Origin of the sequence: Sorangium sp. So ce406 (assembly GCF_051474675.1) — a bacterium.
In the GTDB taxonomy this organism is placed as follows: domain Bacteria; phylum Myxococcota_A; class Polyangia; order Polyangiales; family Polyangiaceae; genus Sorangium; species Sorangium cellulosum_G.
The window spans coordinates 9,660,237-9,717,907 of sequence record NZ_CP150340.1 but is presented as its reverse complement, the minus strand read 5'-3'; the positions used below and the strand labels follow the sequence as shown (position 1 = coordinate 9,717,907).

Below are 57,671 nucleotides of genomic sequence, written 5' to 3'. Positions count from 1 at the left end.
GCGCGATGTCCGCATCGACGAGCGCGAGCCGCATCGCGCGGGCCAGATCGATCCCGTCCGGAGCCAGATCGGTCATGTGGTACGCGTTGTTGCACGACGCGAAGCCGCGCAGCTCGGCGTAGATCGTCGCCCCGCGGCGCAGCGCGTGCTCTCGCTCCTCGAGGATCAGGATCCCCGCACCCTCGCCCAGCACGAAGCCGTCGCGCTGATTGTCGAACGGCCGCGAGGCGCGCTGCGCAGAGTCGTTGCGCTTGCTCGAGAGCGCCCCCAGGACGTCGAACGCAGCCAGCGCGATGGGCGTAATGGGCGCCTCCGATGCGCCGCAGATCATCACGTCCGAATCGCCGGCGCGGATGGCGTCGAGCGCCAGCCCGATGGCGTCCAGGCCGCCCGTGCAACCGGTGCTGAGCGTGGAGCAGGGCCCGCGGGCCTCGTAGAGCCCGGCGACCTCCGCCGAGGCCACGTTGAACGTGGACGCCTGGTAGAGGGAGCGCTGCACCCACGTCGGATCATACGGCGCAGTGCCGCGCTCGGTCAGGACCAGAAACTCCTCTTCCATGAACTTCGTACCGGCGATCGCGTTGCCGATGCAGACACCGAGCCGGTCAGGGTCAGGGACCCCCCCGCCGAAGGCCGCGTCATCCATCGCCATCTTGCTCGCCGCGGCGGCGAACTGCGCATAACGGTCCAGCCGCCGGACCTGATCTTCCCTGAGGCCGTGGGCCCTCGGGTCGAAGTCGTGCACCTGGCCGGCGATCTTCGATTTGAAACCGTCCACCGGGAACCGCTCGATCCCGTGGACCCCGGAGCGCCCGGACATCGCACCAGTCCAGAACCGCTTGATTCCAATGCCGTTGGGCGCGATGATGCCGAGCCCGGTCACGACCGCCCTGCGACGCTTTCCCTTTTGAGCACACTTCACGATCTAACCCTCTCACTCTCAGCGACGTGGCAGCCCGGCGCCAGCCATCGTCAATAATTGCCCAGGCCACCGCAGATGTTCATCGCCTGCCCGGTGATCCCGCGGGCGCTCTCCGAGGCCAGATAAGCCACCATCTCCGCGACCTCGTCGGGCTCGATGTAGCGGCCGATCGGGACGCGCTGCTCGATGCGCCTCTTCGCGTCATCGACGCTCACGCCCCAGATCTTGGCGTAGCTCCCCCGCGCCTTCTCCGCGAGCTCGGTCTCCACGAACCCCGGGCAGACGGCGTTCACTGTGATGCCCCTCGGCGCGAGCTCGAGGGCGAGCGACTTGGTGAACCCGATGATCCCGTGCTTCGACGCGCTGTACGCCGCGGCGTGGATCACGCCCTGCTTGCCGCCGGTCGACGCGACGCTGAGGATCGTCTTCAGCGTGCCCTCGGGGGTGTTGTTGAGGACCGATCTGGTGACGTAGAATACGCTGTTCAGGTTCGTGTCGATGATCTCCCGCCACAGCTCGTCACGCATGTTCGCGGTGACCCCGCCGCCGCCCCGTCCTGCGTTGTTGAGCAGGACGCTGATGTGCCCGAGCTCCCGGACGGCCGCCTGGACGGCCGCGTCGACCTCCTGCGGCGAGGTGACGTCGCAAACCCCGATGGTCGCGCGGCTCCCCACGGCGCGGAGCTGGGCGCTGGTCTCCTCGAGCTGCCGCTTCGAGCGCGCGAGGAGGGCGACGCTGAATCCGTCCCTCGCGAGCCGCACAGCCGCCGCCTTCCCGATCCCGCGGCTCGCACCCGTGATGAGAGCGACCTTCCGGCACTGACTCGTCATGACAAGCTCCCCTGCGTCCGCTCCTCGGCGCGCTCCTTGATCGCCAGCAGCGTCCCGCGACTGTTGTCGTTGATCGCCCTGCTCACCCGCGTCAGGGCGTCGCTCATGCTGATATCGCCCCAGAGCCTCTTCACACCCTCCGGCTTCAGCTCGACGGCGTGCCACGACACGACTCGGACGCCGCCCGGCGCGCGCTCGATGAGCCATTTCCCGCTGTGCCGGCGCAGCACCGGCGGCGGCTCCGGCTGGAAGTAGCTGATGCTCGCGTTCGGCGTGCACTGCCGGATTGACCGGATATGCTCCTCCTGCCCCTTCACGTCGACGGTCATGACGAACTCCTGGTACTGTCCGTCGTCGTACCGCACCTCGACGCCGTGGCAGTGCGAGAGCACCTGCGGCCAATCCTGTGCGCGCGCCAGGAGCGGATACACGGCCTCGGGTGAGGCCGCGATCAGCAGCTCCTCCTCGAACTCGCCGGCGAGCGCGCCATGCAGGCCCTGGAGCGTCTTCGACTCGAGGGCTCGCTTGATCGCCTGAAGCTCGCGCTTGCTGTTCGTGTCCGTCGAGCTCGACATGAAGCTCATCGCCTCCTCGGGCGTCGACACACCATCGACGAGCCCACGGACGTGCGGCTTGACCTCGAACCGGTGCTCCAGGACGATGAGCGTCCCAGTCTGCACGGGGAAGAATCGCCAGGTCCCTTCCATGGCGCTGAGCAGCGGTGACGGCTGCACCTGCCGGAAGGAGATGGCGCGCTGCTCCGGGGAGAGCTCCCTGATGGAGCGCCAGGTCATCAGCCGGCCATTCGCGAGCGCCGTGATCTCGACGAGCTGCGACCGGTCGGTCCGCTCGATGACCTGCGCCCCCTTGCAGGGAGGGAATATCTGCGGCCACCTCTCCACGTCGGTCGACAGCGCGTAGGCGTCGTCGACATCAGCGGCCACCTCGATCGTGTGCTGATGGAATCTCATTCGCAATCCTCGTTCCTCGTATCGGTCGGCACGTGTTCTTGAATCCCGGTTCAGCTCTCTCTGCTGCTCGCCCTGGCAGCGGCCAGGCGGCCAGTCAGCCTGAGGCCGTCGCGCATCATCCTGATGAGCAGGTAGATGTTCGTCGCCCCCGCCAGCAGCTCGACGGTCTGGAGCCCCACGAACAGCGGTCCGAACTCTCCCCTGCTGGCGAGCCGGTAGAGGACGAAGGCGCACGGCGTCAGGACGAGGATGCCGTTCATGGCAATGAACTTCATGCGTCTCTTCTTGCCGTCCACGATCCTGCCGCCGCGAGAGCGGGCCAGGAAATTGCCGGTGCCGCCCGCCGCCGCGATGCTCGGAATCAGCAGCGCGAGCCCGTAGAGAATGCCGCGCTTGACGGTGACGATGACCTCGGCGTTCCCCGAGAGCTCCGCGAGCATCGTCGAGATGAAGAAGGTCGAGACAAGGCAGAGCGCGAGTGTTCCGGCGATGCCGTGCACAGTTCGTTTCATGTCGCTTTCCCATGGTTCGCGTGGCCGCCGCGAGGTGTGCTCGCGGCGTGGGCGAACGCATGAGAGCCTGATCACATCCTGTGCCAGCGATGATGCTCGGCTCCAGAGCGCGCTGCGGAGGCCCGTTGCGCTGAGCTCCGTCGGGCAGGCTGGTCAACGCCGTTGCTCGATCGCGCAACCGGTGGCCTCCCCGGGGGCGGCGTCTTGCCCTGTCTGCGCGTACGCTCGGCGGCTTCGGTCCTCGACTGGCGCGCTCTGCGGGCGGGCGCATGGCGCCGGCCAGGGTGCGCCGTCAGCGGCTCGGCGAGGCCTCCGGGGCGGGCGCGACAGGCGTGCGGGGGCGGTTCTGCGGGCGTCTCACTTGCCGTAGGCCACGCGCCATACGGTGTTGCTCTGGTCGTCGGTCACCAGCAGCGCGCCGTCCTTGGCCACCGCGACGCCGACCGGACGTCCCCACACGTCGCCTGTGCTCGTGACGAAGCCGGTCATGAAGTCCTCGTAGTAGCCCGCCGCCTTGCCGTCCTTGACCGGGATGCGGATCACCTTGTATCCGGTGCGCCGCGAGCGGTTCCACGAGCCGTGCTCCGCGGCGAAGATGTGGCCCTGGTAGTCGGCCGGGAACTGCTGGCCCGTGTAGAAGCAGAGGTCGAGGGACGCCGAGTGCGACTGGATCAGCACGTCCGGCACGATCACCTTGTCTCTCAGCTCGGGGTGCTTGCCCTCGTGGCGCGGATCCTGGTTCGGGCCGAGGTAGTACCAGGGCCAGCCGTAGAAGCCGCCCTCTTGCACGCGCGTCACGTAATCGGGGACCAGGTTGTCGCCCAGCTCGTCGCGCTCGTTCACGCTGGTCCAGAGCGCGCCGGTCGCCGGCTCGATGGCCAGGCCGACCGGATTGCGGATGCCGGACGCATAGAGCGTCTCGTTCTTGCCGTCGGGCGTGAAGGCGAGGATGCAGGCGCGGCGGTCCTCGGACTCGTCGTCGTCGACGTTGGAGCGGGAGCCCACGGACACGAACATCCGCTGGCTGTCCTTGCTGAAGACGATATCGCGGGTCCAGTGGCCGCCGCCGCCCACGGCCTCCTTGCCCGAGGGGATGTTGGTGACCAGGGCCTCGGCCGGGCCGCTGGCCTTGGTGTCGCCCGTCTTGTAAGGGAACCGCACCACGCTGTCGGTGTTCGCGACGTAGATGTGCGTCGGCGCATCGGTGTTGGCCGGATAGAAGGCGATGCCGAACGGTTTCTTGAGATCCTCGGCGTAGATGCTGCGGAGGTCGGCCTTGCCATCGCCGTCCGTGTCCCGGAGCACCTGCACCCGGTCCCCCTCGCTCTCGGCCACGAACACGTCCCCGTTCGGCGCCACCTGCACGACACGGGGCTCCTCCAGGCCCGTGGCGAGCTCGGTGACGGTGAATCCCGACGGGACTTTGGGGAACATCCCTGGTTGACGATCTGCCTTGCTCGGCCTGTTGACGACCGACTCCTCCTCGTTGGGCGCGGGGAGCTCGGCGACGGTGATCTTGCGCTTCACGCCCGGCGCGTCCGTGGTCCAGTCGCCCAGCGCGTCGGCGCCGGTGAGGATCTTGTCGGTGGGCGCTGGCTGCGGTGTGATCTCCGCGCGCTTGGGCGAGCACGAGGCCAGCGCGCCCGAGCCGACCAGGAGCACCTGAGCCACCCCGAGCCGGGCCCACCGGCGGTCTGAACTTCGGTTGTCCATGGACTCTAGGTGCCATTCGGATCCTCCCCTGTCCACGGCTCTCTGTCCGCGGCGCCGCTCCACCGTCCGCGACGCCGCTCCACCGATGAGCTCGCCGATCTCCTCGCCTTGCATGCCCGCTCGCGCGGCCACGGCCGGCAGGCGCGGAGCCCCGTGATCCGGGGCACCGCTCCGCGTGATCTTGCGTGGTTGTCCCGGCGCGCGGGGCGGCGGGAGCTCGCTTGCGGCGCTCCGCGCGCGCGATCTTCATGTGCCCGCGACGGCCTGCGGTGAGCTGCGCTCATGATCCTGATATGTGCGCCGCACCCGGTGTGGTACGGAGGCTCGCCCGGGGGCGCGGGCGCGCGAGGAGCATGAAATGACGAACGCAGCCGTGAGCGAGCCCGCTGTCGAGGGGCCGCCGAAGCTCTCCTTTGCTCAGACCATCAGGAGCCTTCCGCGCTCCTTCTGGATGGGCTGCACCATGGAGATGTGGGAACGACTTGCCTATTACGGCGTGCGGGTCGTGATGCCCATCTACATCGCGCAGGCCGACGAGCCCGGGGGCCTGCATTTCAGCCAGCAGGACAAGGGCACCATCTACATGGTCTGGGCCCTCATCCAGTCGCTGCTGCCGATGATCACGGGCGGCTACGCCGATCGATACGGCTACAAGCGCACCATCTTCATCACCGTCTGGCTCAAGATCATCGGTTATCTGCTGATGGCGACGCAGCGGAGCTTCACCGGCTTCCTGCTCGGCGTTGTGGTCCTGGCGACGGGGACGGCGCTCTTCAAGCCGGGGATCCAGGGCACGCTGGCCCAGTCGATGGACAAGTCCAACTCCTCGGTGGGCTGGGGTCTCTTCTACTGGCTCGTGAACGTGGGCGCGGCGATCGGCCCGCCGCTGGCCGGCTATCTCCACGGCAAGGGCTGGCCGTGGGTGTTTTACGGGTGCGCCGCGATCATCTCTCTGAATTTCCTGATGCTGTTCACGTACAAGGAGGTCGACTCCGGCGCCGACAAGACCTCGGATGCGTGGAAGGTCTTCAGGGACACGATCAAGAACATCTGGGACGCGCGGCTCATCACCGTGATCCTGCTGCTCTCGGGGTTCTGGTTGATGATGTACCAGCTCTGGGATCTGATGCCGAACTTCTACACGGACTGGATCAGCAGCACCTCGTTCGTGCAGAACAACGCGTGGCTCCCGGCCTCCTGGCTCAACGCGGGCGATGCGCGCGGGGTCCAGCTCAAGCAGGAGAACGTGCTCAACCTGAACGCGGTGTGCATCGTCCTCTTCCTCGTGCCGTTCTCGTACCTGGTGGCGCGGATGAAGGTGCTCTCGGCGATGTCGCTGGGCATCCTCGTGGCGATCGGCGGGATCATCGTCTCCGGTACGACCAATTCACTTTACGTGCTCTTCCTCGGAATCCTCCTCTTCTCCATCGGAGAGATGCTGACCGGCCCCAAGAAGAGCGAGTATTTCGCGCTCATCGCGCCCCCGGGCAAGAAGGCGTTGTACCTCGGGTACATCAACATCCCGGCGGCGATCGGCCCTGCCCTCGGGGCGCAGCTCGCGGGGATCCTGTACGGCACCCGGGGCGAGAAGGCCACGCTGGCCCTCCGGTACCTGGCCGAGAAGACGGATCATGGGAAGGGATGGAACGGCGACGTGTCCTCGCTTCCCGAGGCGGTCGGGGTCTCGCGGCAGGAGGCGTTCAGGAAGCTGCAGGAGGTGCTGAACATCGACGCGGTCGAGGCCACGCAGCTGCTCTGGGATACGTATCGCCCCTACGAGATCTGGTACGCGTTTGCGGCGATAGGGGTCGCGTCGCTGGTGGGGATGCTGATCTTCACGCAGCGGTCGAAGCGGTGGAAAGACCTCGACGTATAAGCCCCCGTCCCGCGTCCCTCAGGCCGCGCCCCCCAGGTTCACCGTGGTCGCGAACGCGATCCCGCTCTGCAGATCCCGGCGCGTCACGATCCCCGCCATGTCGATATCCAGCCCCACGATCGCCTGCGCCACCTCGGGCCGGATCCCTGTCAGCACGACCCGCGCCCCGAGCAGCCGCACCGCCCTCGCCACCTGGAGGAGCGCGCTCGCCGAGGTCGTGTCGATGTGCGGCACGCCCGTCACGTCGATGATCGCCACCCGCGCCTGCCGCTCGACCACCTTGGCCAGCAGGTTCTCCATCATCTGCTGCGCCCGCGCCGCGTCCAGCGCGCCCACCAGCGGCAGCACGAGGACGTCCTGGCTGAGGGGCACGATGGGCGCCGACAGCTCCAGGAGCGTCTTCGCCTGCGACCGAAGCGCGTCCTCGAGCCGCTTTCGCTCGGTGACCACCTCCGCGAACAGCATGATCCCGCCGATCTCGCCGTTCGGCGTGTACCACGGGAAGATCTTCCAGCTCCCCCACTCGACGGACCCGTCAGCCCGCGGGAAGGGCTCCTCATCATTCCCTTCCGAGGCCCCGGCGAGGCAGCGCTGGTGGACCGCCTTCCAGTGCTCGGGGACGTCGGGGAACACCTCGTAATGGCTCCGGCCGATGAGCTCTCGAGCATCCAGGCCGAAATCCGCCCCGTAGCGCTGACTGGCCATCACGTAGCGCATGTCGCGATCGAACATGGCGAATGTGGCCGGCGTGTAGGTGATGAAGAGGCGCACATGCTCCTCGCTCCGGCGCAGCGCCTCCCGGAGGCGATCCCGCTCCTCCTCGGCCTGCTCCAGCTCCTGGATGCGCTGCCTCAGGCGCTGGTTTTCCGCAACGAGTTCCATGTGATCCGAATCGCCGCCCATTCGTGCCTCGGTCCTGTCCTGAACTGTATATCAAAGAAGCACGGCGCCCGGCACCCGGCGATCGATGCGGCGCAGCGCTCGCCCCCGCCAGCGCTGGTCGGGGAACCAGCGACGAGCGCGAGCTCGCCCCTGGTCCCCTGATGGACTCACGGCCGCGGCAGCCCGACCGCGCCCCTCACCGCTTCTCGCCGCTCGTCGCCGCCGCCGGCGCGCCGCCCCCCGGCGTCGCGTCCACCGCGCCCGGCCCGAGCAGCGTCCCGCACATCGTCTTGCACAGGATGTCCGTCGCCCGGCACTCGCACTTGCCCTGCTGCTTCAGCTCGAGCTTCCCGCGCATCTGCTCGACCGTGAACTGCGCGAGCCGCTCGACCCGGTCCATGCTCCAGCCCTCCTGGATCTGGCGCGGCGTCCGCGGGTCGGTGGTCTTGCCGTCGGGCTCGGCGCAGCAGCGGAAGCTCAGGAAGTAATAATAGAACCCCTCGTCGTGCGTGTAGATCTTCGGGCGGCACTGGTTGCGCACGCCCTTGTACCAGGGGCCGCCCGTGTGGACGCTGTCGAACTTGCCGCGCCAGCCGCCGCTCGTCTCGCTCGCCACCACCTCATCGGTGTTCGCGGGCATGTCGGCGACCCCGTAATCGCTGATGCACTGCGCCTGCGACCCGCTCCGCACCCCCTTCCAGAGGCGCGCCAGCTCGGCCGGGTCGCGCTTCGCCACCTTCTTCATGTCGGGATCGTCCCAGAGGTGATCGCCGTTGCACTTCGTCGCGTCGCGCGAGTACCCGTAAGGGAACGGCTTGATCTCGGGGCCCTCGCAGGCGAGCGTCCACTCCGACTCGGTGCAGAGGCGCTTGCCCACGGCGGCGCACTTGACCTGCGCCTGGTGGAACCGATTCATCACCTCGGGCCGCTCCCCCTTCTTGTTCGGCCACTCGTACGTGTCGACGCAATACCGCTTCTTCACCTTCTCGCCGGTGCAGCGGCCAGGGGTGGGCGCGAACTCCTCGCAGACGGTCTTCTTGTTCGACTTGTCGTACCAGCTCTTGAGGCAGCTATGCTCGACCTCGGTGCAGTACTCGCCCTCGACGAGCTTCATGTCGGCCGGGCATGCCTGCTCCTCTTCGGCGGCAGCGGTCGCCCCGCCCGTCGTCCCGGGCTCGGCGGCGGGCGCGCCGGGCTCCGCGGCCGGAGGCGCCGCGCCCGCGGTCCCGGCGGCGGACGGCGCGGCCGCGGGCGGTCGATCGTCGCGCGCGCGCAGTGGAGCCGGCGGCTGAGCGGGCTCCGGCGGAGCGCCGGAGCAGGCAGCGGCGAGCGTCAGGGCGGGGAGGGGGAGCAGGAGGCGTCGCATGCCCGGCGTCATAGTCGAGATCGCGGCGAGGGGAACCAGCGTCGCGCCCCCGGGACACGCGCCCCCCGCCTCCCTGGAACACGCGCCGACGCGTCTCCGCACCTGGCGCCGCGCGCCCCGGCCGCCTCGCGCGCCTCCCTCGCCGGCGCGCCGCTCAGCCCTGCTTCGGCGCCCTCATCCGCGCCGGATCGACCGCCACGTCCCGCGCCACCTTGCCGAACGCGATGACGCTCCGGTCGCCGTTCTTCTCCTCGATCACGACCCGCCGCACCGACCAGAGCTCCGGCCCCGAGGTCATCTCGAGGCTGCGCACGTGCTTCGCGACCTCCTCGGCCCGCGGGCGCGCGGCCAGCGTGATCCCGCCCTCGCGGCTCGGGATCGACAGATCGTAGCGCGCCCTCAGCTTCTCGAGGTCGCCGCCGAGCAGCACCAGGAGGTCCGACAGCACCGCGCCGAAGCGCCCCGCCGCGCCCCGCCCCGCGCCCGCCGCGCCCTTCGGCGTCGCGAAGCCGAACCCCTCGGGCGTGATCCAGTAGGTGATCGCGTCCGGCGGCTTCAGCTCCCAGCGGAGGCGGTCCGGCAGGACCAGGGTCATCTCCCCGTCGCTCTTCACCGCCGTCGCGAGCAGGCCGATGCTCCGCTCCTGCGTGAACGGCGCGACCAGCGTCTTCACCGACGCCCGCGCCCGCGTGATCTCGGCCAGCGCGTCGCCCACCGCGTCGGCGCGGGCGCGGCCGGCGACGCCGGCAACCGAGAGCGCGCCGCCGCACGCCGCCAGGCCCATCAGGAAAGATCGTCGCTGCATGCTCGTCCTCATTACCCCAGACGGGCGGGCCGCGCTTTGCTTCACACCTGGCAGATTTGCCAGGCGCGGCAGGCGCGTGGGCGCAGCCGGCCGGCCGCGCTCAGTCCGCCACGGGCTTCGGCGTGTTGGGCCCGCTCTCGGGGAGCTCCGGCTTCGCGATGTACTCCTTCGGGAGCTCGCCCGTCAGGGACTTGAGCCAGACAACGATCTGATCGACCTGCGCGTGGGTGATGTCCTTGCCGAGCTGGTGCTTCGCCATGAGCCGCACCGCCTCCGGCAGCGATGAGACCGACCCGTCGTGGAAGTACGGCGCCGTCATCGCCACGTTGCGGAGCGTCGGCACCCGGAAGACCATGAAGTCGGCCTGCTTCTTCGTGATCTCGAAGACGCCGCGGTCCATCGTGTCGGGCCACGACCTCACCAGGCCGAGCTTCTGGAACATCGTCGCCCCCACGTGCGGGCCGAAGTGACAGGTCACACAGCCGACCTCGACGAAGGCGTTGAAGCCCTCCTTCTCGGCGTTGGTCAGGGCGTCCGGATCCCCCTCCAGGAACAGGTCCCACCGCCCGCGCGTGAACAGCTTGCGCTCGAACGCGCCGAGCGCCTTCGCGGTGTTGGTGGTGGTCACCGGCCACGGGTCGTTCGGGAACGCCCGGCCGAACGCCTTCACGTACTCGGGGATCGAGCGCAGCGTCGCCTCGAGCCGCACCGGCGTCATCGCCATCTCGCTCGGGTTCATCATCGGCCCGTTGGCCTGATCCTCGACGCTGTCGAAGCGCCCGTCCCACATCAGCGAGAAGAACCCCGCGGAGTTGTAGACGCTCGGCGTGTTGCGGCGGCCGCTCTGGTGGGCGTGCCCGATCGACACCTTCGCGCCGTCCGCCCCGTAGCGGTCGAGCGGGTGGCACGAGTTGCACGAGAGGTCGTGGTTCTTCGAGAGCCGCGTGTCGTAGAAGAGCATCCGGCCGAGGTTGACCTTCTCGTCCGTGAGCGGGTTGTTCGACGAGGTGATGAGCGCCGGCAGCGGGTTGAAGCTCCCGAGCCGCTCCGGATCGATCTGCACGGCCGGCTCGCTCGCGCCAGGCGCGGCCGTCGCGCCGGGCGCGGCGCCGACGGGGGCCGCCTGCGGGGCGGCCGGGGCCGCGCCGGGCACCGAGGCGGGCGCGGCCGACGTGGTCTTCTGCACGAGCCACGCGCCCACGCCGGCGCCGGTCGCGGCGACGAGCGCCGCCGCCGCCACGAGCGGGGCCGCCTTGCTGCGCGGGCGCGGCGCGGCGTTGGCCGGCTCGCCCGCCACGATGATCGTCCGCTGGAACGGCACCGAGGTGCCCGCGCTCGTCATCGACGGCGGCGGGCCGTCGATCCTCGGCTCCGACGTGCGGATCGGGGCGCCGCTCTGCGAGTACTGCATGCTGCGCTCCTGCCAGCTCCGGGGCGTGGCCACGGGCGTCGGCGGCCGCCGCGACCCGGGGTCGCCGTAGTCCTGCCAGCTCCGGGGCGTGGCCACGGGCGTCGGGGGTCGCCGCGTCGCGAGGTCGCCGGGCTCGGGCCAGTTCACGGCCGTGCCCGCGGGCGTCGGCGGGCGCCGCGTCGGGGCCTCGGGGTTCGCCCGCGACGGCGGCGGGACGTCGGCCTGCAGCGAGTCGGGCAGCGGCTGCAGCATGTCCTCGCGGATCGAGGGGCCGTACGGCAGCAGCGTCCGGACCGCGTCGAGCATCTCCGCCGCGGACTGGAAGCGCAGGTTCCTGTCGATCTGGAGCGCGCGGTGCACGATCTCGCCGACCTCGTAGGGCACCCAGGGCGCCAGGCTCTGGATGGGCGGCGCCGGCACCGAGCAGATGGCGACGATCAGCTCGCCGAGCCCGCGGGAGTTCCGGTAGGGGGTGCGCCCGGCGAGCATCTTGAAGAGGACGATGCCGAGCGACCAGAGGTCGGTCCGGCCGTCGACGTCCTTCATGTTGCGCGCCTGCTCCGGCGACATGTAGATGGGCGAGCCGATCAGGTTGCTCGTGGCCGTGAGCTCCTGGTGCTTCTCGAAGCTGTCGTCCGCCTGGATCTTGGCGACCCCGAAGTCGAGCAGCTTGACCGTGAGCTCCCCCCCGTCGCGCCGGGCCAGGAACAGGTTGGCGGGCTTGATGTCGCGGTGGAGGACGCGCGCGTCGTGCGCTCGGATCAGGCCCATGCACGCCTGCGCCACGATGCAGAGCGCGAGCTCGGGCGGCAGGGGACCGAGTCGCCGGAGGAGCTGGTCGACGTCCTCGCCGGAGAGCAGCTCCATCACGAGGAAGGGCAAGCCCGTCGCCCGGTCCCTCCCGCTATCGAGCACGCCGGCGATGTGCTCGCTCTCGATGGCGCCCGCCGCCCTGGCCTCGCGCTCGAAGCGAGCCATGACCGCCTCGTCCTGCGCGAGCTTGCTCGTGATCACCTTGACGGCGACGCGACGACCGGTCCCGAGGTGCCGTGCCTCGTAGACTGCCCCCATCCCGCCCTCTCCGAGCAGCCCGAGGATGAGGTACCGTTGATCGAGGGTGGTGTTGATCAGGTTGATGTCCGTCATGGTCCGGTCGACCCGGTCGCCGCTCCGATGCGCCGACCCTTGCGCCCCGGATCGCATTCTCGGACGGAAGTTCTCGCTAGGCAATCTCGCGGTAAGGGCGCCCCGGACGAGAGGTGTCCTACCGCCGATGTACGGGCGTGGGCGAGCGCGGGCAGTGAACCCGGGGCGAAACGGCTGCGCGCCGGGCTCGGGCAGACCAGCGCCTGCGGCCGCGCTCGCGGTTCCTCGACGTTAATTTATTTGTTTGTTTATTTAAGGAGTGTCACGGTCGCGCTCGCCATCCGAAGAGGACGGATCGACCGCGTCGCTTCCCTGCTCGCCGCCGGGGTGGGGCGAGCCGGCGCGCTCCCAGGCGGCGTAGTCGCCGCTCGTGAGCAGCGGGTCCTCGGGCAAGGCCTCGGGCTCGGCGGTGTCGCGGGCGGGGTCGAAGGCCGGATCGAGCAGCCGCGCGAGATCGAAGCGCAGGAAGCGGCCGGCGAGGTGGGGGCCCTCGCTCACCCAGAGCACGCGCGCGGTGGCGTCCATGACGACCGCGTGGGTCGCGATGAGCGCGTCGATCGCGCGCCGGTCGCCGAGCGGCAGCGGCGCGCCGCCGGGCCCGCGCCGGTCGCGCAGGACGTCGACGGCCGCCTCGATCGTGGCGCCCTCGGGCAGGGCCGCGAGCCGCTCGTCGAGGCGGCGGCGCCGCGCGTGGGTCGAGGTCTCGGCCTCGACGCGCCGGTTGCGCGGGTCGCCGGCGAGCGGCCCCTCGAAGTGGTTGGTGAGCGGCACCTTGCCGCGGCCGCGGCGCGCGTGGAGCGGCGCGCCGGGCGCCCGCTCGGCGATCGCGACGTCGCCCGCCGCGTCGACGAGCATCACGAGGTGGGAGACCATCGGCGCGCGCGTCTCGAGGATCGCGAGCGCCTCGTCGACGCCGTCGGCGCGGCCGAGCACGTCGCGCATCGTGTGGACGACCGGCTCGCCGGCCGCGCGCGGCTCGCCGGCCCGCCCGCCGTGGACGACGAGCGCGAGGCCCGCGGCGTTCATCCCGGTGACCGCGCCGACGAGCCCGGGCCAGGCCACCGAGGCGTACGGGATCTTGCCCTGCTCGTGGACGAGGAACACCGCCTTGCCCTCGTCGAAGACGGGCCCGGCCTCGAAGTCGAAGTTGCGGGCGAGCACCGCGTGCCCGCCCGCCGACGCCGTCCCGGTGAGCGCGAAGCTCGTGCAGCCGATGAGCGGGGAGTGCTCGAACGAGAGCGCGATGTCGTAGAGCGACTGGAGGAAGACGAAGCGGTGGTACGTGGGGAGGACGCCGTCGAACGGGTCGGGCGAGAAGGCGCGGGCCTGCGCGGCGATCTCGCGGCGCGCGCCCTCGGCCATGCCCTCGTCGACGCCGCGGAACTGGAGGCGCGAGAGGTCCATGATGAGCCACCGCAGCGGGGCGACGGGCACGTAGCGCTGGAACTGCTCGTAGAGGGTGCCCTCGTTCTTGACCATCTCCGGGTAGAAGAGCCGGCCGTGCTGGTGGCCGATCTCCTCCGGCGATCCGGCGAGGCGCGCCTCGAGGATCCGGCCGCGGCGGCGCGCGTAGGCGGGGCCGAGCGCGCGCAGGCCCGCCGGTCCGGCCGTGGGCTCGCCGGAGGCCGCGGCGATCGGCGGCGGGTCGATCCGCGTGGCGGCGGCGATGCCGAGGTGCGCGAGGACGGGCGCGGCGAGGAGCGCGGCGGCCGCGATGAGCTTGCGCCGGTGGCGGGCGGCGCGCTTCACATCAGGGCGACGCCGTCGACGGCTGCGACGGGCGGGGGTCGATCTCCGCGACGATCGCGCTCGCCGCGGCGGGGCGCCGCGCGGCCGGAGACGGCGTCGGGGCGACGGGCACGTGGCGGAGCCCGCGCGTGAGCGCGAGGGTCGTCACCACCCGGCGCACGATCCGCGCCGGATCGCGCACGCTGTCGAAGTGCGTGAGCCGCTCGTCCTCGGGCGGGTAGATGACCCGGATCGGCACCTCGACGATGCGGACGCCGGCGGCGACGGCGCGCAGCAGGATCTCCGCCTCGAAGGCGTACCCCTCGTCGCGCGCGTCGAGCGAGAGCGTGCGCCGGAGCGGGTAGCGGCGCAGGCCGCACTGCGTGTCGGCGAAGGGGCGGCCGGCGAAGAGCGAGAGGAAGAAGTTCGAGATGCGGTTCGAGATCTGGTTCGGGCGCGGCGCGCCGGCCGAGACGAGGTCGCGGATGCCGAGCACGAGCGCCTCGGGGTCGGCGTCGGCCTCGACGAGGCGCCGCGCTTCGTCCGGCGGGTGCTGTCCGTCGGCGTCGATCGTGATCGCCACGTCGAAGCCCGAGGCGAGGGCGAACTCCATCCCGGTGCGCAGGGCGGCTCCCTTGCCGAGGTTCTCGGGGTGGCTCAGCACCGTGGCGCCGGCCGCGCGCGCCAGCTCGGCCGTCCTGTCGCTCGACCCGTCGTCCACGACGAAGACCGCGCCGGCGAGCCCGTCGACCCGCAGCGCCTCGCGTGTGACGTCCCCCACGTTGCGCTCCGCCTGGTAGGCGGGAATGATGGCGCAGATCCGCATGAAGCAGAGCGCGATTACCACGGTGTGCCCTGGATGAACAGCGGCAGGCACGATCTGTCCGCTACGTTGTCGGCCGGGCGACGTTCGGCCGCGCTCGATCTGGATGCGGGCGAACCTGCGCGGGGCGCATGGCGGACGGCCACGGCCGTGGTGGGCCGGGTAGCGCGGATCAGAAATCCTGCCGGGGATCTGCCCCGCGAGGGGAGAGAGAGTTCAACGCCAAGGCGCAAAGGCGCAAAGGCGCAAAAAAGAAAGATTTCATGATTTTTTGCGTCTTTGTGCCTTTGCGTCTTTGCGTTGAACTCTCTTTCGGGACCCCTGGGCGGAGCTAGTCAAGGAGCCCTCCACGTGCATGTCCCCTCGACGCCGGCCGGCGGTCGCCCGCCGGAGCCCCGTCCGGGCTTGCTCCGCCGCCGACCCCATTTCCGTCGCGTCTGGCTGAGCGAGATCGTCTCGCTGCTCGGCGACTGGATGAGCTTCGTCGCCGTGAGTCTGCTCGCGCTGGGCGGCGAGGGGGGCGGGGTCGTGGCGCTCGCGCTCGTCATGGTGGGGCATCACCTGCCGAACGCGCTGTTCGCGCCGGTGGCGGGCGTGCTGGCGGACCGGCTCGATCGAAGGTGGCTGCTGATCGCGACGAGCGCGGCGCAGGGCGCGCTCACGGTGGCGATGCTGGTCGCCGCGGTCCTCGGCAGCGTGCCGGCGGTGCAGGTGCTCGTGTTCGCGCGCGCGTCGGTGGGCGCGCTGCGGCTGCCGGCCCAGAGCGCGGTGCTGCGGCACGTGGTCGAGGAGGACGAGCTGCTCGAGGCGAACGCGATCGCGTCGGCGACGTGGAGCGTCATGTTCGCGGTCGGCATGGCGTTCGGCGGCCTGATCGCGGCGCTCGGCCCGGCGGCCGCGCTCGCGCTGGACGCGGCGTCGTTCGGGCTGTCGGTGGTGTTCCTCTGGGGCCTGCCGCGGATGGTCGCCGAGGGGCGGCCGGCGGAGGGCGGCGCGGTCGCCGCGCTCGCGTCGGTGCGCGGCGACATGGTGCTCGCGTGGAAGCACGCCTGGGAGCGGCCGCCGCTGCTCGACGCCGTGCTCGCGAAGACGCCGGTCCACCTCGCGAACGGCGGGGCGCTCCTGCTGCTCAACGTGGTCGCGACGCAGCTCGCCTTCGCGGGCACGGGCGCGCTCACGCTCGGGGTGCTCCAGTGCGTCCGGGGCGCGGGGACGGGGCTCGGCCCGCTGCTCGGCGTCGCGCTCGTGCGCCGCGGCCTCCGGGGCGAGCTCGCCGCGACCGGGGCCGCCTGGGTGACGTTCGCGTCGATCGCGGCGTTCGCGCTGACCCGGCACTGGGCGGCGCTGCTCGGAATCGCGCTCGTGTGGGGCCTCGGCAGCGGCGCGAACTGGGTGCTGTCGAGCGCGGAGATCCAGCGGCTCTCGCCGGACCGCTTCGTCGGGCGGCTCTCGGCGATCGACAACCTCTCGCTCACGGTCGGCCTGTGCGCCACGTCGCTCGGGGGGGCGGTGCTGGTGGAGCGGGTCGGCGTCCCCGGGGTGGCGGGGTGGCTGGGGCTCGGCGCCGGCGTTGTCGCCTGGCTCGGGTCGCAGTGGATGGTGCGCCGGCGGGCGGCGGGGGCGAAGGCGCTTTCCTTGCGGCCCGGGGCGGAGCGCAGGTAGCCTCCCGCCCCGATGATCCCGGACGGTTGGGCGCCGCTGCGCGGCCTCTCGGTGCGCCGCTGCGAGGACGAGGGGCTCATCAACGGGACCTGGGTGGCCGGCGTGGCCGGTGAGCCGCCGCGGTTCGTGGTCCAGCGGGTGAGCCCGATCTTCGGCCCGGCGGTCCACGACGACATCGAGGCGGTGACCGCGCATCTGGCGCGCCGCGGCGTCCCGACGCCGCGCCTTGTGCGCGCGGACGACGGCGCGCTCTTCGCGCGGGACGGCGCGGGCGCGGTGTGGCGGGCGATGGACTTCGTCCCTGGCCGCACGCACCACCGGGTCGGCTCGCCCGCGCTCGCCCGCGCCGCGGGCGCCCTCGCCGCCCGCTTCCACCGGGCGGTGGACGATCTCGAGCACGCGTACCGCCACGTCCGCGCCGGCGCGCACGACACGGCGCTGCACATGGAGCGGCTGGACGGCGCGGCCACCGGGGGCGAGGGGCGGCGGCTGGCGGACGCGATCCTCGACGCGTTCCGCACGTGGCAGGGGCGGCTCGATCTGCCGGCGCGGCACTGCCACGGCGATCTCAAGATCTCGAACCTGCGCTTCTCGGAGGCGGGGGAGGGGATCTGCCTGCTCGACCTCGACACGCTGGCGCTGCAGTCGCTCGACGTGGAGCTCGGCGACGCGTGGCGGTCGTGGTGCAACCCGGCCGGGGAGGACGCGACCGAGGCGCGCTTCGACCTCGAGGTCTTCGCCGCCGCGGTGGCCGGCTACCGCGAGGTGAGGCCGTTCAGCGCGGAGGAGCGCGAGGCGCTCGCCGACGCCGTGGAGCGGATCGCGCTGGAGCTCGCGGCGCGCTTCTGCCGGGACGCGTTCGAGGACCGGTACTTCGGCTGGGATCCGGCGCGGTTCCCGACGCGGGTCGCGCACAACCTGCACCGGGCCGCGGGGCAGCTCTCGCTGGCGCGCGCGGCGCGGCGGCAGCGCGGGGAGATCGCGCGGCTGCTCGCGGGGGGGTGACGCAGGGGCGGTGCGGAGGGCGCCGCTTATCTGGGCGGGGGCGGAACACGGTCGGGTGCCTGGCCGGGCAGGCGGCGGGCATGTCGCGATATGGGTTGGTGCCTTGCCGAGAGCACCGAACAGGTTGAGATGAAGACTGTATACGGTCGCGGATTGGCGAGCCCCAGCTCATGAGCCCATCCGTTGATTCAGTTGATGGGGCGAGCTCCCGCTCGTCACAGATCGGCCACGGCATGGGTCATCACCGGCTGCGCGCGGCCCTTGACCGTGATTTCGCTGACGGGACGTGTGTTGAAAACGTCACGCACGAGGAGGTGTGTGTCCTCGCTGAGGAGCACGCTCACGCCGAGCTCCTTGGTCGCGCTCTCCAGGCGCGAGGCCAGGTTCACGGCGTCGCCGATGACGGTGTACTCCATCCGCGCTTCACTCCCGATGTTGCCGGCGACGACCTCGCCGGTGTGGATCCCGACACCTGTCTTCAGCTCCGGGATGCCCCGCTCGGCGAGGCGCTCGTTGAAGCGCTCGAGCGCGGCGCGCATGCGGATGGCCGCGCGCACGGCGCGCACGGCGTCGTCCGGCTTGGGGACGGGCGCGCCGAACACCGCCATGATCGCGTCGCCGATGTACTTGTCGACGACCCCGCCCTCGTCGAGGATGATGGCCACCATCTCGGTGAAATACTCGTTCAGGAGCCCCACGAGCTCCTGAGCGTTCATCCGCTCGCTGATGGTCGTGAAGCTCCGGATATCGGAGAAGAGGATGGAGACGGTGAGCGTCTCGCCGCCGAGCTGCACTTTGCCGGCGAGCAGGTGCTCGAGCACGGACTCGGTCATGTACTTGCCGAAGGTGCTGCGGAGCTTGTCGCGCTCCTTGAGGCCGTCAACCATCGAGTTGAAGCCGGTCGCGAGATCCTCCAGCTCGTCGCCGGTCTTCAGCGCCTCCACGTGGACGTACCGCTGTTGCTCGAGGTGCTTGAGGGCGACGTTCACGCGGGAGATCGCGCGCGACATCGTGGTCGCGAGGCGCGCGCCAAGGGCCAGTGAGACGAGAGCCGCGAGGGTGAGCACGCCGGCCGCGAACATCAGGTTCTGGCGCACGATCGTCCGGACGTCGCGCACGTCGAGCGCCATGACGATCGAAAAATCGCCGGCCTTGCCCCGGAGCGATCGGGGCGCAAAGCCGGAGAGGGCCCACAGCGAGCTCGCGTCCTCGACGATCGTGGGGTGGGTCTCGTCGCCGATGACGGCGCCTCGGAGCAGCTCGGTCGGGAAGCGCGCCGTGCCCGTGATCCTCTTGCCCGACGGATCGACGAGCGCGATCTCCACGCCGAGCTTCGTCGCCACTTCGTGAAAGTACGTGTGATCGATGGGAATGCAGGCGAGCAGCGTTCCGGCGTCGCCCCTCGCGCGCTGGGCGATCATGTACGCAGGCGGCGAGCCCTGCTGTCCATCGCACCCGTGGACGAGCACGTCCCGCAGGTCTTCCATTTCGGCGGTGCCCGAGAGGCCCTCGGCGAGCCCGGGGACCTCTTCCGTGCTCGGCGGCGGCGCATCGAGCCCCCGGGCCGCGACCAGCTCGCCGAGCTCGTCGAAGGCAGCGATGGCGATGTTGGGATGAGCGGCGATGACGGCATCGAGCGCCGTCCCGACGGCCGCCTCGTCGCGCAGCCGGAGCCCCTCGACGAGCTCGCGCGTTCGAGACGCCTGGCGCGAGCTCGTCGAGATGGCGCGCTGCTGCTGTCTGAGCTCCAGCCGGAAGTTGCGGATCGCCTGCGGGACGCGCTCGCTGATCTGGGCGATGAGCTGCCGGTGCATCACCCATGACAGCGCGGGGAGGGCCGCGAGGGTCGCGAGCGAAGAGAGCGCGACGAGGACGGTGAGCTTGGCGCGAACGGTGCTGAGGCGGAGCATGAACACGTTCATCAGAGCAAAGTCCGCTCTCTGTGGACAGCTCTTCGTCCCGGTAGGCGGTCACGCCGGCGTGGCTCACCTCGGGGCCGGACGCGCCGGTCTCGGCGAGCCACACCTCGACGTCCTCGGTGAGCTCGCGCGGGGCGCCCACCGAGACCTCGTGTCCCGACGCGTAGGTCGGCAAGCGGAAGCTCATCTCTGCGCTGTCGCTCCTGATGAGATGAACGACGCCGAGGCGTCCCGGCGCACGCCGGGAAGACCGGATCGAGGTGCGCTTGCATCTTCTTCAGCCAGGGAGGGCGCGAGCGCCATCATCTCGATGTCATCCGACTCGATGGCATGATTCTGCATCATGTAGAGCATCGCGGGCGCGCGCCTCGCCGGACAGATGACGGGCATGCGGCGGATGCTGTTCCGATGGACCGCGCAGCCGCAACAGGGGCCGCGGCCGCCGGTGCAACCCACGGTGGCGCCGTCACAGCCGGCGCAGCCGCGCAGCCGGCGCAGCCGCCGCAGGCGGCTCCCAAGAGCGGCGGGAGCAACGCGGAGGCTCAGGCTAGGGGAGGGGCAGCGCGTCGGGCAGTCGGTGCTGCTCGTGAATCGAAAGTTGCTGAACTTACCGGGGGAAAGGTTTCTGGCGACGAAATCCAGGCACCCAATTGGAGGCACACGGACATTGATGTTGTGGCCGGCAACGGGGATCTGGTGATGGTCGGAGGCCCCAAGAAGGGAGAAAGCCTGAGCAATCTGGCGCGTGTGATCAAGCTGTATTAACACGCTGCAGCTTCAGGAGAACGCAAGGTCGGGGTGCGAGCATATTTGCCGACACTCCACAGTCGGTGATTGATTTTACTGCAAAGAGGATTGGGGCAGGAAACGTGTTCAAGATTCCGGAACGGTGACTTATGGCTCAGATCTATGGTGCGGTCGAATTTCGAATCGAAGACGAATGGCATGACGTCATCAATGTCAGTAGTTTGCTCCTGCAGCACTACGATCTGAACGGATGTTTGTTTGGTGTGGATAATTATGCGGACTTTGTGCCGCTGTTTGCTGGTCGGGGAGTTCCTGAGGACTGTAGTGAAAACTTGAAGCAAAAAGTTTTCACTTATCTTGATGATGAGAGTTGGCCGAGCTGGGTTCTCTACAGTGAGCTCGCTTGCATTGACTGGGATGAGCGTGCGGTCTCGAGGGATTACAGGATCAGCGAGTATGTTGTGTATGGCGATGGTAAAGAAAAATTTGTTACAAAGTGGCTGAACAGGCTGGAGCACGACTGGGTGCGCGAGGCTCTGGAGACCGAGCTGGAAGTACGAAGTGGAGACCGTGTGTTTCGTAGGCCTGTGCTGCGCAGAGCAGATGCGATCCCCGACACAGAGTTTGGTCTATTGATGAAGCTCATGGGGTGCCTCGCAGATAGATTTGGGGTTGACGGTGTGCGGCTTGTTGTCTGGTTTGGGTAGGCGGTTCGATATCAGCAGCTGTATCTGGTTGTGTGGTCGCGCGTCGGCAGCAGTTCCGGTAACGGGTGTCGTTCGATTACGACGAGATTGGTAAGATCCTTGTCAAGGATCAGGGTAGCTATCGTTGCGTGCCGGATACGGACGCGGACCGGGGCGAGGGGGACTGGTGCGAGGAGCAGCCGATCCGGGAGCAGAGGTACCGATCGGCGTTACAGGTGCACGGGCCTGCAGCCGCACGCGCCCAGGCAGATCGATGAGCAGCTCGTGGCGGAGTCGGGGCCGTGGTCACGGGTGATCAGCTACGACGCGAGCGGCAACCAGACCGGCTGGACGTACCCGGGCTCGGGCACGCGCGTGACGCAGTGGAACGAGGAGAACCGTGTCAGCCGGGTGCTGCAGAACGGGCAAGAGAAGTCGCGCGTGCTCTACGATGGAGACGGCGAGCGGCGGGTGCACCTGCACCACATCAGCGGCGAGGAGGAGACGGCCTACCACGACCAGCACCTGACGCTGCGGGACGGGCGGTTCATCACGAATGGCCAGGGCTGAATCAGGTGCGGGCGCGGCGACGGCGTTCGTTGACGTGCCGCTGAAGCACCCGACGGTGTTCGCGTACGACGTGCTCTCGCGGGTCATCGAGGGCGAGGGAGCTAGACGACGAGGCGCACGCGTTCGGGCGCCTGCTGTCGATGAACTTCCCTGGCTCCGACGCGGAGGTGGTGACCTATGGCTACGATCGGGGCGGCCTGGTCTGGTCGCCTCGCGCCGCCCCGCGCGCTACGCGGTCTTCAGCGCCGCCGTGCAGTGCCCGCAGCGCACCGCCTTGATGGGGATGCTCATCGCGCACTCGGGGCACTCCTTCGTCGTCGCCGCCTCCTCGTGCTTCCTCTGGAGCTTGCCCATGAGCTGCATCAGGAGGAACACCGAGAAGGCGACGATGAAGAAGCTCACCAGGTTGTTGATCACCTGGCCGTACTGGAGGAGGACCGCGCCGGCCTTCGTCATCTCGTCGATGGTCGTGTGGGGACCGGGCCCGGTCGGCGCCTTCAGGACGATGTAGTGCCGGCTGAAATCGATGCCGCCCGTCAACAGGCCTATCGGCGGCATGATCAGGTGATCGACGAGCGACTTGACGATGTTGCCGAACGCCGCGCCGATCACGACCCCGACCGCCATATCGACGACGTTGCCACGAATCGCAAACTTCTTGAAATCATCCCAGAACATCGCTCGCCTCCCGCGTTGACAGCTTCTACTCCGGCAGGCACCCCGAGATCCACCATCGTTCTTGGCCGCCGGGGAGCTCCCGGCTCCACGCGCCGCCGGCACGAACGGCGCCACCGGGCTCGTCCGTGGGCTCCCTACGCGCATCCCGCGCGCCCCCCGCCGCCTCGCGCCCGGCGTCCGCTCCCCGCCCGCCTTGCGCCGCGCGCCTCAGGAATCCCTGGCTCGATTTCCGGCGCGCGAGACTAGGATGCCCGCCGGAGGATCGACCGAGCCATGCACCCCGACGCCGAAGCCGCCCTGCGTCACCGCGCGAAGGCCGAGCTGCGCAAGCGCGCCCGGGCGCTCCGCAGCTCCATCCCCCCGGGCGCCATCCTCGAGCGGTCGCGCCGCATCCAGCGCGCCCTCGCCGAGCTGCCGGCCCTCGCCGCCGCCCGCCACGTCGCGCTCTTCTACCCGATCGAGGACCGCAACGAGGTCGACCTCCGGGAGCTCGACCCGCTCCTCCGCGGCCGCGGCGTCCGGGTGGCGTACCCCGCCATCGACCCCGAATCGCGCGTCATGACCTTCCGCTTCGTCGCCGAGCCCGAGGCCATGGAGGAGCGCGGCCTCGGCTTCCGCGAGCCCGACCCCGCCGACGAGGAGGCCGCGGCGCTCGACGTCATCGTCGTGCCCGCCCTCCAGATCGACCCCCGGGGGCACCGGATCGGCTACGGCGCCGGCTACTACGACAGCACCCTGCCGCGCTTCTCCCCGCCGGCCCGGACCGTCGGCGTCGCGTTCGACTTCCAGCTCATCGCCGAGGTGCCGACCACCGAGGGCGACGTCCCGCTCGGCACCATCGTGACCGACGCCCGCGTGCTCGCGGCCGAGCCCGCCTAGGATGCCCGGAGATCCGGTGGAAGAGGGGAGCGCGAGCGACAGGTACGCCCTCATCGCGGCGATCGCGTCCGGCGCCATGATCGCCCAGCAGGTCGCCGGCCGGGCCACCCGCGACGCCCTCTTCCTCGCCAGCTTCGGCGCCGCCGACGTCCCCAAGGTCATGGCCGCCGGCGCGGCGCTGTCGTTCGCCGCCGTCCTCCTGATCTCGCGCGCCCTCCTCCAGCTCTCCCCCGCCCGCGTCGTCCCCGCCCTCTTCGGCGCGAGCTCCGTCCTCCTCGCCCTCGAGTGGGGCCTCGCCCTGCGCGCGCCCGGCGCCGCCGCCCTCGTCTTCTACCTGCACATCGCCGTCTTCGGCGCGACCCTCATCTCCGCCTTCTGGTCGCTCGTCAACGAGCGCTTCGACCCCCACACCGCCCGCCGCTCCATGGGGCGCATCGCCGGCGGCGGGACGCTCGGCGGCGTCGTCGGCGGCCTGTTCGCGTGGCGCGCCAGCCGCGTCATGGACGCCCCCACCATGCTCCTCGCCCTCGCCGCGGCGAGCGCGCTGAGCGCCTGGACCACCTACCTCCTCGGCCGGCACCTCCCGCGCGCCCCGTCCGCCAGCGCCGCCGGCGCCGGTCCCGCCGGCGAGGAGGCGAGCGCCGGCCCCGCGGGGCTCGGGGCGCTGCGCGACAGCGGCCACCTGCGCGACCTCGCCCTGCTGGTCGGGCTCGGCGCCGTGAGCGGCGCCCTCTTCGACGTGGCCCTCAGCGCCGAGGCCGCCGCCGCGATGCGCGACCGCAACGAGCTGCTCTCGTTCTTCGCCCTCTTCCACCTCTCGGTGAGCGTGCTGTCGTTCCTCGTGCAGTCGCTCGCCGCCACCTTCTCGCTCGACCGGCTCGGGCTCGCCGCCACCATCGGCATCCTCCCGGCGGCCGTCCTCACGAGCTCCCTCTCCATCGTGATCGCCCCGCGGCTCTGGGCCGCCTCCATCGTCCGCGCCACCGAGGCGGTGCTCCGGAACTCGCTCTTCCGCTCGGGCTACGAGCTGCTCTACACGCCGCTGCCCCCGGACCAGAAGCGGTCGATCAAGACGCTCATCGACGTCGGCTTCGACCGCATCGGCACCGCGGTGGGCAGCGGCCTCGCCATGGCCCTGCTCGTGCTCGCGCCGGGCGGGTCCCTGCCCCTCCTGCTCGGCCTCGGCACGGCCGCCACGGGGGTCACGCTGCTCTTCACGCCGCGGCTGCACCGGGGCTACGTCGCCGCCCTCGAGGGCAGCCTGCGCTCCGGCGCCGTCTCGCTCGACCCCGCCAACGTCGTCGACGCGACCACCCGCCGCACCCTGAGCGGCACCGTCGACGCGCTCAGCCGGGACAAGGTCCTCGCCGAGCTCGCCGCGCTCCGCAAGGGCGCGGGCGCGCCGCCCGACGCCGGGCGCGCCCCGGGCAGGGACGGCGAGCGTACATCGTACGCCGGCCCGCCGATCTCGGCGCGCGGGCCGGTCTCGGTCGGCGCGCCCGGCGACGGCCCGCGCGCCCCGGCGGGGGACGGCAGGCTCGCCGACGGGCCGCTCTCGGCGCGGGCCGCGTCGGCGGCGCTCGCGGCCGACCCGGTGCTCGCGGCCACGGCCGATCTCCGCTCCGGCGACGCCGGTCGCGTCCGCCGGGCGCTCGCCGGGGAGGTGGACCTCTCGCTCGTCCCCCACGTGATCCCGCTCCTCGAGCGGGAAGGGCTCAACGCCGAGGCGATCCGCGCGCTCCGCAGCGTCGCCCAGCGCGCGACAGGCCAGCTCCTCGACGTGCTCCTCGACCCGTCCGTGAGCGTCGCCGTCCGGCGGCGCATCCCGCGCGTGCTCCAGGCCTGCCCCACCCAGCGCGCCGCCGACGGGCTGATGCTCGGCCTCGCCGACGAGCGATTCGAGGTGCGCTACCAGTGCGGCGTCGCGCTCGCGCGGCTCCTCCAGCAGCGCGCGCCGATCCACCTGCGGCGCGAGGACGTGATCGAGGCGGCGTCGCGCGAGATCGAGATCGACCGCCGGGTGTGGGACGCCCAGCCCCCGAACGCGGCCCCGCCGGGCGAGGCGCCCCCGGCCGAGCGCCTGCTCGTCGAGCGGACGAGCCGCAGCCTGGAGCACGTCTTCCGCGTGCTCTCGCTCTGCCTCGAGCGCGAGCCGCTCGAGATCGCTTACCGCGCGCTCCACGCCGACGACGCCCACCTCCGCGGGACCGCGCTCGAGTACCTGGAGAACGTCCTGCCGTCCGCGATCCGCGAGAGCCTCTGGCCGTACCTGGGCATCCGCACGACCGCCCCCGCCGAGCCGCGGGCCGAGGAGCCGCGGGCCGCCGAGGAGCCGCGGGCCGCCGAGGAGCCGCGCCACACCGCGCCGCGCGCGCCGCGCCTCCCCGAGCACGCCCTCGACGAGCTCCGCCGCTCCGCCGCCAACATCCCGCGGGCCTCGATCGCCGCCGCGCGCCGGCGGAAAGCGCCGACCTAGGCGCGACAAAAAGAAAAAGCGTCGCCGGGGCCCGGGGGGGAGAGGCCGCACCAGCAACGCTGTCCAGGGAGTTAGCAGCTCGCGTGCCACCGCGGAAAGACCGGAATGCAGGGCAATTTCGCCCCGATGTCCCGGGCGCATCCCCCGGCGTTGCACTCCTGCGATTTCACCCTTGCAGCCGCGCATTGCGATGGGGGCGGGGCCTCGGCCGAGGGGGCGTCCTGCGGCGCGCGCCGTGGCGCGGCCCGCTCAGTGGAGCGGCTCGCGGCGGCGGGCCTTGTCGTCGAGGTGCTCGGCGATGGTGAGCCGGTCGGCGTCGCTCATGACCACGAACCGGACGGCGAGCAGGTTGTCGCGGTCCCACACCGGGCGGGCGCGCAGGCGGATGGGGCGCCCGACCCCGAGATCGAGCTCGAACGGGGTGACGGCGGGCAGCGCCCGGCCCGCGAGCGCGGGCGCGCGCTCGACGATCATGCCCGTGGGCGAGAGATCGATGGCGCGGCACCGGTGCCTGTGGCCGTCGACGAGCGCCGAGACGGGGAAGTCGACCTGCGCGCGCGCGCCCTGCCTTCGATCCATGCGTTCCTCCTGAGGCACCTCGTGCCGGCCCCGAGCGTAGGCCGCGCGGCGGGCCCTGGCCAAACATCGGGCAGGCGAGCCCCGCGGTCGGGACGCCGCGGGCGAGCACGAGCCGGGCGCCGTGCGATATGCTGGCCGCGAAAGGAAGGTCTGGCGATGCCCACGTGCCGTGAGTGCGACAGCGAGGTCGACGAGCTCAAGACGATCAAGGTCGGAAGCAAGAAGAAGAAGGTCTGCGAGGACTGCGCCGATCGCGCGGCCCAAGAGGGCGCCATCGCCGAGGAGAGCGAGGCGGTCGTCCAGCAGATGATGGGCTTCAAGGGACGACGCTGAGCCGGCGCACGGCGCGCGACTCCCTCGGATCACCGCGCGAGCGAGGGAGATGCCGACGCGCGGAAATGCGGCGAAATGCCCGGATTTACAGCAGAATCCGGCGGCCACGGCCGAGTCTGCCGTTCCTCTTCGAGCGCTCGAGTGAATCGACGCTGTCCCCTGGATTGAACAGGAAGTCGGGAATCCCGGAAAGAGCTTGAATTCTCTGCCGGACTCGCGTCGTTCTATCCCGTATTCCTGACAACCCGTTCAGTTTTTCCGTCGAAGCCGGGACTTAGGTTTTTCGTCGCCGGCGCACGGCGGACGGCGCGCCCGTCCCGTGGATCCGGCGGATCTGCTCGTCAGCCCCCGGCGACGCTCGCTTCGCCCGGGGCTCGCTCGCGAGCCCACGCAGCCGTCCAGGAGTGAAATGGTCGCACGCGACGCCGCTCTCGCGGAGGGAGTCATTGCACGCGTCGTGGACGGGCAGGAGACGACAAGGGCCGTGGTCGAAGGCGCTGCAACACCGAGGAGCGCGCGGGCGACGGCGCGTCGCCGAGAGAGCGCCTGGCCTTCTCCAACAGGCTGATTGACCTGGACGCGCGCGCGCGTCGACCGCCTCGAGCCTCGCTGTCGCCAGCACCTCGCGGGCTCCGCGCCGCGCGTGAGACGCCCGTATCGAGCGCGCCATCAGAGCGCCTTACCGCTGCTCTTCGAGGTCGATCGCGGCGCGCGGTGAAATCGCCGATCTCCACGCGCTCCAACCGTGGCCGATGGCTGAAACGGTGTGTGTACCGAGCGAAGGAGGCCGCCTCGGCGCGGTCGTCGACGGCGTCGCCGAGCTCGAGCATGCAGGGGCGGGTAGGTGAAGGTCGTCAATTGGCCTGGAGAACGTAACCGCGATGGGTTTTGCCCGACATTTTCGGGGGATTTTGGCCGGGTCATAGCGAGCGAGCGACCACGTCCAACCACCTTCCCCACAGGAGCGGGCGAACTGCGCATTGCAGTTTTGCATCGAATTTTTGCAACCTTGATGTGAAAAGCGGCTCAGGTGTGCGACCTAATTGGCCGATCGTTTGGTTTGCGAAAGCATTTCGTCTTGACCCTTCGTGCCGTTCCAGGAATAAGTTGTCTCACGAGAGCGCCGGTATCCGCCCCTTCGGTTGCTGAATGGTCTGCACCGATGGTTCGCGGCGTGGAGGCACACAGCGGGAGGCTCCTCTTCTGCCCCCTGTTGCCTTCGGCCGTAACGGTCCTGTTTCACCGCAGGGGTTCGACGACGCCGGGGGAGAAAAAGCCATGCATTCGATTTCTCAGGGCTTTGGGTCGCGGTCGTTTGCCGCCGGTAAGTTCATCGCCTCCATCGCGGCGGTGTCGATCGTCGGCTTCGGCTGCGCGCCGCTCGACGAGGACGTGACCGCGGAGGATCTCGACGCGGAGGAGCAAGCTGCAGGGACGACGTACCGAGTCGGCCCGACGCGGACCTACAAGACCCTCGCCGACGTGGCGAGCCGGCTGGCGCCGGGCGACGTTGTCGAGGTCGACGGCAACGCGACGTACCCGGGCGACATCTGGCTCAAGAAGGGCGGTACGGCGAACGCGAAGGTCACCATCCGCGGCGTCCGGGCCAACGGCAAGCGGCCGCTGCTCAAGGGCGGCGCCAACACCATCCAGCTCAACGCGAACCACATCGTGATGGAGGGGTTCGAGGTCACGGGCGGCACGTCCCGCTGCATCTTCACCCACGGCCACGACCTCACGATCCGCGACACCGTCGTCCACGACTGCCCCGCGCACGGCATCCTCGGCGCGGACAGCGACTCGGGCTCGCTGACCCTCGAGTACGTGGAAGTGTACAAGTGCGGCGCCGGGGAGACGAAGCACCCGATCTACATCGCGACGGACGAAACCAAGTATCCTGGCGCGGTGTTCCGGATGCAGCACAGCTACATCCACGACGCGAACGGCGGAAACGCGGTGAAGAGCCGAGCTGAGCGGAACGAGATCTATCACAACTGGATCGAGGGCGGGTACTGGAAGGAGCTCGAGCTCATCGGGCCCGACGGGCAGGATCCCGGCCTCGCGCGAGAGGACTCCGACGTGGTCGGCAACGTGTTCCGCAAGACGCGCACGCAGTACGTGGTGCGCATCGGCGGCGACGGCACGGGCGAGACGAACGGCCGGTATCGGTTCGTGAACAACACCTTCCTGCTGGCGCAGGGGTCGAAGGCGGCGATCCACATGCACTTCGGCGTCGAGAGCGTCGAGCTGCACAACAACGTCTTCCACCGCGTCGGGGGCGGGACCGTCGATGTGTTCCGCGATGACGCGGAGTGGGCGACGGGGAGCAAGATCATCAAGGGCGTCAACAACGCCGTTCCCACGGGCACGGTGGAGCCCTCCGGCTTCACGGGGACGGTGAAGCTGAGCGGAGATCCCGGCTTCACGAGCCTCGCCAACCGCGACGTGTCGCTGCTCTCGACGAGCCCCCTCCGGAACGCGGGCGTCAGCCAGATCCAGGGGATCGCCGGGCGCGAGATCAAGACGCCGCTCGCGCTGCCGATGTTCCACCCGCCGAAGGCGGCGCTCGCGTCCCCGGGCACCGCGCTGGCCCGGACGGCCGTGGGCGCGGTCGACATCGGCGCCTTCGAGTTCGGCTCGGGCGTGGCGGCGCAGACGCCGACGCAGCCCTCGGGGCCGACGGAGCCCGAGGAGCCGGCCGAGCCGACGACACCAACGCCGGACGCGGCGTGCCCGTCGGCCGACCCGGGCGAGTGGGTGAACACGCCGCTGCCGACCCAGTGGGGGACCTTCACGGCGACCTGGGACGTGACGCCGACCGCGTCGAACATCGACGGCACGATCGGGGTGTCGAGGGGCGCCGCGGACCAGGCGAGCGAGCTCGCGGCGAGCGTCGTGTTCGACCGGCAGGGCAACGTCCGCGTGCTGAACGGGACGAGCTACCAGGCGATGTCGACGTTCCGGTACACCGCGGGCACGACGTACACCGTGCGGATGGTGGTCGAGCCGGGGTCGAAGCGGTACGCGGTGTACATCCGCCCGCAGAACGGCCAGGAGGTGCAGCTCGCGTACCGGTATGCGTTCCGGACCGAGCAGGTCGCGGCGGGCATCCGGTCGATCAACAACTGGACGATGGTCGGGGGAGCGGCGCCGCTCTCGGCGTGCAACTTCTCGATCAAGTGAGCGGGTGATCCCTGCGGGGGGCCCCGAGGGGCGCCCCGCGAGGGGGGCGCGGCCCGAGGAGGGATCTCCTCGGGCCTGCTGCTGTCGAGGAGGGGTCAGGTCCGGGGGGCGGACCGCGCTACGTCACCGCACGTCGAAGCCGTGGCGCAGGACCGGGAAGACACCGAGGTAGAGGCTCCCGAAGGTCGGCCCGATGGCCGGCCAATCGCTGTCGGGCCGCATGGCCTCGAACTCGGCGACCTGACCGCGGAGGAAGTGGCGATAGAAGTACACGAAGTTGTGCTCGCCGTTGGAGCCGTCGTAATACCCGTGGTTCGAGGAGCCGTGCAGCCCGTGAATCCCGTTGTACGAGCCCAGCGTGTTCCGGTTGTACCCCTCGTAGTTGTGCATCACCTCGTGGAGGAGCCCGGCGTTCGGGACGCCGATCCCCTCGCCGGTGTAGGTGGTGGGGATCGCGAGGTACCGGTCATCCCAGGCCCACGCGAGGTTGCTCTCGTCGTCCACCAGGGATCCGTCGGCCCGGTGCTGCGGGATGAAGAGCACGATCATGTCGTAGTCTGAGAGCAGGTGCGCGGTCGGGTGCTCGCTCTGGAAGCGCCCGGTGTCCCACCCATCGTGGTTCGGCTCGTAGATCGGCACGTCCTCGACAGGGGGCAGGACATCGACGGTCCATTTGGCGAGACCGTAGGACAGCGGCTCCAGCCAACGAGCGCTGGTGGCCCTCGCCTGCGTCAAGAGCCGCTCGATGTCGTCCTCGGAGAGGACGCCGATGTTCGACGGGTCCGCCCCGCCGAGCGCCGCGTTGTAGTTGATGCTCGTCCGGATCGGCAGGATACCGATGCGCGTGTCCTCCTGGATCCCGAGCGGCGCGTTCGCGGTGATGTCGACGCCCACGGGCGACGCGCCGACGGTCACGCTCTGCTCCCGGTAAGAGCCCGTGTAGTCGTACGGCGGCGACTCGGTGCCGAGCCCGACGCCGATGGTGTAGTCGCCCGGCGGCAGCGAGAGCGTGGTGGGCGTGGTGCGCCCCGTGAAGACGTCGTTCACGTACACCTTGCCGGGCTGCGCGCTCGTCGCCGTCACGGTGACAGGCTGGAGCGCGGGCCGGTTCGGGGTGTCCACGGAGAACGTCTGATCTGCCACGATCCCTTGCCGGACCACCTGGCCGTTGCACAGGGGCGCGGGGCACGTCGCGTTCACGACGCGCTGGTCGTCGACCCAGACCTCGACGCCGTAGCTCACCGATCCTTCGGTGTTGATGCTCTGGATCCGGAGATCGTTGTCGCCGCTCCCGAACCAGTCGCTCACGTCGATGCGCTGACCGATGCTCGGATCGGCGCTGTTGAACATCTTCCGCTGCAGGCCGTTCACCCAGAGGACGAGCCGGTCGTCCGCGTCGGAGACGCGCAGCTCCACCTTGGAATGGCCGGACGGCGTGCCGCCCACGAAGCGGAGGTTGTCGACCACGTAATCGGTCGTGGTGTGCGGGACGTTCAGGACGATCTTGAACGTCAGATCGCTGTACGTCTGGCGCAGGGCGTCGACGACGTTCGCCGGCAGGTTGAACGAGATCGGGCTGAACGTGCCCGCGGGCAGCCCCGCGAGGTTCACCTGGCCCAGCCAGACGGTGTGCACGCCTCGGGACGGGATGTTCACGACGAGCTGCGCGTTGCCGAACGCGGGCGACACAGGCGCCTTCAGGTCGAAGGCGATCGTCGAGGTCACGCCCGACACGGTGGTCAGCGGCACGGACTGGAGCTCGACGAAGCTGAAGTTCCGCAGGGCGAGCGCGGAGCTGCCCTGGGAGTGATCCACGCTCGCGCTCTTCACGGCGCCGGAGGCCGTCCAGTCGGCGGTGCTCTCGAAGCCGAGCACCGACGCCGGGGTCACGAGGGCCTGCGCTGCCTCATCGACGATCTGCTCCTCCGTGTCGGTCCCCTGTGCGCAGGCTGCGAGCACGAGCGCGCACGAGGTCGTCATCATGAAACGTGAAAGTCGCATTCGAAGGTCTCCTCAAGATCGCGGACTGTTGTTCGCCCCGGAGTGAGGCGGACCGGGTCGCTCCGAGCGGCTCGCGCTCGTGACCTGGCTCCGCCTCACGCTGTATCGGCTCGGCCCGCCTCCCATGGGCGAGGCGCGGCCGTCACAGCCGGGTTCGCGGAGCGCTATCGCAACCGGCATGCCGCCCCGCCGCGCGAGGGCCGTTCCGGCGAAGGCGGTCGGCGCGACAGGCCGGGCGCGGCGCACGAGCGGCCGCCGCGCGATCGAGATCGCCCGCGGGGCCAGGGTGCGCGCGGCAAACGTTGCCGTGCTGGCAAACGTTGCCAGCCCTGAAAGACCGAGACGTGGCAAGGATTGCCGTCACGCCGCACACCGGGACCTCGGTGGCCTGACGTCGGGGGCTCAGCGCCGGGGGCTCAGGCGAGGCCGCTGCGCTGGAGCAGGGCGTCGAGGGTGGGCTCGCGGCCGCGGAAGTTCCTGTAGAGGTCCATCGGGTCCTGCGTGTCGCCGAGCGCGAGGATCTGGCTCCGGAACGCGTCGCCCACCTTGCGGCTGAACAGGCCCTCTTGCTGGAAACGGGAGAAGGCGTCGGCGTCCAGCACCTCGGCCCACTTATACGAGTAGTAGCCGGCGGCGTAGCCGACCGGGCTCGAGAAGAGGTGCGAGAAGCCGGCGATCATCGCGTAGCCCTCGGGCAGCGGGACCGGCGAGTAGCGCGAGAGGACCTCGCGGGCGAGCTCGACGACATCGCCGCGGCCGGGGCCCCAGTCCATGTGGAGCGTGAGGTCGATCTCGGCGAAGCCGAGCTGCCGCATCGTCGTGGCGCCCGCGCGGAACGTGCGGGCCGCGCGCATCCGCTGGAGCAGGTCGTCCGGGATGGGCGCGCCCGTCTCGTGGTGGCGCGCGAACAGGTCGAGCGCCTCGCGCTCCCAGCACCAGTTCTCCATGATCTGCGAGGGCAGCTCGACGAAGTCCCAGGCGACGTTGGTGCCGGCGAGGCTCCGGATCGGCACCCGGCTCGAGGCGTGGTGCATCATGTGGCCGAACTCGTGGAACAGCGTCTCGACCTCGCGGTGGTTCAGGAGCGCGGGGCGGCCGCCGACCGGCGGGGTGAAGCTGCCCGCCAGGACCTCGAGGTGGCGCGCGTCCTCGCCGCCTTCGCCGTTCTCGCGCGGCGCGCCCGTGACGAGACCGTGCATCCAGGCGCCGTCGCGCTTCTGCTCGCGCGGGAGGAAGTCGAGGTAGAACGCGGCGCTCTGGGCGCCGTCCGCCTCGATGAGCTTGTAGGCGCGGACGCTCGGGTGCCACGTGGGGGCGTCCTGCCACGGCGCGATGCGCACGCCATAAAGGCGGTGGGCGATCTCGAACAGGCCGGAGACGACGCGATCGAGCGGGAAGTACGGGCGGAGCGCCTCGTCGTCGAAGTCGTAGCGGGCGCGGCGCAGCTTCTCCGCGTAGTAGGAGACGTCCCACGGCGCGATCGGCGGCGCGTCCGGGCCCTCGATCTCGCGGCGGAAGGCGGCGAGCTCCTCTTTTTCGCGCTCGAACACCGGCTCGGTGCGCGCCCGCAGCGTCTCGACGAAGCGGCGCGCCTCGCCGCCCGTCTTCGCCATGCGATCCTCGAGGACCAGATCGGCGAAGGTCGCGTAGCCGAGCAGCTTCGCCTTCTCGCAGCGGAGCTCGAGGATGCGGCGGATGAGCGGGCGGTTGTCGTGCTCGGCCTCGGTCGCGCGCGTGTTGTAGGCGCGGTAGAAGCGCTCGCGGATCGCGGCGTCGTCGAGGTGCGTGAGCACGGGGATGTAGCTCGGCGCCTGCAGCGTGAAGCGGTAGCCCTGGATGCCCCGATCCTGCGCGCTCTGGCGGGCGGCCTCGACGGCGCTCGGCGGCAGGCCGGCGAGGCGGGCCGGGTCCTCGACAACGAACTCGAAGGCGTTCGTCGCGTCGAGGACGTTCTGCGAGAAGCGCAGGGTGAGGGTCGCGAGCTCGACGTCGATCTCGGAGAGGCGCTTCTTGCCGGCGGGGTCGAGCTCGGCGCCGCTGCGGCGGAAGTCGTCGAGGGTCTTCTTGAGGAACCGGCGCCGCGGGCCCGTCAGCGCCTCGGCCTCGGGCGTGGCGGCGAACGCCTTGAGGGCGCCGTAGACGCCCTCGTTGAGCGCGATGCCGCTCAGGAACTCGCTGACCTCCGGCTGGACGGCGTTGTACGCGGCGCGCAGCGCGGGGGTCGTGGACGTCGACTCGAGGTGCGAGACGACGTTCATGGCGCGATCGAGCCGGTCGGTGACGGCCTCGAGCGCGCCCAGGGTGTTCTCGTAGGTGCGGGGGCCGGGCGCCGCGATGAGGGCCTCGAGCCGGGCGCGGGCGTCGTCGAGCAGCGCGCGCGCCGCGGGCTCGACGTGCTCGCTCCGGATGCGATCGAACGGGATCTCGAAGCCGAGAGAGAGCAGGGGATTGTCGGTCGCTTCGGTCATATCGCTCCTGGTTGGGCCCCCTGGGGGGCCGGCGGACGGGGCGCGGCGCGCCGGCGACCCTCGGCCGGCGCGCGCGGTCCTCCCTTTGGTAAAGGCGCTGGCCTGGGTTGGCTAGTGCCGGCCTCACGATGCCCCGGCCATGGCGGCCGGCGCGGGCCGGCGCGGGCGCGTGGCGGCCGGCTAGAGGCCGAGCCAGCGGGCGACGACCGTGGCGAGCACGTCGGACGTCCCCGAATGGATGCTGCCGCCCAGCGCGTCGTCCACGGCCGACGGCAGGCCGCTCTCCTCGAGGTAGCCGGCGCCGCCGCGCAGCCAGAGATCGTCCAGCGCGAACAGAACGGCCGAGTCCGCCGCGTGCCACTTCGCCAGCGCGGCCTCGGCCTGGCCGCGCTGGCCCTGATCGAGCTCCCAGGCGGCGCGGTAGACGAGCAGCCGCGACGTCTCCAGCCGCAGCTTCATCTGCGCGACGCGGTGCGCGACGGCCTGGTGGCGCGCGATCGCCTGGCCGCCGAGCTCGCGCTCCCGGGCGAAGCGGACGGCCTCGCCGAGGGCGCGCTCCATGGCGCCGAGGCGGAAGGCGAGGATCAGCGCGCGCTCGTAGGTCATCGCGATCTGGAAGACGGCGAGGCCGGCGCCGGCGCGGCCGAGGAGCGCGTCGGGGCCGACCTCGCAGCCGCGGAACGACACGGGCGCGAGCCGCGCGCCGCGGAGGCCCGCCGTCGCGAGCGGCGCGCCGACGCGGACGCCCGCTGCGTCGGCGGTGTCCGCGGCGGCGGCGCGGGCGTCCGCGGCGGCGCGGGCGTCCGCGGCGGCGGCGCGGGCGTCCGCGGCGGCGGCGCGGGGCACGAGCAGCGCCGTGAGGCCGCGCGCGGGCGCCCCGCCGGCGACACCTCCGTCGCGCGCGACCGCGAAGTAGACGTCGGCCCGGTCGGCCCAGGTCACGTACCGCTTCTCGCCGGTGACCCGGTAGCCGGCGGCGGTGCGGTCGGCCCTGGCCTGCACCGACGCGACGTCCGAGCCGGCGCCCGCCTCGGTGGCCGCGACCGTGGCCATGCAGTCGCCGGTCGCCATCCGCGGCAGCCACGCGCGCTGCTGCGCCGGGGTGCCCACCCGGGCGAGCAGGAGCGCCACGCCGAAGAGGTGCGCCCCCGCGGCGAGCAGCACGCCGCCGTCGCGCAGCGTCGCGCCGAGGCCCTCGTAGGCGAGCGCCGTCGTCACGAGGTCGAGGCCCTCGCCGCCGAGCTCGCGGGCGATGGGCAGGCCGAGGGCGCCGCCCCGGGCGAGGACGCGCATGCGATCGTCCGGGGCCGCGGCGTCGGCCTCGGCGCCGAGGGCGCGCATGCGGTCGTGGACGGCGCGCTGGGCGGGGGTCCATCCGAAGTCCATCGCGGCTGCGATACCAGAGCGGGCGCGGGGCGTGGAGGACCGGAGGGCGGCGCGCGGGCCACCTCCGCCGGCGCGCTCATCGCCGCCGGCGCGCGCGGCTCAGTAGGGTCGCTCGTTGATGAAGTTGCCGGGAGGATCGTAGTTGCACACCCAGATCTGCCAGGCGCCGCCGCCGAACGGCGAGCCGTTCGTGCAATCGGCGACCCCGCAGCCGAGCCGCGCGGAGTCGGCCCACACCACCTGCGTGTAATGGCCGCACGTCGAGCTGCAGCCGTTGGTCGCGAGGTCGTAATTCGCCGCCTCGTCGACCCAGGCGGCGACGACGTCCTCCGGCGTCGACGCGCCGCTCGACGCGTAGAGGTTCTCTCCGTAGTTGCTCTCGCTATGGCCGAACTCGCACCGTTCGGCGTAGGCCTGCGCCACCGCCGCGATCTCGGGCGACCACGAGAGCCCGGGCAGCGGCGGGTCGGCGGGCGGCTCGACCGCGGCGCGCGCCCGGTTGTGGGCCGCGGTCATCCCGCTCATCCGGGGCGGCTCGCCCGCCTGGCCGGCCGTCGCGAGCTCGTCGTCGGACGAGCCGCCGCAACCTGCGATGAGCGCGAGCACGAGAGGGAACCGCGCGAGTCGGGCGAACCGGGCGAGCGAGGGGCCGAGCGTCTTCACCGGGCCATTGTCCTACGGCCCGGGCGAGCTCTGCAACGGTTATTCGAGGATGGCTGTGTGAACCCACGACGTGCCGTGTCATGGCGCGTCACCATGGTTGCTTGGACGGCGCGGCGATCGCGACCCCGGAATCCGGGCGTGGCGCACGTCGCCGAGACAGCCAACAACAGATCTCGTCGTGCATTGCTGCCTTGCTGACGGGCAGCGCCCTAGGGCAGAGTTGAGCGCGGTAACAATTCTGCAGGGTGGCCCTTGTCAGCCGGGGCGATTTATGAGTTATTGTCGCCCTGCTTCGGCGGCGGCCGCCGATTTCGCAAGGAGCGCGGTCGCCCTCATGGTCCTCCGCCGCTCTCCGTGGCGACCCGGCCGCCTGCGGCGCTCCCGACAAAGAACCAAGGAGTTTCCTGATGAACATCCGTGTGACGTGGCGAATCGCGACATTCTCTCTGGCGCTGGCGGGGCTCTCCGTCGTTCCGGTGATGGGGTGTGACAAGGCCGCGGAGCTGCAGAACGATCTCTGTTGTCGCGACTTCACGCCGGGCGCCGATCTCGCCACGGTCGAGTGGGGGCTCGAGGGCGACGCGGAGCTCAATTATGGTGCGTTCATGCAGGCCGTGTCGGACTTCACCGGCGCCGCGGGCGCCATGGTGGCCGACGTGAGCGCCGCCTGTCAGGCGATCGCGCTGGATCTCGGCGCGGACGCGGCGACGATCACGGCGACCAAGCCGAGCGAGCGGGCGTCGGCGTGGTGCGAGCTCGCGATCGACCAGCTCGGGGACGCGACGGCCGGTCTGTCGATCTCCTTCCAGCCGCCGAGCTGCACGGTCGACGCGAGCGTGCAGGCGAACTGCGAGGCGCGGTGCAGCGCCAACGTCGAGTGCCAGCTCACCCCGGCGGAGATCATCGCGCGCTGCGATCCCGGCGAGCTCTCGGGCCGCTGCGAGGGGCAGTGCACCGGCTCGTGCGAGGGCTCGGCCAACCTCGCCGTCAACTGCGAGGGTACGTGTCAGGGCACCTGCGAGGGCGCGTGCGACGGCGATTGCTCGGCGACGACCGAGGGCGGCGATTGCCGCGGTCAGTGCGAGGGCACCTGTACGGGCCAGTGCCGCGGCTCGTGCGAGCTCGCGGCCGACGCGCAGGTGGAGTGCAACGCCGACTGCTCGGGCTCGTGCGACGTCCAGTTCAAGGCGCCGAAGTGCAGGGCCCAGCTCAAGCCGCCGTCGGCCGAGTGCCAGGGGAGCGCGGAGTGCAGCGGCTCCTGCGAGGCGAGCGCGAGCGCGCGGGCGAGCTGCAAGGAGCCCGCGATCAGCATCGCGGGCGCGGCCGAGGCCGACGCGGTGATCTCGACGCTCCAGGCGAACCTGCCGCGGCTCCTGGTCGTCGCGCAGGCGCGCGGCGAGCTCCTCCTCGCCAACGCCGAGGCGGTGGTCGAGGCCGCGGGCACCCTCGAGGGCGCGGTCACGGGCAGCGTGAAGGCGGGGGCCTGCATCATCCCGGCCACCAACGCGATCACGCAGGCGGTCGAGAACATCGAGTCGAGCCTCACGGCCAGCGCCAACGTGATGGCCAAGCTGGAGATCGCTCCCCGCCAGTGAGCGTGAGCCTGGCGGCGGCGCGGGCCGCGGCCGGGCGCGCGTGATCCGCGCGTGACGACGAGCGCCGGCCGGGGCGGAGCGCTGCGAGCGCTCGCCCCGGCCGTCGCTGTTTTCAGCGCCGCCGGAGGCGCCCCGCCGCGATCGGCGCCAGCGCGCGCCGCGGCGGTATGGTGAGGCCGCCGACCCTCGTGTAATCTGCCGACGGAGCCGAGCGCGCATGGGGCAGCAGGGTGTGCGATCCAGGGTGCTCGTCGTCGATGACAACGAGCAGAACCGCGCCTTGGCCCAGGCGACGCTCGAGGACGACGGCTACGAGGTCGTGCTCGCCACCTCGGGCGAGGAGGCGATCCGCGAGTTCGAGCGCTGTAGCCCGGACTGCGTGCTGCTCGACGTGCGGATGCCGGGCATGGACGGCTTCGCCGTCTGCGCCCGGATCCGCGCGCTGCCCGGCGGCGCAAGCACGCCGATCGTGTTCCTGACCGCCCTCCGCGACGTCGACACGTTCGACAGCGCGCTGAGCGCCGGCGGCGACGACTTCCTGACGAAGCCCGTGCGCCCGTCGGAGCTGCTCGTCCGGGTGCAGGCCGCGCTCCGGCTGCGCCGGCTCGGCGCGGAGCTGCGCGAGCACGTCGAGCTGGTCCGGCAGCAGCGGGACGCGCTCATGCGCCTCCAGCTCCAGAAGGAGCAGCTCACGGCGTTCGTCGTGCACGATCTGAAGAACCCGGTGAGCAGCATGGATCTGCACGCGCAGTTCCTGCTCCGGGACCGCGCGCTCCCGGAGCCGGCGCGCGACTCCGCGCGGCACATCCGCGCAGAGGCGCGGTCGCTCCTGCGGCTCATCTACAACCTGCTCGACATCAGCAAGAGCGAGGAGGGCCGGCTCGCCCCCGAGCGCGCGCGCGTCGACCTCCGCGCGCTCGTCCTCGAGGTGTTCGCCGCGCTCGAGCTGCGCGCGAGCTCCCGGTCGGTCGCGCTGCGCGAGGCCGTCGAGGCGCCCGCGGTCCGGGCCGACCCGGACCTGCTCCGCCGCACCGTCGAGAACCTCCTGGAGAACGCGATCCACCACGCCCCGGTCGGGACGGCGGTGGCCGTGAGCGCCGTGAAGGACGGCGCCGCGGTCGAGATCCGCGTGGCGGACGCGGGGCCGGGCGTGCCCGCCGACCTGCGCGCGCGGGTGTTCGATCGCTTCACCCAGCTCGGCGGCGACGCGGAGGCCCTCCACCGGGCCGGCCGCGGCCTCGGCCTCGCGTTCTGCAAGATGGCGGTCGAGGCGCACGGCGGCCGCATCTGGATCGAGGACAACGCGCCCGGCGCGATCTTCTGTGTGAGGCTCCCCGATGACGAATGAACGATCCTCCGGCGAGCGCGCGTCGTCGCCCGAGCAGGCGCAGGACGGGCTCGGCGCGCCGCCGCTCGACGACGAGAAGTTCCGCCAGCTCATCGACGCGGCGCCCGACGCCATGGTGGTCGTCGACGAGCGGGGGCGCATCGTGTTCGTCAACGTCCAGACCGAGCGGATGTTCGGCTACGGGCGCGGCGAGCTCCTCGGCAGGCTGGTCGAGGTCCTGCTCCCGGAGCGGTTCCAGCGCTCTCACGTGGGCCACCGCTCGACGTTCACGGGCGCGCCCAGGGCGCGCCCGATGGGATCGGGGCTGGAGCTGTTCGGCCGGCGGAAGGACGGCGGCGAGTTCCCGATCGAGATCAGCCTCAGCCCGCTGGAGACCGCGGGGGGCACGCTCGTCTCGAGCGCGATCCGCGACATCAGCGAGCGCAAGCGCCTGGAGGCCGTGGCGCAGCGCTCCAGCGATCTCCTGCGGAGCGCAGTGGAGAGCGCCCAGGGCGCGTTCGCCGTGTTCGACGCGGCGGATCGGCTCGCGCTCTGCAACAGCGCGTACCGGCAGTGGCTCGGCGGGCGGGGGAGCGGCCCGGTCGTCGGGCGGAGCTACGTCGAGCTCCTCGACGAGGGGCTCGGCGCGGGGCTCTTCACGCTCGACGGCGAGCCGGCGGCCGCGCTCCGCGCGCGGATGCTCGCCTACCACGCGGCGCCGAGCGGCGCGCTGGATCTCGGGTCGAGCGACGGGCGCAGCCTGCGCGTGACCGAGCGCCGCACGGCCGAGGGGGCGACCGTGTGCACGATCTGGGACATGACCGGCGACGTGCAGCGCGCGGAGGAGCTCCGCAAGGCGCGCGCCCTCGCGGAGGCCGCCAGCACCGCGAAGAGCGAGTTCCTCGCCTCGATGAGCCACGAGCTGCGCACGCCGCTCAACGCGATCCTGGGCTTCGCGCAGCTCCTCCAGCGCGACAAGAAGACGCCGCTCACCGAGCGCCAGAGGGAGCGGATCGAGTACGTGATGAAGGGCGGCGAGCACCTGCTCAAGCTCATCGACGACGTGCTGGACCTCTCGCGCATCGAGGCCGGGCGGGTGGCGGTGTCGCTCGAGCCCGTGAGCGTCCCCGAGGTGCTCGCCGAGGTGAAGGCGACGCTGGACCCGATGGCCCAGCGCGCGGGCGTCGAGCTCGCCATGACGCCCCTCCCCGTGGACATCCCGGAGGTGGTGGCGGACCGGACGCGGTTCGCGCAGATCCTCATGAACTACGGGTCGAACGCGATCAAGTACGGCCGGAAGGGCGGGCGCGCGACGTTCGTCGTGTCGGTGACGGCGGGCGGGCGCGTGCGGGTCTGCGTGGCGGACGACGGCATGGGCATCGCGCGCGAGCAGCACGCGAAGATCTTCCAGCCCTTCCAGCGCGCCGGCCAGGAGACCGGGCCGATCGAGGGGACGGGGATCGGGCTCGCGATCACGAAGCGGCTGGCCGAGATGATGGACGGCGGCGTCGGCTTCCGCAGCGCGCCGGGCGAGGGGTCGGAGTTCTGGATCGAGCTGCCCGCGCACGAGGTGAAGGCGGAAGAGGCGGCGGGGCAGCCGAGCGAGCGCGCGGAGGCGTCGCCGCTCGCGGAGGCTGGGGGCGCGCGCTACGCGGTGCTCTACGTGGAGGACAACCCGTCGAACATCGCGTTCATGGAGGCGCTCATCTCGGAGTTCGAGCGGATCGACCTGATCACGGCGCCGAACGCCGAGATCGGCATCGAGCTCGCGCGGGCGCGGCGGCCTCACGTCGTGATCATGGACATCAACCTCCCCGGCATGAGCGGCTACGAGGCGCAGCGCCATCTGCAGGAGTGGCCGGAGACCTCCGCCATCCCCGTCATCGCGCTCAGCGCGGCCGCGATGCCGCGGGACACCCGCCGCGCCGAGGAGGCCGGGTTCTACCGCTACCTGACGAAGCCGGTGCGGGTCGACGAGCTGACCGCGACGCTCGAGGAGCTGCTGCTCGTACGGGCCTCGCCCTGATCACGGCGGCGCGGCGGTAGACTTCGAGGGGATGCCTCAGGGGCTGATGGGCTGATGGGCTGATGGGCTGATGCGCAGAGAGCGCTCAGCGCGGCTCGGCGCCCCTGGCCCGGGCGCGGAACGCCTCCGGCGTCTCGCCGGTCCAGCGCCGGAACGCCCGGTGGAACGCGCTCGGCTCCGAGTAGCCGAGCAGGTACGCCACCTCCCCGATCGCCATGCCCGCCTCCAGGAGCGCCGCCGCGCGGCCGCGCCGGGCCTCGTCGAGCAGGGCGTGCAGCGACGTCCCCTCGTCGCCGAGGCGGCGCTGCAGCGTGCGCGGGCTCATCCGCAGGCGCGCCGCGAGCGCCCCCAGATCGGCCCCCTCGCGCAGCCGCTCGGCGAGGAGCGCCCGCACGCGGTCCGCGAGCGCCTGCCCGGACGGCGCCGCGCCCGGCAGGCGCGCCGCGAGGGCGCCCACCTGGCGCTCCAGGAAGGCGGCGAGCGCGCCGTTCGCCTGCGGCAGCGGCCGGGCCAGCGCCTCCGCCGGCAGGACCAGCTCGGTCTGCGGCGCCTCGAACCGCACCGGCGCGCCGAGCCGCCGCGCCTTCTCCTCCGGATCCCCCGCCGCCGCGTGGCGGAAGCTCACCGCGACCGCCTCGATCGGGGCGCCGCTCATGCGCCCGCCGTTCACGAGCACGTCGAACGCGAACATCTCCGCCACCTGGCCGTGGGCCGGCCGGTCGGGCCCGAACGGCGTGAAGCCGAGGTGCGCGCGGCCCCCGCGGAGCTCGAGCGTGTAGCGTTCCCCCTCGCTCCAGAGCTGCTGGTAGCGGAGCATCCGGCCGAGCGCCTCGCCGAGGTTCGGGCTGCTCATCGCCAGGAAGCCGAGCGCGTCGAGCTGCTCCGGCTGGAAGCGCCCCGCGAAGTCCAGGCCGAGGTGCGGATCGCGGACCGCCGCCACGGCCGCCTCGAGGAGCGCGTAGAACGCCGCGAGCGGCGCGCGGGCGTCGGGGTCGTCGAGCGCCGCGGCCGAGAGGCCCGCGGCCTCGAGCAGCGCCGCGCGATCGGCCCCGCGCTGCGCGGCGTGGTCCGCGAGCTGCCCGGCGAGGCGGGCCCAGATCGTCGGCGCGCGCTCCGGGGCCCGGGACGCCTGGCGCCGCATGTCAGCCCTTGTGGCGCGCGCTGTCACTGCCGTCCCGCCGAGCAATCCCCAGGATTCGAGGCAATCGGAGGAGCGACATGCGAAGGGACAGCATCGAGGAAGGGCGCGGCGCGTTCGTCGAGGGCGCCTGGTACATCATCGCGGACGGGTCCACCGTGGGCAAGCGGCCGGTCACCGTCGAGCGCTTCGGGACGCGCATCGTGCTGTTCCGGGACGAGCGCGGCGCGCTGGTCGCGGCGCGGGCGCGATGCCCGCACCGCGGCGCGGATCTCGGCCTGGGGCGCGTCGTCGGCGGGGCGATCGAGTGCCCGTACCACGGCTTCCGGTACGCCGGGGACGGGCGCTGCGTCGCGATCCCGTGCGAGGGGCGCGGGGCGGCGGGGGCGGCGGGCGTGGAGAGGGTGGCCGGCGCGGGCGGCGGCGGCATCACGCTCGCGCTGACGCGCTACGAGGTGCGCGAGCACCGGGGGCTCGTGTGGCTCTACTGGGGCGAGCGGCCCGCCGAGCTGCCACCGCTGCCCTGGTTCGACGGCCTGCCGCCCGACGAGCGGCACGCCCACACGGCCACGATGGAGTGGGACGTGCCGTTCGAGCGCGCGACGGAGGGCATGCTCGACGTGCATCACCTGCCGTTCGCGCACCGCCCGTGGGCCGTCGGGGTCGGCGCGCTGCTCGACCCGTTCGATGTCCGCGTGGAGGGCGACACGATCCACGCCGAAGGGGTGCTCCGCCACGACGACGGGAAGCCGTGGGACGGGCGTCAGGGGTGGAAATTTGCGATAGAGCTGCGGTTTCCAGGGGTGCTGCGCCTGACGATCGGCGGGCGCATGGTGGGCGTGGCCGGGTGCGCGCCGATCGACGCGGAGCGGACGGCGATCGTGGGGCGGTACTACGTGCCGGTGCCGGTGGTCGGCCGCGCGCTCGCCTGGCTCGGGCTCTCGCTGGAGTTCTTGCTGATCCAGCCGGACGACGCGCGGATGCTCGCGTCGTCGGAGCCGCGCCACGCGGACCTGAGCGCGTGCCGCTTCGTGCGCGCGGACGCGGGGATCCTCGCCTGGCACAAGATGCGCCGGGAGCGGCTGAAGGCGCAGCGCGCGGGGGAGCCGCGCCGGCTGCCGGTCGACGCGGCGTGAGGGCGGTCGGCCCAGCCGCTGGTGGCGCGTCAGCCGCGCATCCTGACGAGGGCCTGGACCACGACGCGCAGATCGTCGATGTCGAGCGGCTTGTCGAGCACGGCGTCGGCGCCCAGGCGGTAGGCCTCCGCGTGGGTCTCCGGGTCGCCGAACGCGGTGATGAGGACGACGGGCGTGGACCAGTCGTCCCGGCGCAGACCGGCGAGGAGCTCGAGGCCGCTCTTGCCGGGCATGCGGATGTCGCTCACCACGATGTCGAGCGGCGCGCCGCCGTTGGACACCAGCGACTCGCCCATGATCTCGAGGAGGTGGTTGCCGTCGCGCGCCTCGAGGACCTCGTAGCCGTCGCGGCGGAGGGCGGTGGCGAGCAGGAGCCGCAGCTCGCGGTCGTCCTCGGCGAGCAGCACGCGAACGGGCGACTCGCCGAGCTGGGCGCTCGGCACCGGGCCAGGGGGCGCATCGAGGAACGAGGTAAGGTCGCGTAACAGCTCGGCGGGCATCGGGCTTTCTCCTTTGAGGTGCCTCGTTGCAGGCAGCGTGCCGTCCGCGGCGGCCGGAATCGACCGAGGTTGGGGCCAGGGCTGGGGGCCACGGCTGGGGGCCACGGCTGACCCAGGTTGGGGCAACCGACCCAGGTTGGGCCGACCCAGGTTGAGGCGCCGGAACCGACCCAGGTTGGGCCGACCCAGGTTGAGGCGCCGGAACCGACCCAGGTTGGGCCGACCCAGGTTGAGGCGCCGGAACCAACCCAGGTCGGGCGCCGGAACCGACCCAGGTTGGGCCGACCCAGGTTGAGGCGCCGGAACCGACCCAGGTTGCGTCCCCCCGGCGGCGTCCCCCACCGCCCCCCGCCCGCGCCTGCACGCCCCGCCTCGCCCCACCCCCGGCGGGGCGCCGTTCCCCGCCCGGGGTATTCCTCCTCGCCGCCCTCAGCCGCCCTTCGCCGCCCCCCCGGCCGGCGGCTCCCACCGCTCCAGCTTGCGGTGCAGCGTCTTCCGGTCGAGCCCGAGGATCCTGGCCGCCAGCGTCTTGTTGCCGCCCGCCGCCTCGAGCACCCGCAGGATGTACCGGCGCTCCACCTCCTCGAGCGGCACGAGCTCCGACGGATCGTCCGCCGCCACGATGACATGCGACGGCCGGTGCTCCCGGATCTTCGCCGGCAGGTCGTCCACCGTGATCTCCTGGTACCGCGTCAGCGCCACCGCCCGCTCGACGCAGTTCTGGATCTCCCGCACGTTGCCCGGCCACGAGTACGCGAGCAGCCGCTCGGCCGCCGCCGGCGAGAGGCCCACCACCTCCTTGCCCGAGCGCGCCGCGCAGTCCTCCACGAACCGCTGCGCCAAGAGCAGCACGTCGCTCCCCCGCGCCCGCACCGGCGGCAGTTCCACGTGGAGCACGTTGATGCGGTAGTACAGGTCCTCCCGGAACCGCCGCTCCTCCACCGCCGCGTCGAGGTCGCGGTTCGTCGCGGCCACGATGCGCGCGTCGAAGGCCACCTCGGCGCTGCCGCCCACCGGGCGCACCCGGCGCTCCTGCAGCGCGCGCAGCAGCTTCGGCTGCACCCCGAGCGGCAGCTCCCCGATCTCGTCGAGCAGCAGCGTCCCCCCGTTCGCCTCGACGAACAGCCCGGGGCGCGCCACCCGCGCGTCGGTGAAGGCCCCCCGCACGTGGCCGAACAGCTCGCTCTCGATCAGCGACTCCGGCACGGCCGCGCAGTTGATCGCCACGAACGGCCCCCCCTTGCGCCGGCTCCGCTCGTGCAGCGCCCGCGCGACCACCTCCTTGCCCGTCCCGCTCTCGCCGGTGATGAGCACCGTCGCCTCCGCGTCGGCGATGCGCTCGATCATGTCCTGCACCCGCCGCATCGCGGCGCTCCGGCCGACCAGGTCCGGGAACGCGCCCGGCCCGGCCACCGCGCGGCGCAGCCGCCGCACCTCGGCCTTGAGCGCGTGGTGCGCGATCGCCCGCTCCAGCGCGAGCGCCAGCGTCTCGATGTCGACCGGCTTGGTCACGTAGTCGTACGCGCCCGCGCGGATCGCCTCCACCGCCGTCTCGATGCTGCCGAACGCGGTGATCACCACGACGGGCACGTCCGGCCTGATCTCGGCCGCCCGGCCGCAGACCTCGATGCCGTTCATGCCGCGCATGTTCAGGTCGGTCAGGATGACGTCGAAGCCCTCGTCCTCCGCGAGCAACGCGAGCGCCTCGACCGGCGACGTCCGCGTGGTCGCCTCCACGCCGCGCGTGCGGAGGTCCGCCGCCAGCCACGCGCACATGGCCTCGTCGTCGTCGATGATCAGCGCTCGCCTGCCCATGATTCCTCGCTCTCCCCGCGCACCATGACGCTCGCCCGCGGCCGCGCCGCCGCCCCGGCCGCGCCGCCTCGCTCCGCCGCGGGCGCGCCCTCGTCGCCGGCAGCCGGCCGCGCGGCCTCCTCGCCGCTCGGGGCGAGGTACACCGTGAAGGTCGAGCCCTCGCCGAGCTTGCTCTCCACGTCGATCCAGCCGCCGTGCTCGCGCACGATGCCGTACGAGACGCTCAGCCCGAGGCCGGTGCCCTCGCCGACGTCCTTCGTGGTGAAGAACGGCTCGAAGATGCGGTGGACGTTGCCGGGCTCGATCCCCTCGCCGCCGTCGATCACCCGGACGGCGAGGTGCTCGCCCTCGGCGCCGCCGTGATCGGCCGGAGGGCGCGCGCGCGCCCGCTCGACGCGCACCGTGAGCTCGCCGCCCCGCTTCATCGACTGCATGCCGTTGATGACGAGGTTCGTGAGCACCTGCTGCATCTGCCCGGCGTCCACCTCGGCGCGCGCCGGCGCCGGGCCCACGTCGTCGAGGCGCAGCGCCACGCCGCGCTTGCGGGCGAGGGGATCGAGGAGCTGCAGCGTCTGGCGCGCGAGGTGCGCGAGATCGTGCGGCGCCTTCTGCGCGACCCGGCGGCGCGCGAAGTCGAGGAGCTGCCGGATGATCTTCGTCATCCGGTCCGCCTGCTCGGCGATGATGCGCGCGCTGTCCGCCGCCTCCTCCGGCGGCAGGCCGCGGGCGATCATCTTGGCGCGGCCGCCGACCACGTTGAGCGGCGTGCCGAGCTCGTGCGCGAGCCCCGAGGCGAGCTTGCCCACGATGCCGAGCCGGTCGGCGTGCCGCAGCTGCTCCAGCGCGACGATGCGCGCGGACGCCTCCCGGGCGGCGTGCTCGCGCGCCTCGGCGAGGTGATCGCACATCGCGTTGATCTCGCGGGCGAGCTCCCCGAGCTCGTCGCGCTGCGGCAGGAGCAGCGGGCCGCCGAGGTCGCCCTTCCCGATGCGCCGGGTCTTGTCGACCAGCCGCTGCGTCGGCTGCCCGACGAGGAGCTGCCCGAAGATCATGGCCAGGAGGCCGCTCAGCGCCGCGAGGGCGACGATCGTGGTCACGGTGTTGACCACGCTCGCCTGGACGTACGACTCCTCCTCCCCGAGCGACTCGGAGATCTCGATGGCGCCGACGCGCGCCGGGTCCACGGGCACGGGCGCGTACGTGTAGAAGCGCCCGCTCCTGTCGCCCTCGCGCTGGAGGCGGAACACCTCGGTCCCCCCGGAGAGCTCGGCGATCTCGGCGGCGGGCAGCGCGGGCGCGAAGCGGTCGCCGGCCGGCGCGTCGAGCCACACCCAGCGGAAGCTCACGCCGTCCTCGCGCTCGCTCGCCTTGCCGAGCACGCGGAGCGCCTCGTCCATCCCGTCCCGGCGCCAGATCTCGACCATCGCCGTGCGCAGGGCGCTGCCGATGAGGTGCTCGTCGCGCCGCATGTCCGCCTCGAACAGCGCCCGCTCGCGTCGGACCGAGAGGTAGCCGTAGAGGCTCAGCACGGCGCACATGACGAGGACGAGGGCGACGGTGAGCTTGCTGGCGAGCCGCATGGAGTACCTTGGAGGAGCATGCAGGACGCGTGCGCGTTCTCAAGGGGGTCGCGGCGCGGCGCGCGTCGATCCAGGGCGCCCCGGAACTCCCCGCGTGGGGCAAAACTCCCCTGGCGACGCGCGCCGGGGTGCGCTGCCCCCGCCGCGCGCCGGGGCATACGGCGGGGGCAGCGCGGCCCGCGGGGCGCCGAGCGCCATGGCCCGCGGGGCCGCAGCTCAGGCCGCCGTCGCGCGCTCCACGTCCTCCCAGGTCCCGGTCGCCGCGAGCTGCGGCGCCGCCACCGGCGCCGACCAGCGCAGCGGCACCGCATCCTCCCTCCAGACCCCCTCGGCCACGCGGAACCGCAGCAGCCGCTGGGCGCCGGCGAAGGCCGAGACCTCCGGGCCGTCCCAGACGACCTCGGCCTCTCCGGTGAGCGACAGCAGCCCGCCGGAGGCGAAGTCGACGAAGAGCAGCCCGGCGCGCGGGTTCAGCGCCAGGTTGCCGAGCGTGTTGAACGCGAAGTTGCCGGTGAAATCCGGGGAGGTCAGGACGGTACGGCCGTCCTCCTCGGCGACGCGCACGAAGCCGGGCCTGCCGCCCCGGTGGGAGACGTCGGCCCCCTCGATCGCGTCGCCGCCGCGCGCGGCCGGCGCGGCGGTCGCGATGAAGAACGTGTCCGCGCGGCGGATCAGGGCTGCTGCGTCGGCGGACAGGACCGGCCCCTCCGCCTGCGCCCGGCGCGGCGCGGCGGCCGTCTCCGGCGCCCTCACGAACACCGGCTCTCGCGCCTGGATGTACTGCGCGCAATTGCCGAAGCTCTGCCCGACCTCGACGACGAACCCGTCGTCGCCGGCCTCGACGATCGTGCCGTTCATCCGGTTGCGTCGGCGGGTCTCGAGCTGGATGCCGAGCAGCCCGACGGGCGCGCCGGCCACGAGGTGCGCGCCCAGCGGGTCGCCGGCCCCTGGACGCGCGCTCACCGCGAGCGTCCGCGGATCCGGAGACGCGATGAACCCCGGCTGCCCCGCGAGGATCGTGGCCCACGGCCGGCGCTGCGCGTCGAGGCCCCCGACGAGCAGGAACGGCAGCTTCTCGAACAGCTCGCGGTGCTGGTCGGGCATGAAGTCCCGGATGATCCGGCGCCCGGCCTTCTCGGCCCGCTCCCGCGCGCCGGCCCGTGTCTGCATGGCCATCTCCCCCGGGTGATAGGGCGAGCCGTCACCGGGCCAGCCGGGCAGGGGGGTCACCTTCAGGCCCCCGCCGGGACCGGCGTCCGCTGCATGGGCACGAAGCCGGGCAGATCCTCCACGCGGGCGAGCCACGCGCGCACGTGGCCATGGGGGTCGAGCGAAACGCCGCCCTCCGGCGCGTGCGCCGTGTAGGTGTAGATCGCGACGTCCGCGATCGTCGGCGCATCGCCGGCCAGGAAAGGCTGCGTCGCCAGGTGCTGGTCGAGCACGGCGAGGAGCTGGTCCGCGATCCCCTTCGCCTGCTCGCGATCGACCTTGAGGCCGAACACGCTCGCGAGGCGCGCCGTCCCGGGCCCCGCGAAGAGCCGCCCCGCGGCGACCGACAGCCACCGCTGCACGTGCGCCGCCGCCACGGGATCGCGCGGAAGCCAGCGCCCCGACGGGTCGTAGCGCAGGGCCAGATAGACGAGGATCGCGTTGCTGTCGGCCAGCGTCACGTCGCCGTCCTCGATCACCGGCACCTGACCGAACCGGTTCTTGCGGAGGAACTCGGGCGTCCTCTGGGCGCCGTTCCGGAGGTCGACGTCGATGAGCTCGAACGGGAGCTGCAGGAGCGACAGGAACAGCTCCACGCGGTGCGAGTGCCCCGAGAGCGGGTGTCGGTAAAGGCGGATCGGGCTGGCAGGGGTGGTCATCGACGTGTCCTTTCGGCGGGATGGTCAGGGCGAGGCGGCGCAGACCGCGCGTGCTTCCCTCGCTCGCCACCGAACCATGACCGTTGCTGTGGCCGACGTGAATGCCCATCCTTGACAAGGAACCATTCCAGGAAATGAAATAATCGGATGGATCGCCTGGACACCCTGCGCGTGTTCATCGCCGTCGCCGAGGAGGAAGGCTTCGCGCCCGCGGCGCGGCGCCTGTCGATGTCGCCGCCGGCGGTGACGCGCGCCATCGCCGCGCTCGAGGAGCGGATCGGCGCGCGGCTCCTGCACCGCACGACGCGCATCGTCCGCCTGACCGAGGCGGGCGCCCGGTTCCTCACGGACTGCAAGCGGATCCTCGGCGAGATCGAGGAGGCCGAGGCGTCGGCGGCCGGGTCCCACGCCGAGCTGCGGGGGCAGATCGGGGTGACGGCGCCCGTGATGTTCGGGCGGATGTTCGTCGCGCCGGTCGTCTTCGACTTCCTCGCGCGCCATCCGCGCGTGTCGGCGCGGACGCTGCTCGTCGACCGCGTCGTCGACATGCTCGACGAGGGGCTCGACGTCGCGGTCCGGATCGCCCACCTGCCGGACTCGTCGCTGACCGCGATCCGCGTCGGCACGGTCCGGCTCGTGGTCTGCGCGTCGCCGGACTACCTCGCCGCGCGCGGCGCGCCCGAGACCCCGGCCGACCTGACGCAGCTCGATACGATCGGCTTCTCGCAGGCGGCCTGGCCCGCGGAGTGGTCGTTCTCGTCGGGCGCGCGGGTCGAGAAGGTCCTTCCGCCGTCGCAGCTCCTCGTCAACACCGCCGACGTCGCCATCGCGGCGGCCGTGGCCGGGCGGGGGCTCGCGCGGGTGCTCTCCTACCAGGTCGGCCCGGAGCTGCGCGCCGGGCGCCTCCGGATCGTGCTCCCGGCGTTCGAGCCGCCGCCGGTCCCCGTCCACGTCGTCCACCCCGAGGGCCCGCGCGCGGCGGCGAGGGTGCGCGCCTTCGTCGATTTCCTTGTCGAGCGGCTCCGGTCCGAGGCGTGGCTGAGCTGAGCCCCGGGCCCGCTCACCTCCGCCGGCGCGCGATCACCCGTCGCGCTCCGAGGGCGGCGCCGGCGCGTCGTCCGCCTCCTCGCGGCGCGCCCGCCGCCTGCGCCGCCGCCGGACGGACATCCCGCTCGACTGCATGGCGAAGCGGAGCCCCTCCCGCAGGTTCGAGAGCGTCTTGATGTTCGACAGATCGAGCCCCAGCGACACCACCGTCTGCGCCACCTCGGGCCGGATGCCGACCACGACGCCCTGCGCGCCGAGCATCGCGACCGCGTCGATGAGCCGCAGCACGTGATCGGCCGTGGCCGCGTCCACGGCGCTCACCCCGGTCAGATCGATGATCGCGTGACGGCAGCGGGTCCGCGCCACGGCCTCGAGCAGCACCTCCATCATCTGCTGGGAGCGCTGCTCGTCGAGCACGCCGAGCACCGGCATGGTCAGGACCCCGTTCCAGACCTCGATGATCGGCGTCGACAGCGCCCGGATCGCCTCCTGCTGCTGCTCGATGATCTCGAGCCGCTCCTGCAGCATGGCCTCGTGCCGCTTGCGCTCGGTGATGTCGGTCGCGCCGCCGGCCATCTGGAACGGCACCCCCTTGTCGTCCCAGTCGGCCATGCCGCGGGTGAACACGTCGCGGTACGCCCCGTCCTCGTGCCGTAGCCGGTACTCGACCCTGAACGGCCGCCGCTCCTCCAGGTGCGCCTTGAGCGCGGCCTGGAGGGCGCTCCGGTCGTCGGGGTGCACGCGCTCGAAGAAGGTCATGAACGTCCCGCCCCACGCCTCGCGGCGGACGCCCACCAGCTCGAGCAGGCGATCGCTCCACTCGACCGTGTCCTCGCGGATGTTCCAGAACCAGATCCCCTCGTTCGACGCCTCCGCGAAGAGCCGGTAGCGCGCCTCGCTCCGCCGCAGGGCGGCCTCGGCCTTGCGCGCGTCGGCCACGTCGGTGGTGCCGCCGAGCCACCGGACGATGTTCCCCGCCCGGTCGCGCTGCGGCAGCGCCCTGACCACGTGCTCCCGGTAGGTCTGGTCGCTCGCGCGCCACAGGCGGAACTCCGTGTAGTACGGCTCCCCCGTCTCCAGGCTCCGGGTCCACGCCGCGATCGTCTTCTCGACGTCGTCCGGGTGCAGCATCGCGAGCCACCCCTCGCCGAGGATCTGCGCCTCCGTGCGGTCGAAGTAGTCGACGACGGCCCGGTTCACGAAGTCCAGCTTGCCGTCCGGACGCGCGGTCCACACCTGGAGCGGCATGGCGTCCCCCAGGGTCCGGAGCTGCGCGTCGAGCTCGCTGGCCAGCGCGCCCGGCTGGGCCGCGGCGCCGCCGGCCTGGACGCCGGCCCCCCGGAGGCGGCTCGGCGGGGGCGCGTCGCGCGCGCGCTCGGCGTCGCCGGCGCCCGCGACCCCGAGCGCGCGCGCGAGCGGCCCCTCCAGATCGACGGTGCGCTCGGCGTGGCTGTCGGCGATCCGGGCGCGCACCAGGCGGAGGAGCTCCCGCCGGACCTCCTCCTCGATGCGGCCGCGCAGGAAGTCGCTCGACCCCGCCGGCGGCTCGGCGAACAGGATCGACTCCGCCGCCGGCTCCGCGACGTCGAGGAAGATCCCGAGCGGCGCGCACGGCCTCGGCGTGATGCGCAGCGTGACCGTCGCGCCGAGCCGGTGCACCGCGGCCTCGGCCTCGCCCGCCGTCTCGACCCGGACCGTCAGCGCGTGCGGGATCGCGACGTCGAACGCGCCGCTCGTGCCGCGCGTCACCGCCGCCTCGCCGGGCTGCACATCGAGCGAGAGGCGCGACACCTTCCCGAGGACCTTGAGCTCCCGCTCCTCGCGGCGCGCGACGGCGAGGAGGGCCGCCGCCCGGCGGCGGATCAGGTCCTCCGTCATCACGAGATCGACGATGCTCCGGCCTAGCTCCTCGAGCGTGAGCCCTCCGTTATCCACCATGTCTCCTTCTGAGATGCTCGCTCGCCCTCCTCGCGGCGGAGGTCAAGATCGCGAGCGTAACGCGCGGCGCCGTCCGTCGGAAGCCCCGCGCCGCTCAGCTCGACGCCGACGTATACCGTCCTATCGCCCGTTTCCACACCGCGCGGGCCACGGCGCCGAACGCGAGCGCGCCCAGCGCCGCGGCGGCGGCCGTGCGCGGGGCGAGGGTCCCGAGCAGCGCCTCCGCCGGGTAGGTGGTCATCAGCGCGAGCGGGACGACGACGGTGAAGGCGACGCGCCAGAAGCCCTTGAAGAGCGTGACCGGCCAGCGCGCGAAATCGAAGAGGGAGTTGAACAGATACGCCAGGTTGTCGAGGCGCACGACCCAGAACGCGGCGGAGATCACGAGGATGCAGATCGAGTAGAGCACCAGCGTCGCCGTCACGAGCAGGCCGAGCGAGAGCGCCATGTCGGCGGGCGCGGGGGCGCGGCCGATCCGCGTGAACGCGTAGACGAAGATCGCCGCCGCGGCGAAGCCGTCCACGACCTTGCGGATCTCGAAGCGGGCCGTGGAGACGAGGAACTGCGCGTCCGCGGGCTTGAGCAGCGTGAAGTCGAGCGTGCCTTTCCGGATCTGGTCGACCACGCTGATGAGCGACGGGTTCACGGCCCCCTCGAGGACGCCCTTGAGCAGCGTGAACCACCCGACGACGACGAGCGCCCGCTCGTACGTCCAGCCCTCGACCGGCTGTCGGCCGACGAGCGCGATGTGGAGCGGGACGAGGCCGACGAGCGTCCAGACCACCGTCATCACCGCGCCGAGCAGGAAGTCCCACCGGTACTGCATCCCGAGCGCGATCGACACGCGGAGCTGCGTCGCGAGCAGCCGCAGGTAACGCACGCCGCTCACCCGCCGAACGCCGAGAACCGCCGGACCCCGGCGCGCCACGCGACGAGCGCGGCGGCGGCGGTGCCGGCCGCGAAGGCCCACTGCACGCCGAGCTCGGCGAGCGCGCGGCCCGGATCGAGCAGCCCCGTGATCAGCTCGACCGGGAAGGCGAGGCTGTACCGGAACGGCAGGGCCCGCGCGACGTCGCCGAGCCACGGGGGGAACAGCTCGATCGGGACGAGGTAGCCGGCGAAGATCATGAAGGCCGCGAGGTAGATGTCGAACACCGCGGTCGAGCTCTCGATCACGAACGCGAGCGAGCCGATCAGCGCCATCGTGAAGAAGTTGATCGCCCAGGCGCCGACGAGCGAGGCCGCCCAGATCCCGAGCTCGAAGGCCGTCGGGTGGAACCGCTCGCCCGAGGTCACGAGGAGCGCGATGACCGCGATGGGCAAGCAGAGCAGCGCCCGCAGCGGGAGCGCGGCGAGGTTGTCGGCGGCGTAGGCGATGAGCGGGTGGATCGGCTTGAGCAGGCGCTGGGAGAGGGCGCCGCTCTTGATCTCCATGTTCATCTCCCAGACGAGCCACGACCCGGTCATCTGGCGGACGATGAGGATCGCCAGGAAGTACGCGGTGAAGTCGCTCGCCCCGAAGCGGCCGACCGGCGCGGCCTCGGCGACCGCCGACCAGAGCGCGAGGCTCACGAGCGGCATCGTCGTCGTGAGCATCCAGATCAGCATCTCGGCCCGGTACGCGATCGCGGCCGCGACCCCGACGCGGAGCAGCGTCGGGAACGCGCGGGCCGCCCTCGACAGCGCGCTCACGACGCGCCCCCGGCCGCGTCGCGCGCCGGCTCCACCGCCGCGCGCGCCGGCTCGCCCTCGGGCTGCTCGCCCGCGAAGAGCTCGCGCATCACCTCCTCCAGGGGAGGATCCTCGACGGTGAGATCCGCGATGTCGGTCTGGCTGAGCAGCCACGACATGGCCTCGCGCAGCGCTTCCTGGCGCACCTGCAGCACCGCGCGGCCCGGCTCGAGCAGGACGACCGCGCCGACCCGCTCGAGGATCGCCCGGTCGACCGCGCCCCCGAGGCGCAGCGCGATCCGCTTGTGCGGGCGCACGCTGCGCACGAGCGAGGCGAGGTCGCCGTCGTAGCGCAACTTACCTTTGTCGATGACGATGACGCGCGGGCAGAGCGCCGCGACGTCGTCCATGTAATGGGACGTGAGCACGACCGTGGCTCGCCGCTGCTCGTTGTAGCGGCGGACGAACTCGCGGACGCTGAGCTGCATCGCGACGTCGAGCCCGATCGTCGGCTCGTCGAGGAACAGGACCTCCGGCCGGTGCAGCAGCGCGGCCGCGAGCTCGCACTTCATGCGCTCGCCGAGCGAGAGCTGCCGCGTCGGCTTCGTGGCGATCGCGGCGATCCCGAGCAGGTCTTCCAGCTCACCCATCGTCTGCCGGAACTCCGCGTCGCCGATCCCGTAGATGGCGCGGTTCAGGGCGAAGGTCTCGGCGGGCGGGAGGTCCCAGAGGAGCTGCTGCTTCTGGCCCATCACGAGGGTGATCCGCTTCAGGAAGTCGGCCTCGCGGTGCTGCGGCACGAAGCCCGCGACCCGGACCCGCCCGCCCGACGGGTGGAGGAGCCCGGCGAGCACCTTCAGCGTCGTCGTCTTGCCGGCGCCGTTCGGGCCCAGGAAGCCGACGCGCTCGCCGGGCGCGATCGAGAACGAGAGGTCCTCGACCGCGTGGACGACCCGGTAGCGGCGCCGGAAGACCGAGCGCACCGTGGCCGCGAAGCCGGCGGCGCGCTCGTGGACCTGGTACGTCTTGGAGAGCGACTCCACCGCGATGGCGCTCGACGCCTCTGCCATGGGCGGCGGAGACTAGCACCTCCGCGCTGGACCTCCGCGACGACGGGTGCTCGCCCCGCCGATCCTGCGCTAGCCTCTCAGGGAAGTGGGGGGCAACGGTCGCCCGGGATTCCCCTATGCCGCAGAGCTTCAAGGACGACACGCTTCAAGATCTCTCGGTCTCGGCGAGCGGCACCCGCGAGGTGTCCGAGCCCAGGGACGCGGCGGCGACCGGCCCGCGGCAGGTCCTCGCCGGCCGGTACGAGCTCCTCGGGCTGGTCGGCATCGGCGGCATGGGGAGCGTGTACCGCGCGCGCGATCTGGAGCTCGAGGAGGTCGTCGCGGTCAAGGTGCTGCGCCGCGAGCTCAGCGGCGCCCCCGAGGTGATCGAGCGGTTCCGGCGCGAGGTGCGGCTCGCGCGCAAGGTGACGCACCCGAACGTCGCGCGGGTCTTCGACATCGGCGAGCACGACGGCGACCGGTTCCTGACGATGGAGTTCGTCGACGGCGAGGCGCTCGCCGGGCTCCTCGCGCGCGAGCGGCGGCTCAGCGTGAGCCGGGCCATCGACATCGTGGAGAGCGTCTGCGCGGGGCTCGGGGCCGCGCACCGGGCCGGCGTCATCCACCGCGATCTCAAGCCGGACAACGTGCTGCTCGGGCGCGACGGGCGCGTGATCCTGACCGACTTCGGGATCGCGCGCGCGCTCGCGCGGGACGGCGAGGCGGGCAAGACGCTGGGCGCCGTGCTGGGGACGCCGGCCTACATGGCGCCCGAGCAGGTGCAGGGCGCGGCCGACGTCGACGCGCGCGCCGACCTCTACGCGCTCGGCGCGATGCTCTACGAGATGCTCACCGGCGAGCGCGCGTGGCAGGGCGACGCGCCGCTCGCGGTCGCCGCCGCGCGGCTCATCGCCGACGCGCCCGACCCGCGGCACCGGCGCGCCGACCTGCCCGACGCGCTCGCGCGCGTGGTGCTCCGCTGCATGGCGCGCGAGCGGAGCGACCGGTACGCGTCGGTCGAGATGGTCGCGCAGGAGCTCGGCTCGCTCACGCGCCCGGCCACGATCGTCCCCCCGGCGATCACCCCGCCGAACGAGCGGCTGCCGATCTCGGGGGTGATCTCCGGGACGGGCGACGCCGGCAAGAGCGTCGCGGTCCTCCCGTTCACGAACCAGGGCTCCCCCGCCGACGCGTACCTGGCCGAGGAGCTGACGGACGATCTCATCGACACGCTCTCGATGACCCCGGGCCTCCGCGTTCGGCCGCGCGTGGCGATGGCGCGGTGGCAGGGGGGCGATCCCGATCCGCGCGAGATCGGGCGCGAGCTCGGGGTGCAGGTGGTCGTCGGCGGCTCGGTGCGGCGGCGCGACGGCACGGTGCGCATCAGCGCGCGGCTGCTCTGCGTGACCGACGGGTTCCAGCTCTGGGCGAAGCGCTTCGACCGCCCCGAGGCCGAGGTGCTGCGGATCAACGACGAGGTGGCCGAGGCGGTCGCGGAGGCGCTCACCCTCGCCGCGTCGGCCCCGAGCCGCGCGGCCCCGAGCGATCCGGTCGCGCTCGACCTGTTCCTGCGCGGCCGCCACGAGTACCGGAGGTTCTGGCCGGAGCACCAGGAGCGCGCGATCGCGCTCTTCGAGCAGGCGCTCGCGCGCGAGCCCGACGACCCGATGATCCTGTCGGCCTACGCGCTCGCGCGCTCCCGCTTCTGGTTCTTCACGGACCAGGGCGGCGACCTCGCGACGGCCGCGGCGGCGCGGGCCGCCGCCGCGGCGCCCGGGCTCCCCGACGCGCGGCTCGCGATGGCGTCGGTGAAGTTCCAGCGCCTCGACGTGGTCGGCGCGATGCGGGAGCTCAAGGCCGCGCTCGCGACGCGCTCCGGGCACGCCGAGGCCGAGGGCCTCATCGGCACCATCCTGCTCGAGTGCGACGCCTTCGAGCACGGCGTGCGGCGCGCGCGGTCCGCGCTCGCGCGCGATCCGGACGTGACGCTCGCGGCGTACGCGCTGGCGCGCGCGTACTCGCTCCTCGGCAGGTGGGCGGAGGCCGACGACGTGATCAAGGTGCTCCCGTCGACGGGCAGCGGCTCGGGCCGCGCCGTCCTCCACATCCGCCGCGCGCTGTGGCAGCGGGACCCGAGGGTGGTCGAGGCGCTCGCGAGGGGGCGCGTGAGCGAGGCGTTCCCGGGCATCTCCGCGCCGTTCGCGCAGATCGCCGCCGAGGTCCTGGAAGGCCGGTTCGCGGACCTCCGGACCACGCCGCCGCCGGGCGCGGGCGCGCCGCCGGTCCCGGCGCTGCGCCGCACGTCGTTCATGTGGCAGCTCCAGGCCGAGTTCGCCGCCTTCCTCGGCAACGCGGAGCTCGCGCTGGAAGCGCTCGAGCGCTCGCTGACCGACGGCCTCTTCGATCTGAGCTGGCTCGATCGCTGCCCGGTCCTCGAGCCCCTGCGCGGCGACGCGCGCTTCAGGGCCATCCTGGCCGAGGTGGAGCGGCGCGCCTCCGCCGTGGTCGCTGTGTACCACGAGCGCTGACGCGTCCAGCGGCGCGCGACGTCAGCTCGGCGCGCGGAAGAGCGCGAGCACGCCTGTGTAGAGGGCGAGCTTGATCTCGCCTGGCGCCGAGGGGGCGATCTCGAAGCTCGAGTGCATGCCGGCGATCGGCAGGTCGGCGAAGCGCTGGCGCAGGATGCGCGCCTCCACGTCGGGCGCGCCGTACAGCCCCTGGCCGCGCCCGGCGCAGCTCAGGTAGAGCGCGAAGCGGGGGG

At 72.0% G+C, this 57,671-nt stretch carries 44 protein-coding genes and 1 pseudogene (2 of these 45 cut by a window edge); 15 read left to right on the top strand and 30 right to left on the bottom strand.

The genetic code is table 11. From position 1 onward, the window contains the following. The 5 genes from WME96_RS36445 to WME96_RS36425 all read right to left on the bottom strand — a co-directional run. A protein-coding gene (locus WME96_RS36445) for a beta-ketoacyl-[acyl-carrier-protein] synthase family protein (protein ID WP_437286185.1) crosses the window boundary here: on the bottom strand, positions 1–922 show its 5' portion. The gene continues 359 nt to the left of window position 1, outside the view; the window shows 922 of its 1,281 coding nt (coding positions 1–922); its start codon is at positions 920–922; its stop codon lies off the left edge, out of view. Positions 923–972: 50 nt separating this feature from the next. Further along, entirely contained in the window at positions 973–1,752 is a 780-nt protein-coding gene (locus WME96_RS36440) for an SDR family NAD(P)-dependent oxidoreductase (protein WP_437286184.1), read from the bottom strand. Continuing rightward, complete coding sequence (locus WME96_RS36435; RefSeq protein WP_437286183.1) at positions 1,749–2,723, bottom strand: aromatase/cyclase; 975 nt, start codon at positions 2,721–2,723, stop codon at positions 1,749–1,751. Before WME96_RS36435 ends, WME96_RS36440 begins: the two co-directional genes overlap by 4 nt. A 50-nt stretch (positions 2,724–2,773) precedes the next feature. After that, on the bottom strand, positions 2,774–3,235 hold the full coding sequence (locus tag WME96_RS36430; protein ID WP_437286182.1) for a hypothetical protein: 462 nt from the start codon (positions 3,233–3,235) through the stop codon (positions 2,774–2,776). Positions 3,236–3,592: 357 nt separating this feature from the next. After that, positions 3,593–4,948 carry a PQQ-dependent sugar dehydrogenase gene (locus WME96_RS36425; protein WP_437286181.1) on the bottom strand — a complete coding sequence of 452 codons (1,356 nt, stop codon included), beginning with the start codon at positions 4,946–4,948 and terminating at the stop codon, positions 3,593–3,595. A 358-nt stretch (positions 4,949–5,306) separates the two neighbouring features. On the opposite strand from WME96_RS36425, the gene WME96_RS36420 reads away from it, so the two are divergent. Beyond that, complete coding sequence (locus WME96_RS36420; protein WP_437286180.1) at positions 5,307–6,824, top strand: MFS transporter; 1,518 nt, start codon at positions 5,307–5,309, stop codon at positions 6,822–6,824. An 18-nt stretch (positions 6,825–6,842) separates the two neighbouring features. Here the strand turns inward: WME96_RS36420 and WME96_RS36415 are convergent, their stop codons facing one another. The 6 genes from WME96_RS36415 to WME96_RS36390 all read right to left on the bottom strand — a co-directional run bounded on the left by WME96_RS36415 (position 6,843) and on the right by WME96_RS36390 (position 15,009). Beyond that, on the bottom strand, positions 6,843–7,706 hold the full coding sequence (locus WME96_RS36415; protein ID WP_437286179.1) for an STAS domain-containing protein: 864 nt from the start codon (positions 7,704–7,706) through the stop codon (positions 6,843–6,845). A 196-nt stretch (positions 7,707–7,902) separates the two neighbouring features. Further along, positions 7,903–9,072, bottom strand: coding sequence for an SUMF1/EgtB/PvdO family nonheme iron enzyme (locus tag WME96_RS36410; protein WP_437286178.1), 1,170 nt, complete (start codon positions 9,070–9,072; stop codon positions 7,903–7,905). A 154-nt stretch (positions 9,073–9,226) separates the two neighbouring features. Next, positions 9,227–9,877 (bottom strand): LolA family protein, encoded by a 651-nt coding sequence (locus WME96_RS36405; protein WP_437286177.1) that lies wholly within the window; start codon positions 9,875–9,877, stop codon positions 9,227–9,229. Between the two features lie 100 nt (positions 9,878–9,977). Next, complete coding sequence (locus tag WME96_RS36400; protein WP_437286176.1) at positions 9,978–12,434, bottom strand: cytochrome c peroxidase; 2,457 nt, start codon at positions 12,432–12,434, stop codon at positions 9,978–9,980. A gap of 252 nt (positions 12,435–12,686) precedes the next feature. Continuing rightward, positions 12,687–14,183, bottom strand: coding sequence for a C45 family autoproteolytic acyltransferase/hydolase (locus tag WME96_RS36395; RefSeq protein WP_437286175.1), 1,497 nt, complete (start codon positions 14,181–14,183; stop codon positions 12,687–12,689). 1 nt (position 14,184) lies between these two features. After that, complete coding sequence (locus WME96_RS36390) at positions 14,185–15,009, bottom strand: glycosyltransferase family 2 protein (protein ID WP_437286174.1); 825 nt, start codon at positions 15,007–15,009, stop codon at positions 14,185–14,187. Positions 15,010–15,336: 327 nt separating this feature from the next. Here WME96_RS36390 and WME96_RS36385 point away from each other — a divergent pair, with 327 nt between their 5' ends. Continuing rightward, positions 15,337–16,647 carry an MFS transporter gene (locus WME96_RS36385; RefSeq protein ID WP_437286173.1) on the top strand — a complete coding sequence of 437 codons (1,311 nt, stop codon included), beginning with the start codon at positions 15,337–15,339 and terminating at the stop codon, positions 16,645–16,647. A 12-nt stretch (positions 16,648–16,659) separates the two neighbouring features. After that, the gene (locus WME96_RS36380; RefSeq protein ID WP_437286172.1) at positions 16,660–17,652 is read left to right on the top strand and encodes a phosphotransferase enzyme family protein; all 993 of its coding nucleotides are present in this window, start codon (positions 16,660–16,662) and stop codon (positions 17,650–17,652) included. A 215-nt stretch (positions 17,653–17,867) separates the two neighbouring features. Here WME96_RS36380 and WME96_RS36375 read toward each other — a convergent pair whose 3' ends face one another. Further along, complete coding sequence (locus WME96_RS36375) at positions 17,868–19,562, bottom strand: adenylate/guanylate cyclase domain-containing protein (protein ID WP_437286171.1); 1,695 nt, start codon at positions 19,560–19,562, stop codon at positions 17,868–17,870. Between the two features lie 192 nt (positions 19,563–19,754). Next, complete coding sequence (locus tag WME96_RS36370; RefSeq protein WP_437286170.1) at positions 19,755–19,925, bottom strand: hypothetical protein; 171 nt, start codon at positions 19,923–19,925, stop codon at positions 19,755–19,757. Positions 19,926–20,467: 542 nt separating this feature from the next. Between WME96_RS36370 and WME96_RS36365 the strand changes: the two genes are divergently transcribed. After that, positions 20,468–21,025 (top strand): hypothetical protein, encoded by a 558-nt coding sequence (locus WME96_RS36365; protein WP_437286169.1) that lies wholly within the window; start codon positions 20,468–20,470, stop codon positions 21,023–21,025. Between the two features lie 264 nt (positions 21,026–21,289). Then, entirely contained in the window at positions 21,290–21,574 is a 285-nt protein-coding gene (locus WME96_RS36360) for a hypothetical protein (protein WP_437286168.1), read from the top strand. 228 nt (positions 21,575–21,802) lie between these two features. On the opposite strand, the gene mscL is transcribed toward WME96_RS36360, so the two are convergent. Further along, entirely contained in the window at positions 21,803–22,252 is a 450-nt protein-coding gene (mscL, locus tag WME96_RS36355) for a large conductance mechanosensitive channel protein MscL (protein WP_437286167.1), read from the bottom strand. Positions 22,253–22,525: 273 nt separating this feature from the next. Between mscL and WME96_RS36350 the strand changes: the two genes are divergently transcribed. Then, positions 22,526–23,131: a 5-formyltetrahydrofolate cyclo-ligase gene (locus WME96_RS36350; protein ID WP_437286166.1), complete on the top strand. Its 606-nt coding sequence runs from the start codon at positions 22,526–22,528 to the stop codon at positions 23,129–23,131. Between the two features lie 16 nt (positions 23,132–23,147). Further along, positions 23,148–25,607, top strand: coding sequence for a hypothetical protein (locus tag WME96_RS36345; protein WP_437286165.1), 2,460 nt, complete (start codon positions 23,148–23,150; stop codon positions 25,605–25,607). Positions 25,608–25,856: 249 nt separating this feature from the next. On the opposite strand, the gene WME96_RS36340 is transcribed toward WME96_RS36345, so the two are convergent. Further along, positions 25,857–26,186, bottom strand: a complete 330-nt coding sequence (locus WME96_RS36340) for a PilZ domain-containing protein (protein ID WP_061612867.1) — start codon at positions 26,184–26,186, stop codon at positions 25,857–25,859. 156 nt (positions 26,187–26,342) lie between these two features. On the opposite strand from WME96_RS36340, the gene WME96_RS36335 reads away from it, so the two are divergent. Continuing rightward, positions 26,343–26,519 (top strand): hypothetical protein, encoded by a 177-nt coding sequence (locus WME96_RS36335; RefSeq protein WP_159397796.1) that lies wholly within the window; start codon positions 26,343–26,345, stop codon positions 26,517–26,519. A 1,278-nt stretch (positions 26,520–27,797) separates the two neighbouring features. Continuing rightward, entirely contained in the window at positions 27,798–29,702 is a 1,905-nt protein-coding gene (locus WME96_RS36330; protein ID WP_437286164.1) for a hypothetical protein, read from the top strand. A gap of 123 nt (positions 29,703–29,825) precedes the next feature. On the opposite strand, the gene WME96_RS36325 is transcribed toward WME96_RS36330, so the two are convergent. The 4 genes from WME96_RS36325 to WME96_RS36310 all read right to left on the bottom strand — a co-directional run bounded on the left by WME96_RS36325 (position 29,826) and on the right by WME96_RS36310 (position 36,220). Continuing rightward, a complete protein-coding gene (locus tag WME96_RS36325) occupies positions 29,826–31,703 on the bottom strand; it encodes a hypothetical protein (protein WP_437286163.1) in 1,878 nt (625 codons plus the stop codon). 416 nt (positions 31,704–32,119) lie between these two features. Further along, entirely contained in the window at positions 32,120–34,171 is a 2,052-nt protein-coding gene (locus tag WME96_RS36320) for a M3 family metallopeptidase (RefSeq protein WP_437286162.1), read from the bottom strand. Between the two features lie 180 nt (positions 34,172–34,351). After that, positions 34,352–35,557 carry an acyl-CoA dehydrogenase family protein gene (locus WME96_RS36315; protein WP_437286161.1) on the bottom strand — a complete coding sequence of 402 codons (1,206 nt, stop codon included), beginning with the start codon at positions 35,555–35,557 and terminating at the stop codon, positions 34,352–34,354. A 99-nt stretch (positions 35,558–35,656) separates the two neighbouring features. After that, positions 35,657–36,220, bottom strand: a complete 564-nt coding sequence (locus WME96_RS36310) for a CAP domain-containing protein (RefSeq protein ID WP_437286160.1) — start codon at positions 36,218–36,220, stop codon at positions 35,657–35,659. Between the two features lie 407 nt (positions 36,221–36,627). On the opposite strand from WME96_RS36310, the gene WME96_RS36305 reads away from it, so the two are divergent. From WME96_RS36305 to WME96_RS36295, 3 genes are all read left to right on the top strand, one after another. Further along, a complete protein-coding gene (locus WME96_RS36305; protein ID WP_437286159.1) occupies positions 36,628–37,815 on the top strand; it encodes a hypothetical protein in 1,188 nt (395 codons plus the stop codon). A gap of 217 nt (positions 37,816–38,032) precedes the next feature. Continuing rightward, a complete protein-coding gene (locus WME96_RS36300; RefSeq protein ID WP_437286158.1) occupies positions 38,033–39,163 on the top strand; it encodes a hybrid sensor histidine kinase/response regulator in 1,131 nt (376 codons plus the stop codon). Beyond that, positions 39,153–41,168, top strand: coding sequence for a PAS domain S-box protein (locus WME96_RS36295; RefSeq protein ID WP_437286157.1), 2,016 nt, complete (start codon positions 39,153–39,155; stop codon positions 41,166–41,168). The genes WME96_RS36300 and WME96_RS36295 overlap by 11 nt, the downstream gene beginning before the upstream one ends. An 85-nt stretch (positions 41,169–41,253) precedes the next feature. On the opposite strand, the gene WME96_RS36290 is transcribed toward WME96_RS36295, so the two are convergent. Next, the gene (locus tag WME96_RS36290; protein ID WP_437286156.1) at positions 41,254–42,309 is read right to left on the bottom strand and encodes an AraC family transcriptional regulator; all 1,056 of its coding nucleotides are present in this window, start codon (positions 42,307–42,309) and stop codon (positions 41,254–41,256) included. 77 nt (positions 42,310–42,386) lie between these two features. Between WME96_RS36290 and WME96_RS36285 the strand changes: the two genes are divergently transcribed. Further along, positions 42,387–43,442, top strand: coding sequence for a Rieske 2Fe-2S domain-containing protein (locus WME96_RS36285; protein WP_437286155.1), 1,056 nt, complete (start codon positions 42,387–42,389; stop codon positions 43,440–43,442). A 29-nt stretch (positions 43,443–43,471) separates the two neighbouring features. On the opposite strand, the gene WME96_RS36280 is transcribed toward WME96_RS36285, so the two are convergent. The 5 genes from WME96_RS36280 to WME96_RS36260 all read right to left on the bottom strand — a co-directional run bounded on the left by WME96_RS36280 (position 43,472) and on the right by WME96_RS36260 (position 49,205). Next, complete coding sequence (locus WME96_RS36280) at positions 43,472–43,942, bottom strand: response regulator (protein WP_437286154.1); 471 nt, start codon at positions 43,940–43,942, stop codon at positions 43,472–43,474. 429 nt (positions 43,943–44,371) lie between these two features. After that, positions 44,372–45,757 (bottom strand): sigma-54-dependent transcriptional regulator, encoded by a 1,386-nt coding sequence (locus WME96_RS36275; protein WP_437286153.1) that lies wholly within the window; start codon positions 45,755–45,757, stop codon positions 44,372–44,374. Next, positions 45,739–47,337, bottom strand: coding sequence for a sensor histidine kinase (locus WME96_RS36270; protein WP_437286152.1), 1,599 nt, complete (start codon positions 47,335–47,337; stop codon positions 45,739–45,741). Before WME96_RS36270 ends, WME96_RS36275 begins: the two co-directional genes overlap by 19 nt. A gap of 216 nt (positions 47,338–47,553) precedes the next feature. Next, a complete protein-coding gene (locus WME96_RS36265; protein WP_437286151.1) occupies positions 47,554–48,507 on the bottom strand; it encodes a pyridoxamine 5'-phosphate oxidase family protein in 954 nt (317 codons plus the stop codon). Positions 48,508–48,569: 62 nt separating this feature from the next. After that, on the bottom strand, positions 48,570–49,205 hold the full coding sequence (locus WME96_RS36260) for a glutathione S-transferase family protein (protein ID WP_437286150.1): 636 nt from the start codon (positions 49,203–49,205) through the stop codon (positions 48,570–48,572). A 147-nt stretch (positions 49,206–49,352) separates the two neighbouring features. Here WME96_RS36260 and WME96_RS36255 point away from each other — a divergent pair, with 147 nt between their 5' ends. Then, on the top strand, positions 49,353–50,252 hold the full coding sequence (locus WME96_RS36255; protein WP_437286149.1) for a LysR family transcriptional regulator: 900 nt from the start codon (positions 49,353–49,355) through the stop codon (positions 50,250–50,252). 33 nt (positions 50,253–50,285) lie between these two features. Here the strand turns inward: WME96_RS36255 and WME96_RS36250 are convergent, their stop codons facing one another. The 4 genes and pseudogenes from WME96_RS36250 to WME96_RS36235 all read right to left on the bottom strand — a co-directional run. Then, positions 50,286–52,190: a PAS domain-containing protein gene (locus tag WME96_RS36250; protein ID WP_437286148.1), complete on the bottom strand. Its 1,905-nt coding sequence runs from the start codon at positions 52,188–52,190 to the stop codon at positions 50,286–50,288. A gap of 94 nt (positions 52,191–52,284) precedes the next feature. Then, a complete protein-coding gene (locus WME96_RS36245; protein WP_433929234.1) occupies positions 52,285–53,070 on the bottom strand; it encodes an ABC transporter permease in 786 nt (261 codons plus the stop codon). A gap of 5 nt (positions 53,071–53,075) precedes the next feature. Further along, positions 53,076–53,882: an ABC transporter permease gene (locus WME96_RS36240; RefSeq protein ID WP_433929233.1), complete on the bottom strand. Its 807-nt coding sequence runs from the start codon at positions 53,880–53,882 to the stop codon at positions 53,076–53,078. After that, positions 53,879–54,790, bottom strand: a pseudogene (locus WME96_RS36235) (ABC transporter ATP-binding protein); the annotation flags it as partial. The pseudogene WME96_RS36235 and the gene WME96_RS36240, both read right to left, overlap by 4 nt. Positions 54,791–55,047: 257 nt before the next feature. Here WME96_RS36235 and WME96_RS36230 point away from each other — a divergent pair. Then, positions 55,048–57,438 carry a protein kinase domain-containing protein gene (locus WME96_RS36230; protein ID WP_437286147.1) on the top strand — a complete coding sequence of 797 codons (2,391 nt, stop codon included), beginning with the start codon at positions 55,048–55,050 and terminating at the stop codon, positions 57,436–57,438. A gap of 21 nt (positions 57,439–57,459) precedes the next feature. Here WME96_RS36230 and WME96_RS36225 read toward each other — a convergent pair whose 3' ends face one another. Beyond that, positions 57,460–57,671: the 3' portion of an FIST C-terminal domain-containing protein gene (locus WME96_RS36225; RefSeq protein ID WP_437286146.1), read on the bottom strand. 1,009 nt of this gene lie beyond the right edge of the window; the window shows 212 of its 1,221 coding nt (coding positions 1,010–1,221); its start codon lies off the right edge, out of view; the stop codon is at positions 57,460–57,462.

Excerpts from the sequence above, each read along its gene's own strand:
- WME96_RS36440 (WP_437286184.1), bottom strand. The coding sequence starts at position 1,752 with ATGACGAGTCAGTGCCGGAAGGTCGCTCTCATCACGGGTGCGAGCCGC.
- WME96_RS36435 (WP_437286183.1), bottom strand. The coding sequence starts at position 2,723 with ATGAGATTCCATCAGCACACGATCGAGGTGGCCGCTGATGTCGACGAC.
- WME96_RS36430 (WP_437286182.1), bottom strand. The coding sequence starts at position 3,235 with ATGAAACGAACTGTGCACGGCATCGCCGGAACACTCGCGCTCTGCCTT.
- WME96_RS36425 (WP_437286181.1), bottom strand. The coding sequence starts at position 4,948 with ATGGACAACCGAAGTTCAGACCGCCGGTGGGCCCGGCTCGGGGTGGCT.
- WME96_RS36420 (WP_437286180.1), top strand. The coding sequence starts at position 5,307 with ATGACGAACGCAGCCGTGAGCGAGCCCGCTGTCGAGGGGCCGCCGAAG.
- WME96_RS36415 (WP_437286179.1), bottom strand. The coding sequence starts at position 7,706 with ATGGAACTCGTTGCGGAAAACCAGCGCCTGAGGCAGCGCATCCAGGAG.
- WME96_RS36410 (WP_437286178.1), bottom strand. The coding sequence starts at position 9,072 with ATGCGACGCCTCCTGCTCCCCCTCCCCGCCCTGACGCTCGCCGCTGCC.
- WME96_RS36405 (WP_437286177.1), bottom strand. The coding sequence starts at position 9,877 with ATGCAGCGACGATCTTTCCTGATGGGCCTGGCGGCGTGCGGCGGCGCG.
- WME96_RS36400 (WP_437286176.1), bottom strand. The coding sequence starts at position 12,434 with ATGACGGACATCAACCTGATCAACACCACCCTCGATCAACGGTACCTC.
- WME96_RS36380 (WP_437286172.1), top strand. The coding sequence starts at position 16,660 with ATGATCCCGGACGGTTGGGCGCCGCTGCGCGGCCTCTCGGTGCGCCGC.
- WME96_RS36375 (WP_437286171.1), bottom strand. The coding sequence starts at position 19,562 with ATGCTCCGCCTCAGCACCGTTCGCGCCAAGCTCACCGTCCTCGTCGCG.
- WME96_RS36370 (WP_437286170.1), bottom strand. The coding sequence starts at position 19,925 with ATGCTCTACATGATGCAGAATCATGCCATCGAGTCGGATGACATCGAG.
- WME96_RS36365 (WP_437286169.1), top strand. The coding sequence starts at position 20,468 with ATGGCTCAGATCTATGGTGCGGTCGAATTTCGAATCGAAGACGAATGG.
- mscL (WP_437286167.1), bottom strand. The coding sequence starts at position 22,252 with ATGTTCTGGGATGATTTCAAGAAGTTTGCGATTCGTGGCAACGTCGTC.
- WME96_RS36350 (WP_437286166.1), top strand. The coding sequence starts at position 22,526 with ATGCACCCCGACGCCGAAGCCGCCCTGCGTCACCGCGCGAAGGCCGAG.
- WME96_RS36340 (WP_061612867.1), bottom strand. The coding sequence starts at position 26,186 with ATGGATCGAAGGCAGGGCGCGCGCGCGCAGGTCGACTTCCCCGTCTCG.
- WME96_RS36335 (WP_159397796.1), top strand. The coding sequence starts at position 26,343 with ATGCCCACGTGCCGTGAGTGCGACAGCGAGGTCGACGAGCTCAAGACG.
- WME96_RS36330 (WP_437286164.1), top strand. The coding sequence starts at position 27,798 with ATGCATTCGATTTCTCAGGGCTTTGGGTCGCGGTCGTTTGCCGCCGGT.
- WME96_RS36325 (WP_437286163.1), bottom strand. The coding sequence starts at position 31,703 with ATGCGACTTTCACGTTTCATGATGACGACCTCGTGCGCGCTCGTGCTC.
- WME96_RS36320 (WP_437286162.1), bottom strand. The coding sequence starts at position 34,171 with ATGACCGAAGCGACCGACAATCCCCTGCTCTCTCTCGGCTTCGAGATC.
- WME96_RS36315 (WP_437286161.1), bottom strand. The coding sequence starts at position 35,557 with ATGGACTTCGGATGGACCCCCGCCCAGCGCGCCGTCCACGACCGCATG.
- WME96_RS36305 (WP_437286159.1), top strand. The coding sequence starts at position 36,628 with ATGAACATCCGTGTGACGTGGCGAATCGCGACATTCTCTCTGGCGCTG.
- WME96_RS36300 (WP_437286158.1), top strand. The coding sequence starts at position 38,033 with ATGGGGCAGCAGGGTGTGCGATCCAGGGTGCTCGTCGTCGATGACAAC.
- WME96_RS36295 (WP_437286157.1), top strand. The coding sequence starts at position 39,153 with ATGACGAATGAACGATCCTCCGGCGAGCGCGCGTCGTCGCCCGAGCAG.
- WME96_RS36290 (WP_437286156.1), bottom strand. The coding sequence starts at position 42,309 with ATGCGGCGCCAGGCGTCCCGGGCCCCGGAGCGCGCGCCGACGATCTGG.
- WME96_RS36285 (WP_437286155.1), top strand. The coding sequence starts at position 42,387 with ATGCGAAGGGACAGCATCGAGGAAGGGCGCGGCGCGTTCGTCGAGGGC.
- WME96_RS36280 (WP_437286154.1), bottom strand. The coding sequence starts at position 43,942 with ATGCCCGCCGAGCTGTTACGCGACCTTACCTCGTTCCTCGATGCGCCC.
- WME96_RS36275 (WP_437286153.1), bottom strand. The coding sequence starts at position 45,757 with ATGGGCAGGCGAGCGCTGATCATCGACGACGACGAGGCCATGTGCGCG.
- WME96_RS36270 (WP_437286152.1), bottom strand. The coding sequence starts at position 47,337 with ATGCGGCTCGCCAGCAAGCTCACCGTCGCCCTCGTCCTCGTCATGTGC.
- WME96_RS36265 (WP_437286151.1), bottom strand. The coding sequence starts at position 48,507 with ATGCAGACACGGGCCGGCGCGCGGGAGCGGGCCGAGAAGGCCGGGCGC.
- WME96_RS36260 (WP_437286150.1), bottom strand. The coding sequence starts at position 49,205 with ATGACCACCCCTGCCAGCCCGATCCGCCTTTACCGACACCCGCTCTCG.
- WME96_RS36255 (WP_437286149.1), top strand. The coding sequence starts at position 49,353 with ATGGATCGCCTGGACACCCTGCGCGTGTTCATCGCCGTCGCCGAGGAG.
- WME96_RS36250 (WP_437286148.1), bottom strand. The coding sequence starts at position 52,190 with ATGGTGGATAACGGAGGGCTCACGCTCGAGGAGCTAGGCCGGAGCATC.
- WME96_RS36230 (WP_437286147.1), top strand. The coding sequence starts at position 55,048 with ATGCCGCAGAGCTTCAAGGACGACACGCTTCAAGATCTCTCGGTCTCG.